This window comes from Streptomyces sp. NPDC041200 (genome assembly GCF_055591805.1).
Window position 1 is genome coordinate 1 of the sequence record NZ_JBVIZF010000043.1, and the last position, 44,493, is coordinate 44,493.

The window sequence follows — 44,493 nt, forward strand, 5'->3', positions numbered from 1 at the left end:
CGGTATTTGCCGATCGGGCCGTCGCCCTTGGCGAGCTTGGGCTGCTCGACGTGTTCCTGGTGGTGCCACATCAGCAGGTCCGCGCCGGTGTCGACGCTCGCCACCCGCTGGAGGACGGCGCTCAGCAGCCGGGCGACGGGCATCACCGCCGCGCGCCCTATCGTCTCGGGCACACCGGGGACGCCGGTCAGCTCCAGCTTCGTACCGAACCGGAGCTGGATCCGCCCCGGGCTGGTCGGGGTGGCGTGGAGCATGACGTAGAGGCTGCCCGCGCCCAGGGGCAGGACCGTGCGCGCCGCGATGGTGGCCAGTCCGATCACGGTGAGCGTGTAGGACTGGCGGAACCCGCGCATCATGGTGCCGCGGGCGGTCGCGGTGACGGTGCTGACCGGCTCCCCGGCCACCGGTGAGCCCTCGATGTCGAGGCCCTTGAGACCGTGCAGCGCCGGGAGATGACCCCAGTCGAAGGCGTTCTCGATGACGTCCTGCGGGTGACCGGCGATATCGAAGGTGTCGTGGCTGTACGGCTGCCGGTCGTCCATGGGGAAGACCGGGACCTCCCACTGCGGGGGCAGGCCGAGGGCGTGCCACCACACGTAGATCGAGCCGTTGGCCTCGCACACCGGATACTGCGTCAGCGACGCCTTCGGCGGTGGCTTGTCGTAGCCCGTGCGCACACAGACCCCTGCCGGGTCGAACGCGAACCGGTGGAAGGGGCAGACGATGTCCTCGCCCTCGACCGATCCGCCGACCCCGAGATGCGCGCCCAGGTGCGGGCACCGGGGCCGGACGGCCCGCAGCACGCCTTTGGCCGTCCGGTAGAGGACGACCTCCGAGCCCGCGAGCGGACGGGTGGTGAGGGTTCCGGGGCGCACCTCGTCGGTGAAGGCCAGGCAGAACCACCCGTTCGGATACGGGCGGGAGGGAGCGTGCAGGGTGTCGGCCGGGGCGGCACCAGGCAGGCTGACCCTCCGGGAGCTGAGGAGCTGCTTCACGAGCGGCTTCAGGTGAGGCTTCATGGCATCACTCCTGGTGCTTCACCGGGCAGGTGGCGGCGCCCGGCTGCGTGGATGGCTGGGCGGAGGCGGAGCGCGGCGCGGCCGCGTGAAGCCCGGCGCCGTCGGCGCCGCCCGTTCGCCGCTCGCTGAGCCGCAGGCGCAGCCCGCGCGAACTCAGGCTGGTCTCCACCTTGGGCTGGAACGGCTGGTCGCCGACGGGGGTCAGCTCCCAGCGGGCGACGATGGCGGTGAGGGCCAGGATGGCCTCGGTGAGGGCGAACTGGTCCCCGATGCACTTGCGGGCGCCCGCGCCGAACGGGATGTAGGCGGCCCGGTCGGGCTGAGCGCCGTCCCAGCGGTCCGGGTCGAACCGGTCGGGCTCCGCGTAGAGGTCGGACCGGCGGTGCAGCAGGTACGGGCTGAGGACGAGGGTGCTGCCGCCCTTGAGCCGTACCCCGCCGAGTTCGGCGTCCTGCCTGAGGGTACGGGTCATCATCCAGGCGGGCGGATACAGCCGCAGCGTCTCGGTCACCACGCGGGCGGCCAGGCCGAGCGAGGGCAGCTGCGCGGGATCGGGCTTCCCTCCGGCCAGGACGGCGTCGGTCTCGGCCTGGAGGCGGTGCTGGATATCCGGGTTGCTGGCGAGCAGGTGCAGCGCCCAGGCCAGGGTGATGGCCGTGGTCTCCATCCCGCCGAGGAAGAACGTGAGGGCCTCGTCCGCCAGTTCGGTGTCGCTCAGCTGCTTCTGGCCGTCCTGGCTCTCCTCGTCGACCGCCGCGACCAGTGTGGAGAGCAGGTCGGCATGGTCGGTCGGATCGGCCCGCCGCTCGGCGATGATCTGCTCGATGGTGGCCGCCAGCCGGTGACGGGCGCGGTCGTACCGCCGCTTCTGCGGAGTCGGCACCCGGCGCAGCAGGGCCGGGGTCATCATCCGGCGGAAGAACGCGCTCACGATGATGGCGGTGTCGTCCAGGGCCCGCCGCATGGTCTCCGCGGGCAGCGCGCCGCTGAACATCGTCTCCATGGTGGCCCGCGTCGTCAGCGTCATCATTTCCTGGGTGACGTCGAGGATGTCGCCGTCGCGCCAGGATCCCGCCTTCAGCTCGGCCGCCCGGGCGAACACCGCCCCGTACCCGTCGAGCCGGGTGGGGTGGAACGACGGCTGGCACAGCCGCCGTTGCCGCCGGTGCAGGTCGTACGAGCAGGTGGACAGGCCGTCGCCGATGACCTCGCGGATCCGGTCGTAGATCGGTCCGCCCTTGTCGAAGACGCGGTCGTTCAGGAACACCTGCCGGGTCAGGGCCGGGTCGCAGACCATCACGGCGGTGCTCGGGCCCAGCCGGAGCCGGACCATCGTGCGGTACCCGGACAGGGACATGATGAATGCCAGCGGGTCGCGGAGCAGGGGCAGCGCGTGGCCCAGCAGCGGCAGGGCCCGCGGAGCGAGCGGAACCGACGCGGCGGTCGCCGTGCTTGTGTCTGTCATGGACAACCTCATTCCGTTGGTGACCGACCGGATCAACCGGCCGACGGCGCTGCGGCGGGATCGCGGGTGACCTCGAGCAGCGCGGCGGTCCAGCGGAAGCCGAGCCCGAAACTCACGACGAGGACGCGTTCCCCGGCCCGCAGCGCGCCGGAGTGGGCCATCCGGTCGAGGGCGAGCAGGACGTCGCACGGTCCGGCGTGGCCGAGGTGGCGGCCGAACGTCCAGCTGGTGTCGTCGGAACGCAGGCTGAGCGGTGACCCGGAGAGCACCAGGTCGAGCACGACCGACCCGATCGCGATGGGCACCACGTGCGAGATGTCCGCCGGTTTCACACCGCTCTCGTCGAGGACGGTCTCGACGCAGCGGCGGGTGGACCGCTGCAGCGCGTCGATGTGGGGCATGAGCCCGGTCTCCTCGATGAGGCCGACCCCGGTGTGCCCCTTCCTGGCCCGGGTGAGCACCTCCAGCTGCGGTTCCATGGCCTGGGCGGTCGCCACCAGGCGGGCGAAGCCCGTCCCCCGGGTGAGGACGGCGGCGGCGCCCGCGTCACCGGCCACGTAACCGGTCTCCCGGACGTGGCCCCAGCGCTCGTCCGGGAACCGGGCACCAGCCGTGACCAGCGCGGCTTTCGCGTCCGGTGTGGCGGTGAGGTGTTCGGCCGCGGTGACGAGCGCGGCGGCCCCGCCGTCACTGGCGGCGCCCAGCTCGATCCCGGTGGTGTGCGCTCCCCCGAGCACCCGCACCAGGTAGGGCGCGGGCGTGTAGTGGTCCTCGTCCTGGAAGTTGGCGTGCACGAGCAGGCTCAGGTCGGCCCCCGCGACGTCCGCGTGGCGCAGCGCCTTGAGACCGGCGCGGGCCGCCATCTGCGCCGCCGTGGAGTCCGTCGAGACGGCGGCCGAGGTGAATCCGTTGAGCGCGGCCATGGAGGGCTGGCCGGTGACCGGCTGGTCCCACGGCTCGTGCTCGCGCTTGATGGGTGGTATCCACGCGCCGGTTCCGGCGATCGTGATGTCCTGCCACAACACCGCTGTCTCCTCGGCTGTCACGAAACGGGGGGCTGGGGAGCGTGGGGCCGGACCAGTTCTCCGCTGTGGTCCAGGGCGTGTGCGCTGACCCCGGTGATCCGGGCCAGCACCCGGCCGTCGCCGGACACCGCGGTCAGGGCTCCGGTGGCGAACTCGCAGTGCAGCCGGATGTCCGGGTTCTCCGCGCTGATCCGGCAGTCGTCGCCCGGCCCGCCGAGGTCGACCTCGTCGAGACCGGCCATCGGGCCGACCAGGGGCGGGTGGTCGCCGGGCGGCGGCAGCAACAGCAGGTGCACCATGGCGTCCAGCAGGATCGCCGGTACGGTCATCCCGGCCAGGGCCGGAGCCCAGGCTTCGTGGTCCAGACCGAACCTGGCGCTGTTCCCGTCCGGTCCACGGGCGTAATCGCTGGTCCCGGCGAACGGGCCGGTGAGCGAGATCGGCGGGTCGGGAGAGTAGACCGGCATCGCGAAGTCGGGTTCGGGTTCGTAGGACGAGCAGTCGGGGGGCCCGGCGAGCGCGGGGAATCGGTGCGCCAGCACGACCGTCGTCTCGCACAGCAGGTCGTTGAAGCGCAGCACCTTTCCGTTCTTGCCGATCCGGTGCGCGGTCATCCTGACGGCCACCTCGGCGCGGTCGCGCGTCCGGCTCGTGACCCGGGCTTCCACCGCGACGGTGCGCGGCGGCCCGGCGAGCCTGACCGTGATCGACGCCCGGCAGACGAGGCCGCGGAACCCGGTGACCACGAGGCCGGGGCAGAGGGTGGCGGCCGCCCCGGCCGCGGCCTCGAGGGTGAAGGTGCCGGGCAGCATGTACTCGCCGTTGACCCGGTGGTGGCGCATCCACCGGCCGTCCCGCTCGGCCAGGGTGCTCGGATCCCAGGTCTTGGTGAAGACGGCCCAGCTCTCGCCGCGGTGCAGGACACCGTCGAGCAGCGGCGTGGTCAGCGCCGGATCCGGCGGGGCGGGCGGCGGCGCGTCCGGGGCGGGGATCCGCAGTTCGCCGGAGGCGGAGCCGTACGTACTGATTCCGCGGCGGGCCAGCAGGACGCGTTCCTCCTCGCGGATGAAGAACGCCACTCCGCCGGCCGGTGGCCGGGTCAGGACGGAGAGGAACTGCGCGCATCCTTGCGCGGTACTGATGTACGCGTCCATCTGGTTGCGCTTGAGGGTTTCCCGCATGGTGACGCTGCTGGCGACGCCGACCTCCCGCCAGCCGCTCCACAGGATCGCGACCTCCTGGTGGCCGTCCGGGCCGTGCCGCTGGGCCCAGGCGCTCGCGTACGCGAGGTATTCGTTGACGGCGCAGTAGTCGATGTCACCGGGCGCGGGAGCGAGCGTCGCCAAGGTGCTGAAGTTGCACCAGATCCGGGGCGGGCGCCCGGCCAGGGCCCGTTTGAGGTTGCGGTATCCGGTGGCCTTGGTGGCCCGGACCGCCCGGAAATCGGTCAGGGTCTTGGCGTGCAGTGCCCGCGACCGCAGGTCGAGGACGGTGTTGATGAGCACGTCGATCTGTCCGTGCCGGTCGAGGACCTCGCCGAGGACGGCGGCGGTGCGCTCGGCGTCGAGGACGTCGCACACCCGGTGGTGGACCCGTTCCGGGCCGCACAGTTCCGCCAGCCGCCGCACCGTGGCGCGTACCTCCAGGCGCGCCTGGGCCTTCTCGTAGAGGGCGCGCAGCTCCCCCACCGACGCGTCGGGGCGCTCGCGGCGTTCGGCGGCGATGAACTCGGCCTGCGGCGGCAGCGCGTCGTCGGCTTCCGGCAGCGGGGTGCGGCCGATGACGTACACATGGGGCCGGTCACTGGTGCGGGCGATCGCGTGGAGGAGTTCGGGGGTGATCCCCCGGGCTCCGCCGAAGGCCACCACGACCGCGCCGGGCGGCAGCGAGGCCTCTCCCGCCGGGGGCGGTGCCGCGTGGTCGTCGGCGACGGCCAGGGCGAACCAACCGCCCCCGCGGCAGGCCAGCGTGTGCGTCGGCACCCGGGCGGTGCCCGCCCGGGCCAGCTGGTCCAGGGCGGTCGCGGCGTCCGGCGCGTCGCTGAGCAGGGTCACCCCGCCGCACTGCGGGACTTCGGCCCGGACCGAGCGGACGAGGCCGGTGAACAGCCCGCTCATCGGGGGTGGCAGGTCGTCCGGTACCGCGCCGAGCAGGAGCGCGCTGAGCGAGCCGCCGGTGCGCAGCGCGGGCAGCGCCGCCTGGAGCGTGGTGAACGTGAGGTCCTGGAGGTCTTCCATCCGGGTGGCCTCGGCGTCGTCGGTTCCGTCGTCGGTTCCGTCGTCGCTTCCGTCGTCGCTGACGGGCAAACGGGAGAGGACCCGGATGTGGCGTGGGATGAACGGCAGGCCGGTCAGGGCGCCGGGCGCCGCTTCGGGCGGCACGTGGGTGGCGGCTTCGAGGCCCGGCCGCGGCGACCAGATGGCGATGTCCGGTCCGGTGACCGCGGCGGCGAGATCCGGGGCGTCGGTGATGACGATGGTGCCCGCCGGGATCGGCGGCGTGGCCGGATCCCCCTGCGGCGGGGCCGTCGGGACGAGTTGGAAGGTCTGGCGGCGGCCGGTGAAGTCCTCGCCACCTTCCGGTGTGGCCGGGCCGGGCGCGGTGGAGGCCGGGTCGGTGCGTACGGTCTGCTCCGCCCCCTCCCCCACCGGGCCGGGGTGGCCCGGGCCGCCCGGCCGGGTGAACTGGATGAGCGGTGATCCGGCGGCGGCGGGCGCCACGACGGTGTCCGTTCCCGTGACGACGCCCTTGACGACCGTCAGCAGGGCGTCCAGCGACAGATAGGTGTGTCCGGCGCCGGCCAGCACGGGAAGGGAGTGCGCGGGCGTGGCCGGTTGCCGGAGACCGGTGCCGTCGACCGCGGTGGAGAGCGTGCCCAGGACCGGCAGGTTGTGCTCCAGCGCCGTGGAGCGCCGGGTGACCGCCAGGACGGCGGCACCTTCCGCGATGGTCCGGCCCTCCGGCACCAGACCGGCGAGGTGGCGGTCCCAGCCGCTGATCGGCCGCAGGCATACCGCGCCGATGAGGGCGAGGTCGCAGGCCCGGTGGCGGAGCTGGCGCAGCGCCAGGTCGACCGCGGAGTGGGCGGAGTCCCGGTGGGCGTAGACGCTGGTCCCAAGGCCCCGGAAGTCGTAGTAGTTGGCGGCCCGGCCCGACAGGATGCAGGAGACGGCCCCGGTGAAGTCGTCCTCGTTCAGATCACCGGGAATCACCCCCGCGGCCTCCGCCATCCCCTTCGCGAGGTATTCCTTCAGCGTCTGTGCCCGCACCGGGTCGGGCAGGATGTCGAACGCGGTGGCGCACTCGTTGGCGTGCACCCGCAGGGCGGCCCGCGTGTTGTGCGTGGTCGGGAGCGTCGAACCCACCACCACCGCCGTGGTGGGCCGCAGGCTGGTGCCCGGCTCGCCGAGCTGGTCCAGCAGCGGGCCGAGGGCCTGGAGCATCATCAGGTGGGCGGCGTCCATGTGCCGCATCGTCAGCGGCGGGATGCGCACCTCGCGCGGGGACGGCAGGGGGTACGGCGTACCGAACCCGGCCTCTGGGAGCGGGCCGTCGCCCCCCAGCCAGGCGGGCACCTGGGCGGGGTCCAGGCCGGGCAGGTGGGTGTTCCAGCCCACGACGACCAGGTCCTCCGTGTCGGCGAGCGTGCCACCGCCCCGCCGCCCGGCGGGGGCGGCCTGCGGCACGCGGTCGGACAGGACCACGTGCGCGTCCGCTCCTCCGAGGCCGAACGACGACACCCCGACCACGCGCGGTCGTGCGTCATCCACCGGCCAGGGCGCGTCCTTGACCGGAACGGTCAGCCGCGTGCCGTCGCCCAGCAGCGGATGCGGATCGGTGACCACGGGCTGACCGGGGACCGCCCCGCGGTCGAGGGCGACCAGCGCGTGGGCGACCGAGACCAGGCCCGCCAGCACCCCGGTGTGCCCGAAGACCTGCTTGTTCGACGTCAGCAGACACGCCCGCTCCCGCTGCCCCAGCCGGGAGAGCAGCGAGCGCAGTTCGATCTCATCGCCCACCGGCGTGCCGGTGCCGTGGGCCACGACCCAGTCCACGTCATCGGCCTCGACGCCCGCGTCGGCCCAGGCGCGGGCGATCGCCAGCTCCTGCCCGCGGGTGGCCGGAGCATGGATGCCCTTGCCCCGGCCGTCGGCGGCGAGACCGGTTCCGCGGATGACACCGAGCACCCGGTCGCCGTCGGCCACGGCCCGCTCGTATGACTTCAGGGCGATCATGACGGCGCCCTCACCGATGAGGGTCCCGTCGGCCGCCTGGTCGAAGGGGCGGATCTTTCCGCTCATCGAGATGCCCTGGGCCCGGCAGAAGAGCGTGAACCCGATCGGCTCGATCACCGAGGTACCACCGGCCAGCGCCACGTCGCAGGAGCCCTCACGCAGCGCCTTGACCGCCGCGTCCAGGGCGAACAGCCCGCTGGCGCACGCCGCGTCGAGGGTCAGGTGCTGCGCGTCGGCGGGGATCAGCCCGCGCAGCGCGTTGCGGGACACGGACGCGGGCAGGTAGGCCTGTGGGTCCCCGCCGTCGCCACCGTAGTGCGCGCTGATGGCGTGGTCGGCCAGCTCGGCCAGCCAGTCACCGTCCCGGTCGGCGGGGAGCGCCTCGCGCACCATGCGCCGGTACTCGTCGCCCAGTACGACGCCCTGGGGGCCGAGTCCCGTCTGGTCGTGGATGCCCGTGGTCGCGGCGAGCCACCGGTCGGTCGGGCGCTGGTGTACGCCCGCCAGGGCCTGGACGGTGCAGTGCCGTAACCAGTTGTTGGTCCGCGGCCACCCGGGGTGGCCGACGTTCCCGTCCGGTTCGGTGATCGAGGCGGGGTCGGGGACGAAGTTCTGGACGTACCCGGCCTCGCGGACGTAGAAGGCGTCGGTGTCCTCCCGGGTGGGCGCCCAGAAGTGCTTCAGGTCGAAGGCGGACGGCTCGCTGGATATCAGGACGCCTTCCCGCAGCCGGTCCCAGAACTCCGCCGTGTTGTTGGCGCCGGGCAGAGCCACACCAAGGCCGACGACGGCGATGGCTTCGGGGTCCGTCCCGGACGCCGGATCGGGCACGTGCTCTGGCGCCGGGGTCGCCACCGGTGCCGGTGCCGGGGCCGCCACCGCCACCGGTGCCGGGGTAGCCACCGGTGCTGGTGCCGCGGCCGGGGTAGCCACCGGCTGTTCCGGGACGGGCCGGGCCGCCTCGGGTGGCATCGTCTCCGCCGCCGGGGCCGGTTGGTGGCGGGCGGGCGTGCTCACCTGGTCTGCCAGCCTGCTGTGCAGCCGCAGGCCCTGCATCCCGCCGATGCTGATGCCGCCGTCGGCGACGATGGTCTGCCCGGTGATGAAGCCGGTGTCCTCGTGCAGGAGGTGGACGATCAGCTTGGCCGCCTCCGGCGTCGAGAGGGTACGGCGCATCAGCTCGCTGGTCTCGGCCGGGTCACCGAGCGCCGCCGCCGGGTCGTCGAGATTGACGACGATCTCGCTTGCGACAGAGCCCAGCAGCACGGTGTTGACCCGGATGCCCTGGCCGACCAGTTCGAGCGCCAGATAGCGGACCAGCGACTCCAGGGCCGCCTTGGTGACACCGCCGGGGCCGTAACCCGGGACCGGCTGGTGTGCCCCGACGCTGGACAGGCAGAGGATGCTCGCGCCCTCTCTGCCCGCCATCAGCTTCGCCGCCCGGCGCGAACAGTGGTAGGCCGCCATCACATTGGTGGACCACGCCCGCTGCCAGTAGGTGTCGTCGACGTCGAACAGGGGCAGGAACGCCCCGCCCGCGGCGTTGTTGATCAGAATGTCCAGGCCGCCGTGCCGCTCTTGGACCAGGTCGAACATCCGGTCGATCTCACTGGTCTTGGCCACCGAGGCGCGGATGAACTCGCAGCTGTGACCGGCCCCTTCCAGCTCCGCCCGCAGCAGCTTCGCCTGCTCGTCGGAGTGGAAGTAATTGACGATCACGTGGGCGCCGCGCTGCGCCAGGCGGCGGACGATGTCCGCGCCGAGGCTCTTCGCGGCCCCCGTCACGAGTGCGACCCGGCCCCGCAGGTCGTCCGTCGAGGTCATCAGCTGGCAGCCTCCGCCCGGGCCTGTACGACGGTCTCCGCGATCCGGCGCAGTGTGCCGACGGTCAGCAGGGAGGAATTCGCCCGCAGATTGGGCAGACCGAATCGGTCGGACACCCGTCCGAGCAGGGCGACTTGCTTGAGTGATTCCACACCCAGCTCGGATTCCAGGCCGTCGTCCTCACCGAGCAGGTCCGGCGGGTAGCCCAGGAAGTCGCCGTAGAGCGTGCGCAGTTCGTCCAGTACGGTCTCGTAGTCCAGCCCGTCGGACACCGGCGAGCTGACCGGTGGCGCGACGGCGACCGGCGCGACCGCGACCGGCGCGACCGCGACCGGCGCGACGGCAGCCGGGGCGACGGCGACCGGCGCGGGGGCGGCCGGGGCGACCGCGACCGGCGCGACGGCGGCCGGGACAGCCGGAGCCACGGGGGCGGCCGGGACGACCGGAGCCGCCGGGACAGCCGGGGCCGCCGGGGCAACCGGAGCCGGGGCGGCGACGGGCGCCACGTAGGACACGGGAGCCGTGGGCGCGCTCACCTGCGCCGCCGGACCATGACCGTTGCTCGACGGCGCGGGCAAGCGCGAGCGGAACGGGCCGGGGCCACCGTCGGCGGAATCGGCGACCAGCGCCCGGACGGCTTCGGCCGGGTCACTCTCGCTCAGAGGGACGACACACTGCACGCCCGGGAGCGACGCCTCGACGAACTTGGTGACGACGGGCCACTCGCCGCACTCCACGAAGGCGTCGGCGCCCGCCGCGTGCAGGTCACGGAGCGTGTGCAGCATCCGGACCCGGGCGGTGAGCGCACCGGCGACCAGGTCGACCGGGTCGTCGTCTCCGATGTCCCGTCCCAGCCAGGGGGAGCACACCCGCCAGCGCCCGGCACCGTACGGAATCCGCGGCGCGGTCGCCCGCAGGTCCCGCGCGGCCTGCGCCATCGCCGGAGTGTGGGTCGGATGCGGTACGTCCAGCCGGAGACTCGGCCAGCCGAGCGCGTCGGCCACCCGCTCCACGTGCTCGATCAACGGTTCGGGGCCGCTGATGACGCTCTGCCGAGGGGCGTTCTCGCAGGCCACCACCAGGTGGGGATGGTTGATCAGCCCGGCGAGCGACTCCGCCCGGCGGCCGTCGACGCCGACCGCGAGCATCTTTCCGTCCCAGCTCTGCCGGGTCAGCACCTGCGACCGGGCCACGGCCAGGCGCGCGGCGTCCTCCACGGACAGATGCCCCGCGGCGGCCAGGGCCCACAGCTCCCCGATGCTCTGCCCGACGATGGCGACGGGCCGGACACCTTCGGCGATCAGCATGTGGTGCGTCGCGATGCTGACGGCGAATATCTCCAGGTACTGCACCTCGGGGCCGCGCCGGTCGCTGATGTCGTTGCGCTCGATCAGCCGGGTGCTGATGTCGGGGAGTCCCATTTCCCGAGCTGCCTTGTCGATGCGGGACAGCGCTTCACGTACGGTCTCGTACCGGTTGTGGAAGTCGTACAGAACACCCCCGCGGGGGGCAGCCACCGTACCGGGCATGACAATGACAGAATCCACGTGCCTCACCCTCAATCTCCGTCCCGCCTCCTGGCGATGATGAACTCTCACCGAAGCGGCTAACAGCGGGCTAACGGAAAACTGCCGGTCAGGCGCGAACGTTTCAGGGAGTACGGCTGGGTATCACGCAGTTCCTCGGCTGTTCCCGGCCGATGGGCCAGCCCAGGCCGACGAATTTCAGCTTGCCGCGGCCTTCCCGGCCCGGATCCAGCTTGACCACCGCGACCGGCTTGTCGTACGGATTCCCGCTGCTGGTCAGGCAGATCAAGCCGCTCGTGCCCCGCACCCGGTGCCGGGACTGGAGCAGCGACCACTGTCCGCCGACGTCCTCACGGCTGGGCACCGACTCGGCTCTGCCCTCCTGCGCGTCGTGCAGGGCCATGCCGATGGTGATGAGTCCGTCGTACACGAGCATCGTCCGGGAGTCCTCCAGGTTCGGCGTGGAGCCGAGCCGTATCCCCTCGCCGCGCGTCGTCTCGATCCGCTTGTGCAGCGTGTCCAGGGCCGCCTTGGGCTCGGTGAGGTACTGGGGCAGCTCTTCCTGCCTGGGCTCGCGGTCGTGGTGGGCGTCCCAGTCCTTCCTCCAGCCCGCCAGCTCGGTGTTCCAGGCGTCCGGGTGCGCGGGGGCGGCGTACTGCACCGTCACCTTGGCCTTGCCGTCCTCGCCACGCAGCTGTTGCCAGTCTTTTTCCGACATGTCCTGCCGCAGCGAGGCCGCGTCGGAGCCGCTGATGATGGTGTAGTGCCGGTTTCCGCAGTCCACCTGGGCGAGCTTGAGCGCGAAGACCCGCAGGTGCAGCGTGCGGCCCGCGAAGTAGACGGTGTCGGCGCCGGAGTCGCAGATATTGTTGGCCGTCTGGGTGAACTGGTTGCCGGTCGAACCCGGTTCGTCGATGGCCGGGGACTCGAAGGGCATCGCGGCAGGGCCGGGCGGGCCCTTCTCCTCGATCCCGCTGAACGCCTTCGCCAGCGACTCGTTGTAGGCATCGCTGCGCTTGTCGTAGACCAGCACCGTCTTCTGGTTCCGGCGGCCGCGCTCGCCGTTGAAGTTGGCCAGGGCCTGGGCCGCGTCGTGGTTGGTGGTGATCAACCGGGCCAGGCCGGGGAACGGCAGCTTCGCCGTCCCGTCCGTCCGGTCCTCGTTCGCGATCTCGTCCCCGCTGATCCGCGAGGCGAGGACCGGGATCTTGTGCTTCGTCAGCCGCTTGACCGCTTCCCGCGTGTCATCGAGGCTGAGGTTGAAGCCCGTGACCGCGCGCAGCCGGTCCCGGGGCGAATCGGCCATCCGCAGCAGGGTGTCCACGACCTTCTGCTGCTGTCCGTAGGCCCGCCCCGGGTTGGCCAGCACCAGCCGGATCTTCGGCGGCTCTCCCTCGCCCTCGTTGGCCTGCCGCTGCCCCAGATACGCGCCCTGGAGGTCGCTGCGCATCTGGCGGCGCAGCGCCGCCCTGTCCGACTGGAGCGGCAGCATCATCGCCACCGTGACGTGCGGCTGGCCGTCGATCCTCTCGTTCTCGCGGGCGATGGCCCGGGACACATCGCGGATCTCCGGCGTGCCGAAATCGTAGCCCTCGCCGTTGACGCCGACGCACTCACCGCCGATCCGCTCGATCCCGTCGACGCAGGTGTCCGGCTTCTGGATGAAGGACAGAACGAGCCAGACGCACACCGTGACCGCCCCCACGGCCAGCAGTGCGCACAGGAGCTTCTTCCACCTGGGCATCCGCGTTACCTCCTTCGTCCCAGTTGTCCGGTGCAGCCGCAGCGCAGCAGCGGCTGCTCGTTCACCGCCAGGTCGCTCCAGACGGTGGCCGTCCTGCTGAGCTGTCCCGCCCCGTCGAACTCCATGATCGAGAGGAGTTCCAGCAGCTTGGCCAGGGTGCGGGCGGTCTCCTGCCCGGTCGGCCTGGTCCGTTCCTCGCACAGCCACACCGCGTGCAGCAGTTGGTCCACGGTGCGGCGCAGCGCCGGTCCCTCCGCCGCCACCAGGCCCTGGGCGCGCTCGCGCCGGGCGTCCGCACCGCCCGGGTACGGCGCCTGGGCGATCTCCAGCAGCTCCGCGCACCACTCCCGGGGGCGCCCGGGCAGCGTGGCGGTGAGATGGCCGGCCACGTCGTCCGCGCCGCCGGACACCAGGTGGTGGTTCATGCGGTGGGCGACGACCGAGCTGAACGCCCCTCCGCCCGGCGCTCCCTCGTCCGCCGCCCGCCGCGCGTAGTGGTCCCGCAGGAGGTGGTGGTCGGCGTACCAGGCGGCGCCACCGGGGCGCAGCCCGTACAGCCGGTGCACCAGCATCTGCCGCAGCCCGAAGTCCCCGATGAAGTGCCGTTCGCAGCTGGGCCACCCGGTGTCGGTGAGCAGCTTCGACACATGGTGCGCGGTCAGGGGGTTCACGTGGCCCGGCTGATGGTGGCGGAGCAGGACATCGGCGCACTCCTCGTCGTGCGCCACCGACAGATGGGTGAGCAGGTCCAGCCACCCGTCGCGGTGCTCGGCCGGCAGCCCCACCGGCAGCTGGTCCATGACCAGTTCCTGGAGCAGCACGTCCGCCACCGGCTGCTCGGGGGCACCGTCGCCGGTGAGCCGCAGCGGGGCCTCCAGGACGTCCCGGTCGTTGGCGTCCGCCGGCATCCGGAAGGCGGCGGCAGCGGCGGCCAGCCGGATCACCGTGTGCGGCCGTCCGCCGCTCAGCCTCGCCACGGCGGCGTCGACGCGACGGCGGTTCGCGCCGCCTTCCGGCTCCATGTGCGTCTGTCTGCGCTCGGTCTCCCGGCGCAGCTGGTCCCCGGTGAGGAAGGGCATCCGCAGCAGCAGCACCCCGTCGGCCAGCGGAGCCCGGTCCGACCCGCCGTCCGTACGCCGCGACCACGCGGGCGGACCGCCGTCGGCGGGACGGAACTCCGCCGGGGGCGCCACCTCCTCCGGCGGCAGACCCCCGTGCAGGAAGGCGCCGCCGTCCGCGCGGCGCGCCGTGCCCACGATCACCACGCGGTCGCGCTGCCCGCCCCGGCGGTCGGTGAGTACGGCGCGCAGCAGCCGTTCCCCCAGGGGCGATTCGGCGTGGTCCAGCAGCAGCCCCGGGCGGCCGACCCGGCGCAGCCAGCCGGACGCCGAGGCGTACGCCGCCTCGAGGTCCTCGCGCAGCGCCCGGAAGAGGAAGCCCTCTGCCAGCTCCCGTGCCTCACCGCGGGCCTGGAAGTCGGCGGCGAGATTGCTCAGCCCGTGCTTGGGCTGGCCCGCCGCGCCGGGATACCCACCGTAGATCCGCTCCAGTTCCACCTTGCCCCGGGGTGCCAGGGACTGGAAGAGGGCATCCAGCAGCGCGTTGCTGACCGCCGCGGAGTACGGGTCGAGCGCCTGCGCGGACAGGGCCGTCAGCAGGTTCCGGATGGATCCGGAGATCACGCCCCGCCAGAAGTCACCTGTCCGCAGGCCCGGGAGGCGCCGCTTCTGGGGCAGCTCCTCATACCGTTCGACTTCCGTCGCGACCGCCTCGGGGGTACCCCCCGTGGCGCCGGTCGCGATCACGGCGAGGCCCGCGAAGAGCCGGGGGAAGGCGAACGAGCCACCCGTCCCCTGCCAGGTGGACAGCCGCCGGGCTATCTCCGCCAGGGCCTCGGTCGCGGCCGACCGGGCGCCCGGCTCGGGCTCCGCCCGGTCCGCGTACACCGGCGAGGCGCAATCCAGATGGACCACCGGCACCTTGGTCGCGAAGCTGTCCCGCACCGCGCGCAACAACCGGCCCTTGCCCATGCCGGGGCCTCCGGTGAGCAGCACCACCGGGAGGTCGGGGCCGTACAGCGGTTCCCGGCCGGCGCCCGACGGCGACCGCCCGAGCGCGTGTGCGAAGAACCCCTCCTCGCTGAGCAGCTTCTCGAATCCCAAGTCTTCACGCACGGACTCCTCCCCCGTGGAGTGCTCTCCCGCCCCGGACCGGGCGGCTGGTGATGACGAGTCAGGAAAGGCTAGTAGAAAACGGGATCGATTCTTGTGGGCAATGATAAATACCCGGAAAGAAGTTGACAGCCCCGCTGCGGCATGTTCTGTCTTGCTTCACCAACAGGGCCGCTCTCTCTGTGAGTTTCTGTGCGCCGCAGCCCGCCGACTGCCGCGGTCCGCGGGTTTCCACCGGACGGGGCTCCCAGTTCACAGGGGACGCGCAGACTCGTTCAGATCTCTCCCAGAACGGCGGACCACTGTGACGCCATGACTGACGCAAGCGAGACCGAGGTCCTCATCATCGGAGCCGGTCCCACCGGCCGGACCCTGGCGTGCGACCTCGCCCGTCGCGGGGTCGCCCACCGCATCGTCGAGCGGGGCCCGGCGCCGAACCGCGCCACGAGGGCCAAGACCATCCAGCCCCGCTCCCTCGAAGTGCTCGACGACCTCGGCGCCGTCGACAGTGTCCTGCGCAACGGAATCGCCGGGCTCCCGGTGCGTTTTCACGAACCGTCCGGTGCGATCGTGGACAAGCCGTCGATCTCGGTTCGAGCGCCGGGCTCGTTTCACACGCCGTATCCCGACGCGCTGTGGATCGGCCAGTCCAGCGTCGAGCTGGCGCTGCGGCGACGTCACCGGACCGGACCTCGACCGTGGCCGCCTGCACATCTGGCCGTCCGAACGCGGCAGGCTCGGCCTGACTCCGCTCGGCCGCGACGTGTGGCAGTTCCAGAGCCCGGTCCTGCCCGGCGAGGATCCGCGAACCCCGTCACTGGAGTTCTACCAGCGGCTGTTCGACGAACGCGCGGGATGGGACACCGTGGCCCTGAGGAGTGCGACCTGGCTGTCGGTGTACCGCGTGAACGCGCGCATGGTGGAGGACTACCGCCGGGGCCGTGTCCTGCTCGCCGGGGACGCCGCCCATGTGCACTCCGCCGCCGGGGGCCAGGGCATGAACACCGGTCTCCAAGACACCTACAACTTCGGCTGGAAACTCGCCGCCGTCCTCGACGGCGCCGTTCCGGCGCTGCTGGACACCTACGCCGCCGAACGCGTCCCGGTCGCCCGGACCGTCCTGGAGATGAGCACGCGCAAAATGAGCGCGGTCATGGGACAGGCGGGCCATGGCAGCGGGGACGGACTGGGCTCGGCACTCGCCGAGATCGGCGACGGTGCGCTGAACAGCGGGCTGGGGATCCACTACCGCACCGGTCCGGTCAGCAACCGCCGTGGGCGACCCGCGTCCGGCGCCGCGGCCGGAGACCGGGCGCCGAACGCCGGGGGGCTGGAGGGAGCGGCGTTCAGCGGCGACCTCTTCGGCCTCCTGCGGGGACCGCACTGGTCCCCGGTCGCCTACGAGCACACCGGCCCGGTCGGCCTCGACCACGCCAGCCCCGCCCACCTGCGGGTGCACCGCATCGGCTCGGCTCCCGGCGGCCTCGTCGACACCACAGGAGAATTCCAGCGCGCCTACCAGCCCCTCCCGGGCGAACTCATCCTCATCAGACCTGACGGGTACATCGCCGCGCGTGCCTCCGCCGACCGGGAGGCGGACCTCATCAGCCACATGGCCCCGTAGCTGGAAGCGACAGATGGTCCTCCGGATGCGGCTGCGGCAGCCTGCGGTGCTCACCCTGACAGCGCACGCGTTTGCGGGTGCCGGTGTCCTCCCGGTGGGTGTGGAGGATGGGCCGCCCGGGGCACTGGTCGCACCGGACGATGGCGCGGTCGGTGTTGCGGTGCAGGATCACGCGGCGCTCCCGTCGTGGTGGGCGGAGGGGAGCTGGTCAGCGTAGCGGGTGGTGTTGGAGCGCCAAGCCGCGGTCGCGGCCGACACCCGGCGGGCACGCTGCTGGACGGATTCGGTCTCCTGGGCGGGCCGGTAGGCGTCGTGGGCGGCGGTGTTCCGCACCGACGCGGCCGGACCCGCACCAGGCCGGACGCCGTCCCGGCCGACAGAAGACCGCGACTCTGCCTGGCCGGACTCCACGTAGCGGGCATCTTCCTGTGGTCTGCCCGGTGATAATCAAACGACCCGCCTAATAGCTGTCGTAGGTGGGCTTACCGTTCGGCCGGTAGACGCCGACGATGGTGCCGCCCGTCGTCGTCGAGACGCTGACCGGCTCCAGCGCGGTGGGGATCGCTCCGTCGGCGAACAGCCGCTTGCCGGTGCCGATGATCACCGGATGGATGGTCAGCCGGTACTCGTCGACGAGGCCGTGCTGCATGAGGGTCTGGGCGAGGTCGCCACTGCCCACGACGTTGATGTTGCCGCCGTCGGACACTTTCAGCTTGTGTACGGCATTGACGATGTCGCCCTCCAGCAGCGTGGAGTTCTGCCACTCGACGGATGTCAGGGTCCGAGACGCCACGTACTTGTGCATGCTGTTCATCCGATGGGTGAACGGATTGTCGGGATCGGCGGTCGGCCAGTACGACGCGAAGATCTCGTACGTCTTGCGGCCGAGCAGCATCGCGTCGGAGGACTCGTACCAACCGGCGATGGCCGTGCCGACCTCGTCGTCGGACACCGGCTTCTGCCAGCCGCCGTGCTCGAAGCCGCTCTCAGCGTCCTCGTCCGGACCGCCCGGCGCCTGCATGACGCCGTCCAGCGTCAGGAACGTGCAAACAATGATCTTGCGCATGGTGCGCTCCCTTCGTCGACGGGTAGACCGCACAACCGCCGGAAACTCATCGGCGGAACTTCCGCGGCGCAGCACCAGGGACGTCGTGCCCCGGAGCCAATGGCCCACAGCACACCTCAGCGCCGCCTTGTGAATATCCCACAAATCTGGCGCATGTCCGGGCAGCAGAAAGGGTGACACACTCCGGCCGCTTTCTCCGGACACACATCCCGGCGTCGAGCACATCGTGTAACTATGACCGGGCGATGCCGGGACGGCCGAGAGGGAAGATCCCCAGACCTCTCGTCGCTGCCGCCTCGCGCAAGATTTCGATGCGTGTGACAGGAGTGGAACACCGTATGCCCAGCCCTTCCGCCACCCAGCCCACCGCCCAGATCGGCGTCACCGGGCTCGCCGTCATGGGCAGCAACCTCGCCCGCAACTTCGCCCGTCACGGGCACACGGTCGCCGTCCACAACCGCTCGTCCGCCAAGACCAAGGCGCTGATCGAGGAGCACGGCCACGAGGGGAGCTTCGTCCCGGCCGAGACCGCCGCGGAGTTCGTGGCCGCACTGCAGCGGCCGCGGCGGCTCGTCATCATGGTCAAGGCCGGGGCGCCCACCGACGCCGTCATCGAGGAGTTCGCACCCCTCCTCGAAGAGGGTGACGTCATCATCGACGGCGGCAACGCGCACTTCGAGGACACCCGGCGCCGGGAGGCCGCGCTGCGCGAGCGCGGGCTGCACTTCGTCGGCTCCGGCATCTCCGGTGGCGAGGAGGGCGCGCTCAACGGGCCCAGCATCATGCCCGGTGGTTCGGTGGAATCCTACAAGTCCCTCGGGCCGCTCCTGGAGAGCATCTCCGCCAAGGTGGACGGCACCCCGTGCTGCACCCACATCGGCCCGGACGGCGCCGGACACTTCGTGAAGATGGTCCACAACGGCATCGAGTACGCCGACATGCAGCTCATCGCGGAGTCGTACGACCTGCTGCGGCGCGCGCTGGGGCTCACGCCGGGCGAGATCGCGGAGGTGTTCCGCACCTGGAACGGCGGCCGCCTGGAGTCGTATCTGATCGAGATCACCGCCGAGGTGCTGGCGCACACCGACGCCGCGACCGGCAAGCCGTTCGTGGACGTGGTGCTGGACCAGGCCGAGCAGAAGGGCACCGGCCGCTGGACCGTGCAGACCGCGCTGGACCTGGGCGTTCCGGTGAGCGGTATCGCTGAGGCGGTGTTCGCCCGCTCGCTGTCGGGCCACGCCGATGTGCGGGACGCCGGGCAGGGGCTGCCCGGGCCCGTCGCCGAGCAGCTCACGGGCGAGGCGGCGGAGCGGTTCGCCGACGAGGTCGAGCAGGCGCTGTACGCGTCGAAGATCGTGGCCTACGCGCAGGGCATCCACCAGATCGAGGCGGGCAGCCAGGAGTACGGCTGGGACATCGACCCCGGGGCGGTGGCCCGGATCTGGCGTGGCGGCTGCATCATCCGGGCCCGCTTCCTGAACCGGATCACCGAGGCGTACGGCAAGGAGCAGAAGCCGGTCACACTGCTGACCGACGACTACTTCGCGCAGGCACTGGGCGAGGCGCAGAACGCCTGGCGGCGGGTGGTGGCGACCTCCGTCGAGCTGGGCGTGCCCGCGCCTGGTTTCTCGGCGGCGCTGGCGTACTACGACGCGCTGCGCTCCGAGCGGCTCCCCGCGGCACTGGTGCAGGGTCAGCGGGACTTCTTCGGCGCGCACACCTACCGGCGCACCGACCGCGACGGCTCGTTCCACACCTTCTGGGGCCAGGACCGCAGCGAGCGCGAAGCCTGAGGCCGGGGCCCGTGCGCGCGCCCGCATCCGGGTGCGCGCACGGGCGGCCGTCAGGCCGTGTAACGCCGGAAGTCGGGCACCGCGACGGCCAGCCCGAGCATCAGCACGGCGACCAGCACTCCGCCCGCGGCGACCGCCGTGCGGGGCCCGAGGAGCGAGCCCGCCGTGCCGTGCAGCAGATCGGCGACGCGCGGGCCGCCCGCCACCACCACCGTGAACACGCCCTGCATGCGGCCGCGCATGTCGTCGGTGGCCGCGGACTGGAGGATCGCGCCACGGAACACCATGGACACCATGTCGGCCACGCCCGCCGCGGCGAGGAACGCGGCGGCCCACCACAAGCTGGAGCTGAGGCCGACGCCGCAGATGGCCACGCCCCAGGCCACCACGGCGACGATGACCATGAGGCCGTGACGGCGGGCCCGGGAGAAGGTGCCCGACAGCAGCCCTCCGGCCACCGCGCCGAGCGGGATCGCGGCGAAGAGCAGGCCGAGCGCGAAGCCCTCGCCCCAGGGCGCGTAGGTGTGCGAGGCGAGCTGCGGGAACAGCGCCCGCGGCATGCCGAAGACCATGGCGATGATATCCGCGAGGAAAGACAGCAGCAGCACGCGGTGGGCGGTGATGTAGCGGAAGCCGTCGGTCACATCGCGCCATCCGGCCCGTGGCCGGCCACCCCCGCCCTCCTCCGACGACGGCAGGGGCGGCAGCGCGGGAAGCCGCCAGACGGCCCACAGGGTGACGCAGAGCGCGACCGCGTCGGCCAGATACAGGGCGGGCAGGCCGACGACGGGGATCAGCGCGCCCGCCAGCAGCGGGCCGACGATCATGCCGGTCTGGGCGACGGTGGACTGCAGGGCGCCTGCGGCGGGCAGCTCATGAGCGGGGACGAGCCGGGCGACGGAGGCGTTGCGGGCCGGGGAGTTCATGCCGAAGAACCCCTGCTGGGCGGCGAGCAGCACGATCAGCAGCGGCACCGAGTCGAGACCGGCGAAGGCTTGCGCCCAGAACAGCACCGAGGTGACGGCGATCCCCGCGTTGGTGACCAGCATCAGGGTGCGCCGGTCCATCCGGTCGGCCACCACGCCGCCCCACAGCGCGAACACCACGAGCGGCAGGAGTCCCGCGAAGCTCGTGTAACCGACCCAGGCCGAGGAGCCGGTGATGTCGTAGATCTGCTTGGGTACGGCGACGGCGGTCAGCTGGCTGCCCACTGCGGTGACCGTGGTGGACGTCCACAGCCGGCGGAACGGGCGGTGGCGCAGTGGCCGGGTGTCCATGACCCAGCGGCGCCAGCCGGTCTTCGGCGGTGCGGCCGTGCCACCGGCCACGTCGGCTGCCCTGCCGTCGGCCCGGGCGGCTGCCTTGTCGTCCTGACGTGGTTCACCGGCGTCGTCGTCGGTGTTGCGCGCGGTCTCCACGGCGGTTGTGGTCCCCTCCTGTGCCCGCTTCGGTCGGGGACCATGATGGCGCTCCGGGGCCGGGGCCGGGTTCGCGTCTCAGCCCTCGGCCGCCGGGCGCACCGCGTGGGGCCGGTGGATGCGGCCGGTGAGGGCGGTCAGCCGGGCGCCGCTGCCGTCCCAGCGGTCGGCGATGATTTCGGCGGCGATGCTGACCGCGGTCTCCTCGGGGGTGCGGGCGCCGAGGTCCAGGCCGATCGGGGAGGCGAGCCGGGCCAGCCGGTTCTCGTCGATCCCGGTGTCGCGCAGTCTGCGCAGCCGGTCCTCATGGGTGCGGCGGGAGCCCATGGCGCCGACGTACGCCAGGGGCAGCCCCAGCGCCTCCTCCAGCAGCGGCACGTCGAACTTGGGGTCGTGGGTGAGGACGCAGACCACGGTCCGCTCGTCCACCCGGCCCGCCTCGGCCTCGGTGCGCAGATAGCGGTGCGGCCAGTCGGCCACCACCTCGTGGGCCTCGGGGAAGCGGCGCTTGGTGGCGAAGACGGGCCGCGCGTCGCAGACGGTGACGTGGTAGCCGAGGTACGCGCCGATACGGGCCATGGCCGCCGCGAAGTCCACGGCACCGAAGACCAGCATCCGGGGCGGTGCGGCGTGCACCGACACGAACAGGGTCAGTTCCTCGTCGGTGCGGGTGCCGTCGTAGCCGTAGCGCAGGGTGCCGGTGCGCCCACCGGCCAGCAGTCCGCGCGCGTCCTCGGCGACCGCCGCGTCCAGCCGCTCCGAACCGAGGGAGCCGGTGGCCGTGTCCGGCCGGACCACCAGCCGCCGGCCGAGTCGTCCTGCCGGGTCGGGGCCGTCGACCGCCACGCAGATGACCTCGGCCACCGGTTCGCCCGCGCGCACCGCCGCGGCCACGTCGTCGTATTCGGGGAAGGCGGTGCGGTCGACGCGCTCCACGAACACGTCGATGACTCCACCGCAGGTCAGGCCGACCGCGAACGCGTCGTCGTCGCTGACCCCGTAGCGCTCCAGGACCGGGGTGCCGCTTGCGGTGACCTCCTGGGCCAGTTCGTAGACCGCGCCTTCCACACAGCCTCCGGAGACGCTGCCGACGGCCGAGCCGTCCGGTCCGACCAGCATGCTCGTGCCCGGTGGCAGCGGTGAGGAGTGCCAGGTGGCGACCACCGTGGCCCGGGCGAAGGGCTGCCCGTCGCGCCACCATCGGTGCATCTCCGCTTCGACGTCTCGCATGGAAACTCATTCCCCTCGCCACGAATGTAAGAGGTTGATACATTCAATGTATGAGCCTCTCACATCGCTCTCCGAGTAGCGACATCCGCTTGCGGATCAATGGCACGACCCACCCCCTGACCATCGACAACCGGACGACGCTGCTCGATGTGCTGCGCGAGCGGGTTGGCCTCACGGGCACCAAGAAGGGCTGTGACCACGGGCAATGCGGCGCCTGCACGGTGCTGTTGGACGGCGAGCGGGTGAACAGCTGCCTGATGTTCGCGGTGGCGGCCGAGGGGCGGGAGATCGTCTCGATCGAGGGCGTGGCGGAGCTGGCGGACACCGAGGGGCTGCACCCGGTGCAGCAGGCGTTCCTCGACCATGACGGCCTCCAGTGCGGCTACTGCACCCCGGGCCAGATCTGTTCGGCGATCGGGGCACTCGGCGAGGCGCGGCGCGGCTGGCCGAGCCATGTCACCGAGGACACCGGGGCCGGTGTACCGGGGGCATCGGGGCTGGACGAGTCGGAGGTGCGCGAGCGCATGAGCGGCAATCTGTGCCGCTGCGGGGCCTACGGCGGGATCGTGGACGCCGTCATGGAGGCGGCCGGTGCCGAGGGCGCCGGGGACACCCGGTCCGCGAGCGCCGCTGGAGGTGTGCGGTGAAGGAGTTCGCCTACGCCCGTGCGGGCGACGCGGCCGAGGCCTGCGCGCTGATGGCCGAGCGGCCCGACGCCACGTATCTGGGCGGCGGGACCAACCTCGTGGACCTGATGAAGCTCGGGGTGACGGACCCGGGGCTGCTCATCGACGTGTCCCGGCTGCCGTACGACCGCATCGAGCACCGTGACGACGGTTCGGTGCTGATCGGCGCCACCGTGCGCAACGGCGAACTGGCGGGCGACCCGGGCGTCCGGGAGCGCTTCCCGCTGCTGGCGCAGGCGCTGCTGGCGGGCGCGTCCGGGCAGCTGCGCACGGTGGCCACGGTGGGCGGCAACCTGCTGCAGCGCACCCGCTGTGTGTACTTCCAGGACGTGTCCAAGCCCTGCAACAAGCGGGAGCCGGGGTCGGGTTGTCCGGCCATCGGGGGCGCGCACCGCGATCTGGCCGTGCTGGGCACCTCCGACCACTGCGTGGCGTCCCACCCCTCCGATATGGCGGTGGCGCTCGTCGCGCTGGACGCGGTGGCGCATCTGCGGTCGGTGGACGGCGCGACGCGCACCGTCCCGGTGGCCGAGCTGTACCGGCTGCCCGGCGACACTCCGCACCAGGAGACCGTGCTCGGCCACGGTGACCTCATCACCGCCGTCGAACTACCTCCGCCGCCGGGTGGCGCGGCCATGCGGTACCGCAAGGTGCGTGACCGCTGGTCGTACGCGTTCGCGCTGGTGAGCGTGGCGGCCTCGGTGTCGGTCGCGGACGACGGCACGCTCGCGGACGTACGGATCGCGCTCGGCGGAGTGGCGCCGCGCCCGTGGCGCGCCGGGGCCGCCGAGGAGCGGCTGCGCGGCCATCGGCCGGACGAGGAGACGCTGCGCGAGGCCGCCCGCGCCGAACTGGCGCAGGCGCGTCCCCTGCCGGACAACGCGTTCAAGGTGGATCTGGCCACCGATCTCATCGTCGCGGTCCTCCGCGATCTCGTCGCGAGGAAGGACGGCGCATGACCACCGCGACCACCACCCGGCAGACCGTCGGCACGCCGATGACCCGCGTCGACGGCCTCGACAAGGTCACCGGCGCGGCGACCTACGCGTATGAGTTCCCGACGCCGGACATCGGCTACGTCTGGCCGGTGCAGGCCACCATCGCCCGCGGCCGGGTGACGGAGGTCGACGGCGCCCCGGCGCTGGCCCGGCCCGGTGTGCTGGCGGTACTGGACTGCGGCAACGCCCCGCGGCTGAACACGGAGGCGCAAGCGGGCCCCGATCTGTTCGTGCTGCAGTCCCCCGAGGTGGCGTACCACGGCCAGATCGTGGCCGCGGTGGTGGCCACCTCGCTGGAGGCGGCGCGCGAAGGCGCGGCGGCGGTGCGGGTGAGCTACGAGCAGGAGCCGCACGATGTGGTGCTGCGCTTCGACGACGAGCGGGCCAAGGTCGCCGACGCGGTGACCGACGGCAGCCCCGGGTTCGTCGAACACGGCGACACCGAGGGCGCGCTGGCGGCCGCGCCGGTGCGGACCGAGGCCATGTACACCACCCCGGCCGAGCACACCAGCCCGATGGAGCCGCACGCCACCATCGCCTCGTGGGACGAGGACCGGCTGACGCTGTACAACTCCGACCAGGGCCCGTTCATGTCCTCCCAGCTGCTGGCGGCGGTGTTCGGGCTCGAAGAGGGCGCGGTGGAGATCATCGCGGAGTACATCGGCGGCGGCTTCGGCTCCAAGGGCATTCCGCGCTCCCCCACCGTGCTGGCGGCGCTCGCCGCGAAGCACCTCGGGCGGCCGGTGAAGATCGCGCTGACCCGGCAGCAGATGTTCCAGCTGATCCCCTACCGGGCCCCCACCATCCAGCGGATCCGGCTCGGCGCCGGGCACGACGGCCGGCTGACCGCGATCGACCACGAGGTGGTGCAGCAGCGCTCCGCGATGGCGGAGTTCGCCGACCAGACGGGGTCCTCGACGCGGGTGATGTACGCGGCGCCCAACATCCGTACGACGGTGAAGACGGCGCCGCTCGATGTGCTCACCCCCGCGTGGTTCCGCGCGCCCGGACACACGCCGGGCATGTTCGCGCTGGAGTCGGCCATGGACGAGCTGGCCACCGAGCTGGAGATCGACCCCGTAGAGCTGCGGATCCGCAATGACACCGGTGTCGACCCCGACAGCGGCAAGTCCTTCAGCAGCCGCGGTCTGGTGGCGTGCCTTCGGGAGGGCGCCGCGCGCTTCGGCTGGGCGCTGCGCGACCCGAAGCCCGGCATCCGGCGCGAGGGGCGCTGGCTGGTGGGCACCGGGGTCGCCTCCGCGCACCACCCGGACTATGTGTTCCCCTCGTCGGCGACGGCGCGCGCCGAGACCGACGGGACGTACACGGTGCGGATCGGCGCCGTGGACATCGGGACCGGCGGGCGCACCGCGCTGACCCAGCTGGCGGCGGACGCCCTCGGCGTCCCCATCGAGCGGCTGCGGCTGGAGATCGGGCGCGCCTCGCTCGGCCCGGCGCCGTTCGCGGGCGGCTCGCTGGGGACGGCCTCCTGGGGCTGGGCGGTGGACAAGGCGTGCCGTGCGCTGTTGGCGGAGCTGGACACGTACGGCGGCGCCGTGCCGGACGGGGGCCTGGAGGTGCGGGCGGACACCACCGAGGACGTGGAGCTGCGGGCGTCGCTCTCCCGCCACTCCTTCGGCGCCCACTTCGCACAGGTGCGGGTGGACACCGACACCGGCGAGATCCGGGTCGACCGGATGCTGGGCGTGTTCGCCGCCGGGCGGATTGTCAATCCGAAGACGGCCCGTTCGCAGTTCCTGGGCGCCATGACGATGGGTCTGTCGATGGCGCTGCTGGAGATCGGCGAGGTCGACCCGGTCTTCGGCGACTTCGCCAACCACGACTTCGCGGGCTACCACGTCGCGGCCAACGCGGACGTCCCGAAGCTGGAGGCGATCTGGCTGGACGAGCAGGACGACAACCCCAACCCGGTGCGCGGCAAGGGCATCGGCGAGCTGGGCATCGTGGGCGCGGCGGCGGCGATCACCAACGCGTTCCACCATGCGACCGGACAGCGGGTACGCGATCTGCCGATCCGCGTCGAGCGCTCGCGCGAGGCCCTGCGGGCAGCGGGCGCCGGGGCCCGGAAGCGCAGTCCGGGCGCGGCCGAGCAGGGGAAAACGGTCGGGTAAGGTCGCCCGGATGGCACCCACCTGCAAGGGGCGCGCCACGTACCACCACGGCGATCTCGCCGCCGCGCTGGTGCGGGCGACGCTGGAGATCGTCGACGAGGTCGGGGTGCGCGGTTTCTCCGTCGCGGAGGCCGCGCGCCGCACCCACGTCAGCCCCGCCGCGCCCTACCGCCACTTCGCCGACCGCGACGCGCTGCTGGGAGCCGCCGCGCTGGAGGTCTCGCGGCGGCTGCGGGCCATCTACCTGGAGGCGGTGGCCACGGTCGAGTCACCGCAGGAACGGCTGGCCACCATGGCGGGCAGCGTCGTGCGCGCGGCCGCCCGCATCCGGGGCGGGTGCGAACTGCTCTACGCCTCCGGTGTGCGCACCGCCCACCCCGAGGTGCTGAAAGCCAAGCGGGAGTTCGTGGACCTGCTGCTGCCGAGCGCCTTCGAGGTGGTACCGGAGGAGCGGGCGGTGGCGGTGGCGCTGCTGGAGGCGCTGCAGGCGCTGGCCCGCGGGTACGCCACCCTGCTGCTCGACGGCGTGTTCGGTGACCCGGACGAGGTGGTGGAGGACGTTGCCGCGCGGGCGACGCGGTCGGCGCGGGCCATGGTGGCGGGGTATGCCGCCGCGCCCGCGGAGGACTGATTTCCCCGTAAATTCAAGGCTTTCCACTTTATCGCCGCCCATATCGCCAACGTGTCGGTGGTGAAACGGAGTCGGCCCATGGAATTTGCAAAATCTCTTCCGCGCGTTTCATCTACGCGCGTACCTTCGGTGCGGACTGCTCTCCCCACGGAGCACCAATTCCGGAGGAACAGATGTCCTTAAAGGCCGGAAAGGGGCGACACCGGGCCCCCTCGCGCTGGCGTTCGCCGTATGCCATCGGCGGTTTGGGGGCCGCGGTCGGCGCCGCCGCCCTCGCCACTCTCGTACCGGCGATGGCGTCGACGACCGATTCCGGCACCGACTCCGCCGCCGGCCCCGCCCCCTCCTCGTCCGTCCCACACCCCGAGCGCGACTGGATGGGCTCGACCCTCTCCACGCACGAGGCCGCCCCGAAGTCGGCCCCGGCGGCCACCCCGCGCGCCGGGACGGTGGAGGGCGTCGACGTCAGCAACCACCAGGGCTCGGTCAACTGGACATCCCTTTGGAGCAAGAACGTCCGGTTCGCCTACGTCAAGGCCACCGAGAGCACGACGTACAAGAACCCGGCCTTCTCCTCGCAATACAACGGCGCCTTCAAGCAAGGCATGATCCGCGGCGCCTATCACTTCGCCCTGCCGAACAAGTCCAGTGGCGCGGCGCAGGCGGACTTCTTCGTGCGCAACGGGGGCGATTGGTCGGACGACGGCAAGACGCTGCCGCCCGTGCTGGACATGGAGTACAACCCGTACGGCGCGCCCTGTTTCGGCAAGACGAAGGCGCAGATGGTCAGCTGGATCAAAGACTTCAGCGACCGGGTGAAATCCCGTACCGGCCGCGATCCGGTGATCTATACGACCACCAGCTGGTGGCGGTCCTGCACCGGTAACAGCGGCGCCTTCGCCTCGAAGAACCCGCTGTGGGTGGCGCGCTACGCGGCCACGCCGGGGGCGCTGCCGACGGGGTGGAAGACCCACACCCTCTGGCAGTACACCTCCACGGGGCCGGTGGTGGGTGACCACAACCGGTTCAACGGCAGTCTGGCCGCGCTGAAGGCGCTGGCCAAGGGATAGTCCGCCCCGTCCGCGCAGCCCACCCCGCCCCGATCCGGGGCGGGGTGGCGAGCGGTCAGCCGCCGAGCGCGCCGGTCAGGCCGCCGACCACACCGTCCAGGGTGTCGCCGAGGCCGTCCACCACACCGCCGACCACGCCGCCCTTCCCGTGGTCGCTGCCGTTCCCCGGCTGCGGCGACTCACTGGGCTGCCCGCTCGGGGCGTTGGGAGCGGTCGGGCCGTCGCTGGGGGTTCCGGCGGGCGACGAGGCGTCGGTGGGGGTCTGGTCGGCACGCTGGGCGGGCGAGGTGGCCGCATCGGTGTGCGCGGGCGCGGAGGGCGTGGAGGGGTCCGCGCTGGGCGTCTGCGACGGGGTGGCCGCCGCGGAGGGCTCCGTACCGCCCCCCGAACCGCTCGTGCTGTCGGTGTGGTCCGTCTGGTCCGCGAGCGGCCGGGGCTTCGCAGACTGGGAAGGCGAAATATGGCTGCCCGTGGGCGTGTCCTCGGCCGTGGGATCGATGTCCGGTCCCTGCTCCTGAGCCGCGTGGACATCGGAGCGGGCCTCGGTGGACTTGTCGCCCCCGACCGAGGAGTGAAGGCCGAAGGCTATGGTCCCGGCCACGCCGAGGGCGGCGGCCGCCTTGAGGGATGTGGCTCGGGCCTGCTGGGCAGGGGTGGGGCGGCTGTGTCGGCCCATATCGTTGATGTCTCCCCGTTATCACGTCAAGAACAAGCCAGATCATAGTCATGGGTCCCCGGTGTGCGAAGAGCCGCACACCGGGGACAACTCATGACACACCGGCGCTTACGGTGGCACGTTGCTAGCGCGCCACGTCCGGATAGAAGTCCCGCGGCCGCCCCTTGGCGTCCTTCAGCCGCCCGAGCAGGCTCGCCGGGTACTCGATGACCCAGTAGCTCACCACCGCCGCGGCCACCGCCACCACCAGCACGGTCAGCACGGCGAGCGGGAAGCCCTCCTGACCCGCGGGCGGCAGCACTCCGGCCTCGTAGAGGCCGAGCATGATGGGCTCGTGCCAGACGAAGAGGCTGTAGCTGGCGAGTCCGATCGCGGTGAGCCACCGGGCCGACAACCACGCCTCAAGCCGCCCCTGCTTCCGCACATGGAGGGTGGCGAAGAGCAGCACGGTCCACATCAGGCCCGAGAGCGGGTGGTAGAAGGTGGTGGCGAAGTCCTCGGGGTCCGCGCTGAGCAGCGACAGCACGTACAGGGCCACCAGCGGCGCCACCCGCAGTGGGATCGCCACCTTCGGGCCGAGCCGTCCGCGCTCGCCGAGGGCGACGGTCAGCACCGCGAGGGCCATGCCCGCCGCGAATCCGCCGAAGCGGGCCTGCGGCCCGAAGTACACCGGCCATTCGGTGTGCGGCACCTCGAACCCGTAGTGCGCGACGGCGATCCAGACCATCGGCCCGATGTACAGCAGCGCGCATCCGGCGGCGCACACCGCCACCCGCGCGCCCCGGCTGCTCAGCCGCCGGCAGACCCGGGCGGCCAGCGGGCCGATCCCGACCAGCGCCAGATAGAACATGATCTCCAGCGACAGCGACCAGGTCGGGCCGATGGTGTAGAAGATCTGTTCCTTGTCGAAGACCTGGGTGAAGGTGAGATGCCGGAGCAGGTCCCCCCAGTCCCCGGGCAGGGACGGATTGCGGGTCGACCAGATGAACAGGATGGCGAGGAAGTACAGCGGCACGATGCGGATGGCGCGCCGGAAGAGGAACACCCGGGCGGGCTTGGTCGAGCCGCCGTCGATCGCGGCGCGCGCGTACGACAGGGTCAGCAGATACGCGGACAGGACGAAGAAGAAGTCGATGACCTCGAGCGAGACGAGCGCGTTCGCGTAGGGGTTGGCCACCGGCGGATGGGAGCCGTCCGCGTCGTACGTGAAGTACTGCTGCCACACGTGGAAGACGACCGTGGCCATCGCGGCCAGCCCCCGGTAGCCCTGGATCTCACCGTTGCGGCGGCGGGCGGTCGTGGCCTGCGCGGGCTTCACGGCGGTGGCCGCGGCGGGGTGGCTGTGGTTGTTGTTGACCGTGGACAGGGTGCTCATGCGCGGGGCACCGCCTTGTCGCCGCCGGACCGCGGGGTGACCCGCCACTGGTGGTCCCGCAGCACCTCCTTGAGAAGCGCCTGGCGGGCCACGATGTTCTTGAAGTGGCTGTAGAAGAAGGTCGACACGAGGAGATACCGCCAGAACCACGCCTTGCGGCGGCGCAGTTCGGGTATCGCCAGCCGCCAGGCGAACAGCGCCTGCACCACTCCGGCGGAGAGGGTGAACAGCGTGGCCAGCAGGCAGAGCGGCACCGCCCAGTCGAGTTCACCCGGGCCGCCCGCGCGCCACGCCGCGTACAGCAGGACGGGCAGGATCTGCAGGGTCAGCCACGGCTGTACCTCACGCCAGCCGAGGAGCACGAACAGCCCGGCCTTCTGACGGAAGGTGAAGTCCGGTGAACGCATCGCGCCCCACAGGTACTTGAGCGAGACCTGCAGCCAGCCCTGCGCCCAGCGCGACCGCTGGTTCCACAGCGCCTTGACGGTGGTGGGGGCAAGCTCGCGGGAGACGAGGGTGCGGTCGGTGGCGATTTTGGCGCCCTCGTGGAGGGCGCGCATGGTGGCGTCGATGTCCTCCGTGAGCATCGAGCCGTGCATCCGGGTGCGGGCGAGCAGATCGGTGCGCCAGAAGCCGTTGGAGCCGCCGAAGACACCGAAGGTGTAGAGCCGGGTGCGGCCGGGGTGGCTGACGGCGTAGATGGCCTCGAACTCCACACCCACCAGCTTGGCGACCCAGGAGCTGTCACCGTTACGGATCACGCAGTGGCCCTGGACCACGTCGTAGCCGTGGGACAGCCAGTGCCAGGCGTGCCGGAAGGCGTCGGGAGCCGGGTGGTGGTCGGCGTCGAAGATGCCGACCACTTCGCCGCGCACCCGGGTGACCGCGGCGTTGATGTTCTGCGCCTTGGAGGTGGACCCCGCCACCGGCAGCAGCACCAGACGCGGATCGCGGCGGGCCATGTCCCGGAGGGTGTCCTCGACGGGCATCGGATGCGGGGTGTTGTAGGCGAGCACGATTTCGAGCTCGTTGGGGTAGTCCAGCCGCAGAAACGATTCGACGGTGTCGACGATGGTCGCGGCCTCATTGGGGAGATAGGCGGCGATGACGGCGCTGGCCGGTGGATACGGCTGTGCGGGCCGCTCGGGGCGGGACTTCGCGTCGAGCGAGAAGAGGCATTCCAGCACGATGAGCACCGCGGAGACGATGAGGCCCCCGACCACCACCCAGTAGGCGGCCGATCCGATGTCCCAGCCCAGTTCGTACATCTGCTGGTAGAACACGAAGGGGATGGCGACGCCGAGCACGAGGACGAATAAGGGAGATAGCGCGGAGAGCAGGGCCCGCACCGCCACGGCCAGGCGGCGCCGCCCGCGGGGCGTACCGCGCATCCAGGCCGCGTACTTGACCGGCCGCAGATCCCGGTGGCGGATCGACTCGGCCACCGCGTCCCGGGCCTGGTCCACGGCCTGGTGGCGGTCGGGGCAGTCGGCGAGCGGGGTCCAGCCGATGGCCGGGGTCAGCCGGACGTTCTCGTCGGCGACGACGAAGCGGGTCCCGGCCACGGTGTTCGCGAACTTCTGCAGGCCGCGGAGCGCGGTGTCCTCGTCGACGCCGGGCATCAGCATCAGCAGCCGCCCGTCCTCGTCCCAGCCGAGCCGGTCGCACACCCCGCCCAGCTTCTCCGCCACACCGGCCAGCCGCTCGGCGACCTCGCGGCGCACCCGGGGCCCCAGCCGGGCCTCCAGCGCGGCCATCTCGGCGACGCCGACCATGGCCACGACGCCGCCACTGCGGCTGTCGTCGGCGCGCTTCAGCTCCCGGTCGAGTTCGCCCAGGAAGTGCGGCTGGGAGTAGAGGCCGGTCCGCGGGTCCAGCAGCAGGTTCTCGACCGGCACCGGGACCCGGCGCAGCTTGGCCTCGATGCGGGCGGACAGTTCGACGGGGTCGGAGGTGTCCGGTACGCAGTCGTCGGCACCGCCGCGCAGCATGTCGGCGATGCCGGTGGGCGCGGGGTCCGTGGCGACCATGAGCAGGGGCAGTGCCCGCCCGGCGGGGGCGGCCCGGACCTCGCGGATCACGTCCAGTCCGTCGTGGCCGCCGTCGAGGGCGACGATCGCGTCGGGCGGGGTCTGCCGGAGCCGCTGGTCGACTTCTCCGGGCCGGGCGTGGCTCACCTCATGGCCCGCGGACACCAGGGTCCGGGTCAGCCGGTCGATCCCGGGGCCGGGCGCGCCGACCGCCAGCACATGTCCGCTCGGGCCGCCGGCGGTGACCCGGGGCGTCCCGGACTCGCCGGGCTCGGACGGTCCTTCGGGCGGTTCTGCGGATGATTCGAGTGACCGCGGATGGTGCGAAATGAGCACCTGAGGAGTTCCTTCCTTGCCAGGTTCGTGCGTCACCGAACGGCGCATGATGCCGGGCACGCGGACATCCCGTCCGCGCGGGGGCATGCCGAGCGTGGCCGTCTATCTGCCCGAGAGGGCTTGTGGAATGGCGAATCGCCGTTGGTGAGGCTTCGCGTGAGGTTTTTCGAGAGGGCTACGCGGAGGCCGTGGCCGGTCCGCTGCCACCGGGGCAGGGTCTCCGGCGCCGCCCGGGACAGGCGCTTACCGCTCTTGCCGGGCCGCGGGACACGCGAGCGTGTTCCAGCGAAATGTGCATGGGTCCCATCCTTGTTCGGATCGTGGGGGGAGGACCGAACGTCACCAGTGCGAACCAACCGGCTTTTTGTACGGGCCAGTCGGAAGCCCCAGTCTCATCGATGACAACAGAACCGCACAACACCATCAGGTAACACTCTCATTAATCGATCACTGCGCTCTGGTGGTTCGCACGGCGTTCGGCCTTGTCGGCGGCCTGTCGGTGCCGCGTAGGCGGTGCGTCGGTGAAGCGTCGGCGCGGTGTCGGTGGCATCGCTCACTCTTGCGAGAAGAAGCGATTCGGGGGATGGAAAAGGAGTTCGCGATGCGGAATATGAGAGTCCTGATTTCCGGGGCCAGTGTGGGCGGACCGGCTCTGGCGTACTGGCTGAACCGCTACGGATGCGAGGTCACCGTGGTGGAGCGGTACGCCGGGCTGCGGCCCGGAGGACAGGCCATCGATGTCCGGGGCACAGCGCTGGAGGTGTGCGAACGCATGGGGGTCCTGGACGAGATCCGGGCTCACAGCACCGGTCTGCGCGGTATGTCGACGGTCGACGGCGACGGAAAGGAACTGTCCAGCACCACCGAATGGACCGCGAGCGGCGGTCGGCTCGACCGGCCCGACGTCGAGATTCTCCGCGACGATCTGGCGACGATTCTCGTCGGCGCGGGCGGAAAGGACATCGAATACATCTTCGACGACTCGATCGCCGCACTCGCCCAGAGCACCGGCGAAGTGGCCGTCACCTTCCGCAGCGGTCTGTCGCGCACCTTCGATCTCGTGGTGGCCGCGGACGGGGTGCACTCCAGCACCCGTCGGCTGGTCTTCGGCCCGGAGGAGAACTTCCTCCGTCCGCTGGGGGGTTATCTGGCGGTGTGGACCGTGCCGAACTATCTCGGTCTCGACCGCTGGCAGGTGGCTTACCTGATGGAGGGCGACGGCCCGTGGGGCGGGATGGTGATGAGCGTCCGCGACAACACCGAGGCCCGGGTCTATGTCGGGTTCGACTCGGACGAGCCGCCCGCGCGGGTGCTCGGCGACCGGACCGCCTCGGAGCACAAGCGGCTGGTGGCCGAGCAGTACGCGGACGCGCGCTGGGAGATGCCACGGCTGCTGGAGTACATGTGGGGCGCCCCCGACTTCCACTTCGACGCGATCGCCCAGATCCGTATGGACTCCTGGTCCCGTGGCCGGGTGGCGCTGCTCGGCGACGCGGGCTACTGCGGCTCGCCCGCCTCCGGCCAGGGCACCTCCATGGCCCTGGTCGGGGCGTATGTCCTGGCGGGCGAGCTGAAGGCCGCGGCGGGTGACCACACCACGGCCTTCGCCGCCTACGAGCGCGAACTGCGCGACTTCGTGACCGCCAACCAGGACCTGGCCCTGACCAACCGGGAGCGGATGGAGGCCGAGGTCAGCGAGGGCGACCAGGACGCGTACACCGACGACTTCTACAAGGTGGTCAACTCGCTGACGCTCAAGGACTACTGACCGGCGTCCGGGACGGCGGCGGCCCTGGCTAGGACACCACGTCCTTCCGGCCGAAGCCGCGGAAGGCGAGAGCGAACAGGACCAGCGCGAACGTCACCGACACCGCCGTCCCCTTCAGCATTCCGCCCCACTCCAGATGGGGCTGGAGTGCGTCGGCCCAGGCGAACTGCCAGTGCGCGGGCAGGAACTCACGCCAGGAGCCCAGCGCCGTGACGGCGTCCAGCACATTGCCCACGATGGTCAGCCCGACCGCGCCGCCCACCGCGCCCAGCGGTGCGTCGGTGACGGTCGACAGCCAGAACGCGAGGGCGGCGGTGACCAGCTGGGACAGGAAGATGTACGTGACCACCAGGGCGAGCCGGACGAGCGCGTCCCCCGTCCCCAGCTCGCCCCCGGTGGGCAGGCGCAGCGGCCCCCAGCCGTACGCCACCGTCCCCACCAGCAGCGCGACGAGCGGCAGCAGCACCATCGCGGCCGCGCTGAACGCGAGCGCCACGGCCAGCTTTCCGGCCAGCAGCCGGGCCCGGGGCACGGGCGCGGCCAGCAGGTAGCGCAGCGAGGACCAGTTGGCCTCCGAGGCGACGGTGTCGCCGCAGAACAGCGCCACGGGCACGACCAGCAGGAAGGCCGCCGAGACGAAGAGCGCGGTGGCCGCGAGGTTGGCGGCCGAGGAGGTGGCGGTCTCCATCAGGGTGACCCGGTCGTCCCGCCCCTCCGGCGTGCCCCCGATCGCGAACGCGGCGACGAGGACGAACGGCAGCCCGGCCAGCACCACGCCCATCACCAGAGTGCGGCGCCGGCGCAGCTGCCGTACCGCCTCGACCCGCAGGGGCAGGGTGTGGCGCGCCCGGTAGCCGGGCGCCGCCTCCGTCACGGGCGCCACAGGGGTGCTCATGCGGATCCTCCTTCGATCAGCGTCAGAAACGCGTCCTCCAGGCGCCGGTTGGGCCCGAAGCTGGTCACCGGGATCTCCAGCCGCACCAGCTCGGCGAGCAGCCGCGCCGGGGTGGCGCCGTCGACCAGGACGAGCAGCCCGGCGTCGGTGCGGGCGGCGGAGGTGATGCCGGGCAGGGCACTCACCTTGTCGACCAGGGCGTCGCTCAGCTCGCCCTCGTGGCCGACCAGCAGGCTCTCCCCGGTGCCGGTGATCTCCCCCACTGGACCCGCCTGCACCAGCCGGCCTCGGTCCATAACGACCAGATGGGTGCAGGACTGTTCGACCTCGGCCAGGAGATGGCTGGAGACGATCACCGTGCGCCCTGCGGCCGCGTACCGGATCATCACTTCGCGCATCTCGCGGATCTGGGGCGGGTCGAGGCCGTTGGTCGGCTCGTCCAGGATGAGCAGATCCGGCAGGCCCAGCATGGCCTGGGCGATGGCCAGCCGCTGCCGCATGCCCTGGGAGTACGTACGCACCGCGCGCTCCAGCGCGTCGCCGAGCCCGGCGATCTCCAGCGCCTCCGCCAGGTGAGCGTCCTCGGCGGGCCGTCCGGTGGCGCGCCAGTACAGCTCCAGGTTGGCGCGTCCGGTCAGATGCGGCAGGAAGCCCGCTCCCTCGACGAAGGCGCCGACCCGGGACAGGACGGGCGCGCCGGGCCTGATGGCCTGGCCGAAGACGCGGATCTCGCCACCGTCCGGGCTGATCAGCCCCATCAGCATGCGCAGTGTGGTGGTCTTTCCGGCGCCGTTCGGCCCGAGCAGCCCGAGCACCTGCCCCTTCTCGACGCGGAAGGAGAGGTCGCGTACGGCGTACCGGTCGGCGGACTTGGCGTAGCGCTTGCTCAGATCGGTGATCTGCAGTGGCACGTCGGCGAGTTCGGGGTCGGGCGGCGGCGCGGACGTCGGCCGCCTCCCGGTCAGCAGCAGGGCGAGCGCCACCACGGCGCCGCCCAGCGGCAGCCCCCACACCCACCACGGCAGCGAGGCGGCTTCGGTGTGCACCCCGGGGGCGGTCGGCACGGTCAGGCCGTCGCCCGCGAGCGCGACGCGGTACGTGGCGGGCTGATCCGGGGAGGCGTAGCCGAGGTCGGTGGAGGCGAGCACGAGCCGCACCGAGTGGCCCGCGATCACCTCGTGGTCGACGGCGGGCAGCCGGAGCGTGACGGTCTTCCCCTGCTTCGCGCCGGTCACGCGGACGGGGGTGACGAGCTGGGAGGGCAGCGTCTGCTGTCCGTCCGGCCCGACGTCGTACACCTTGGCGAACAGCACGGCGTCGTCGGTGTCCGCCCGCACCCGGACCTTCACCTCGGGCGTCCCGGTGATCCGCATCGACTGCTTCAGCGGTGCGGAGTCGAAGCGGGCGAACTGGCCGGGGATGTCGAGGGAGACGCCGATGCCGAACGAGGACGCCTGGGACAGCGCGGCGATGCCCGGCACCGTGGAGACCGAGGGCGGTCCGCCGCCGGGCGGGTTCGCGAACGACTGCTCGCGGCCGCGCAGCGCCACGGTCTTCTGGCCGTCCTCCAGGCCCGGGTAGCGGTCGCCGGTGGCGCCGCGCATCTGGACGGTGCCGTCGGTGGAGTCGACGCCGCCGGTGCGGGTGACGCGGAAGGCGGGCCCGGTGTCGGTGCCCCGGTCGCCCTTGAGGTAGCGGTCGAACCAGTCGCGGGTGCGGGACTGGACACGCCCGGTCTCGCGGTCGCCGCCGTCGTGGCCCCCGTCGGTCCAGTCGACGTCGACCGGGGCACCGTTGGCCTTGACCGCCTTGGCCATCTCATCGGCCTGGCCGAGCGGGAAGAGCGAGTCGGACTGGCCCTGGAAGATCAGTGTCGGGACCTTGATCCGGTCGGCCACGGCGGACGGGCTGCGGTCCTCCAGCATGCGCCGGGCGTCGTCGTCCCGCTTTCCGGCGACCGCGACGCGCTCGTACATCGCGCACAGCTGCTTCTCGAATCGCCCGCAGCCCTGGTCCCGGCCGCCCGCTGCGGGCGGGGCGCCCGGAGCGGTCTGGCCGCTCTGGCCTTCCTGACCGCCCCCGCCGCCCTGCGGTCCGGCCCCGCCCCCGGAGCCCTGGCCCTGCTGGTCTCCCTGCTGGCCTCCCTGCTGCCCTCCGGCGAGATCGGCCGAGCCGGTGGTGAAGAAGAGCCCGGCCCACAGCTTCTTGAAGACGCCGTTCGGGAAGAGCGCGTCGGCCAGGTTCCAGTAGGTGATCTCAGGCGCGATGGCGTCGACCCGCCGGTCGTACCCCGCGGCCAGCAGCGACAGCGCGCCGCCGTACGAGGCGCCGGCGATGCCCACGCGCGGATCGCCCCGGGCGTCGAGCCGCACCTCGGTCCGCTTCGCCAGCCAGTCGATCAGCCGCCGGGCGTCGGCCACCTCGTGCTCCGGGTCGTTGAGCCCGATCTTGCCGGTCGTTCTGCCGAAGCCGCGCGCCGACCAGGTCAGCACGGCGTAACCGTCCCGGGCCAGCTGCTCGGCCTGCTCCCGGACGTCCTCCTTGCTGCCCCCGAAGCCGTGGGCGAGCAGCACCGCGGGGCGGCGGCCCTGGCCCGCGGTGAAGTACGAGGTGTCGAGGCGCGTCCCCGGCATGTCCAGCACCCGGTCCGCGCGGTGCACGGTGGGCCCATCGTCGGCGGTTGCGGCGGCGGCCCAGGTGCCCGCGCCCGCGAGGACGGCGACGGCGGCCACCGTCGCGAGCAGCCGACGCCCGCGCAGCCGGGTCTTTCGGAGATCCATGACAGAACCCTAGGCATGAGATACCGACGCCGGAGCTGACATCAGACGGATTCCGTTCCCCTTCTCAGGGTGTATCCGGCGACGCGGCGTACACCCGGTGCGGTACGCGGCGGATCACCCCGTTCCGCCCTCGCACGGCGGCGGAGCACGTCACAATGGCGACCATGGGGGACTATCTGGACGAAAATGTACGCCGGATGATCCGCGAGGCGATGGCCGATCCCGACGTCAGGCTTCCGTTCTCCGGCGACAGCCGGGAGTCGGTGCTGTCTCCGGAGACCCTGCGCAACATGGCCGGGATCGTCGACCGCGCCCGGGGCCGCCCGGAGCGCGATGGCTGTCAGCGCTCCCCTGTCACCCCACTACGGCCAGCTGCTCACCAACCTGGCCGCCGTGCTGTACGTACGCTTCGAGACCCACGGAGACTTCGCGGAACTGGCCGAGGCCATCCGCCACTTGGAACACGCGGTGGCCGCCACCCCGCCCCATCAGCACGACCACCCAGTGATGCGGATCAAGCTGGCGGTCGCCCGCGGAGCGCGCGGCAAACACACCGGGCAGATCGCCGAGATCGACCGTGCCGCCGAGCTGCTGCGGTCGGTCCTCGACACAGTCGCGGCCACCAGTCCGCACTGGCAGGTGGCGAGCCTGGAGCTGGGGGCGCTTCTGACGGCACGTTCGGACGCGACCCGCGCCCCGGGGGACCTCCTCGCCGCCAGGGCACAGTTCCGCGCCACCGCACTCGCCCCGGGCGAGGACATCCGCTCCCGGCTGAGAGCGGCCTTCCTGTGGGGGCTGAACGGCGCCTACTGCGGCCATCTGCCCGAGGCCACGGAGGCGTTCGGGGTCGCGCTGGACGATCTCCTGCCCAAGCTCACCGGCCGGGCGCTGGACCGGCGGTCGCGGGAGGTGCGGTTGCGCGAGCTGCCGTCGCTGGCCTGCGTCGCCGCCGCCGTCGAGATCACCGCGGGCCGTCCCGAGGAGGCGCTGGTACGGCTCGAACAGGGCCGTGGCGTGCTGCTCGCCCAAGCGCTGCGGCTACGGGGCCGCCAGGGTGAGCTGGCCGAGGCGGCTCCCGAGCTGTCCGGACGGTTCGAGCGGGTCTGCGACGCGCTGATCGAGGAGCGCGGCACCGCCGAGCAACGCGCCGCCCTCACCGCGGAGTTCGACGCCCTGCTGGCCGAGATCCGGGGGCTCGGCGGCTTCGAGCGGTTCCACCGGCCGCCCGGCTGGGAGCGGCTGCGTACGGTGGCCGCGCACGGACCGGTCGTGGTGCTCAACATCTCCGAGCTGCGCTGCGACGCCCTGCTGCTGCGCGCCGACGTCGAGAGCGGGAGTGGCGCCGAGGGCGGGAGCGGCGCCGAGGGCGGTAGTGGCGTCGAGGTGCTTCCGCTCGCCGGGGTCACCCGGGCCGAGGTCAGCCGCCGCGCCGAGGGCTTTCACGCCGCGGTCACGGCGCTGTCCTCGGCAGCGGCCCTGACGGACGGGGACACCCACCTGCGGACCATGGAGGAAACGCTGGAGTGGCTGTGGGAGCACATCGCGGGCCCCGTGCTCACCCGGCTCGGGCTGGACCGGCCGGTGGGGCCGGAGGCCGGGGAGCAGGAGTGGCCACGGCTGTGGTGGTGTCCCACCGGGCCCCTGGCCCTGCTGCCGCTGCACGCGGCGCGGTGCCCTTCGGACGGCAGCCATGTGCAGGACCGGGTGGTGTCCTCGTACACCCCCACGCTGGGTGCCCTGCTGCACGCCCGGGAGCGGGCGGCGCCGCCCGGCCGGCCGGCCACGCTGGCCGCCGTGGGAGTGTCCGCGCCACCGCCCGGTGCGGACGGCACCGCCCTTCCGCCGCTGCCCGCGGTCGACGCCGAGCTGGCCGCGGTGGCCGGGCTGCCGGTCGGGCAGTCCCGGCTGCTGGACGCGGACGCCACCCCCGGGGCCGTACTCGCCGCGCTGCGCACCCATCCGTACGCGCATCTGGCGTGCCACGGCTCGTACGACCCCGAGGATCCGTCGGCCGGTGGGCTGGTGCTGCACGGCGGTGAGCTGACCGTGCACGACCTGGCCACCGAGCGGATGGGCGAGGCGGAGTTCGCCTGTCTGTCCGCCTGCCACACCGCCGCGCCCGGCACCGTGCTGGTCGACGAGGTGATCACGCTCGCCTCGGCGTTCCAGCTGTGCGGCTACCGCCATGTGGTCGGCAGCCTGTGGACACTGAAGGACGCGGTCACACCCGCGCTCGCCCGGGACCTCTACGGGGCGCTGGACGCGGCGCGGTCGACGGCGGACTCGGCCCGCGCGCTGCACCGGGCGGTCCAGCGGCTGCGTGCTGAACGGCGCTACGCGAGACCGCTGTTCTGGGCGTCAATGATTCACATCGGCCCGTAGCGGGGTGCGCCCGGGCAACGGCGAAAGCGCACAGGCACGGTCAGGAACAAGGACGGTCAGGAATAGTCCTTGCCCATCACATCCGTAAAGTCTTCCGGGTCGACCGTGAATCCACGGATAGCGCTGTGGATTCCCCATTCCCCCGATTCGTCCCGGGTGAACTCCGCTACCGTGGCTGCTGTGGCTCCGGAGACGCCGGTGAAATCGCCTTCCATCAGCTCGGTATATCCCTCGACAATCCGGACGCTGGTGTTCCGGACATCGCCGAAGGTCTTCCGCCCGTTGTTCTGCTGGATGGCCACCCCCACCACGACGCGGGAGTACTCCTCCGACAGCCGCTCGAACTCCAGGGTCATCGCCTCATCGGTGCCCAGCCCCTGGCCGGTGCGGCTGTCCCGGTTGAGGTAGATGACGCCATCGGGCGAACGGCTGTCGAAATGCACCAGATACGCGGGCGCCCCGTACGGATCGGTCGCCCGGTAGGTCCCGGCGACGATGTCGAGATCATTGGCCGCCTCACCACTGGGGCTGGGGTCCCACTTGAGCGCCACCTCGATTTTCCCGAGTCCCTTGCTCAGACCACTCATCCAGACTTCCCTTTCGCCTTACCCGGGTTGAATACGCGTCCGGCCAATCCTATCGTGCGCAAGGCCAGTTGAGGCTTTGGCCAGGGGCGGAGCCCCCCGGCGCACCGCATGGTCGGCGGCCTCTCGGCACTCTCTCGGCGATCTTCTCGGACCGCCCGGCATTCCCCCCCGGTGCCCCTCCCCGGATGACGGCTCTCTACTATGGGCCTCCGTACTAACGGAGGTAAGCGTCTGACGGCGGAAGGAAGCGTCCATGCGGCGGCTGGGGGATCTCGAGGCGGAGATCATGGACCGTCTGTGGACGTGGCAGCGTCCGGCGACGGTGCGGGAGATCGTCGACGACATCAACACACAGCGTCCGGTCGCTTACACCACGGTGATGACCGTGGCCACCATCCTCTACAACAAGGGCTGGCTGCAGCGCGGCAAAGAGGGCCGGGCCTGGCTGTACTCGCCGGTCCGCAGCCGTGAGGAGTACTCCGCCGCGCTGATGGAGGACGCGCTGGGCACCAGCCAGGACCGGCCCGCGGCCCTCGCCCATTTCGTCGAGCAGATGGGCCCCGACGAGGTCAGCGCCCTGCGCAAGGCACTGCGGGCGGCCGGGCGGCGGACCCAGGAGTGATCCCGGCGCTCGCTCTGTCCTGCTACGCGGCCGCCGTCGGCACCCTGGCGCCGCGGGCCCTGCTGCGCAGCGCCTGGCCGCACCGCTCCCCCGCGCTCGCCGTGGCCGCCTGGCAGGGACTGGCCGTGTCGTTCACGGTCGCGCTGGCGCTGGCCGCGTACCACCTCGCCATTCCGACCGGACACCTCGACGCGGGAATGTCCGGCTTAATCCACTTCTGCGGGCTGACCTGGAACGCCCGCGTCCCGGTGCCCGGCGCCTCCGGTGTCCCGGCCGCCGTGCTGCCGCTCCTCGTGGCGCTGCTCGCGCTCGCCCGCGTCGGCCACGAAGTGCTGCGGGCTCGGCGGGCCCGCTCCCGCCACCTGGGCGTCCTGGACCTGGTCGGCCGGCGCTCGGCGCGGCTGCGCGCCACCGTCCTCGACCATGAGCTGCCCGCCGTGTACTGCCTGCCGGGGCGCTGCCCGCGGGTGGTCGTCAGCACGGGTGCGCTGCGTACGCTGTCCGGCGCCCAGCTCGACGCCGCGCTGGATCACGAGCGCGCGCACATCGCGGGCCGCCACCATCTGGTGCTGGCCGCCGCCGAGGCGTTCGCCAGGGCCTTCCCCTGGCTGCCACTGGCGCGCGCCGCCCGGGAGCAGACGGCGATGCTGCTGGAGATGGCGGCGGACGACCGCGCGCTGCGCCGCCACTCCCGCGAGACGCTCGCCACGGCGCTGTACGAGATGGCGGCGGGCCGCACCCCCCGCGGGGCCTTCGCGGCCGGTGGCCCCGGTGCCCTGGTCCGGCTGCACCGCATGCTGGGCCCGCACCGGCGCCCGCATCCCGCCCTCCGGCTCGCGGTGGCCACGGCCGCCGCGGCCCTCCCGGTGCTTCCCGTGGTGGTCGGCTGCGCCCCGGGGATGCTGTAGGCACCCCCGGGGCGCCGCGGCTCAGAGCCGGTCGAGGATCTTTCGCAGGGTGATCACCTCGGCGGACTGGTTCTTGATGACGTCCCCGGCGAGCTTCTTGGCCTTGGCGTCACGGCCGTTCTTCCGCTCGTCCCCGGCCATGGTGATCGCGCCCTTGTGGTGGTCGATCATCATCTGCGCGAAGGCGCGGTCGAAGTCGGCGCCCTTGGCGCTCTCCAGCCGGGCCATGTCCTTCTTGGACATCATGCCGTCCATGCCGTCCATGCCGCCCGATCCGTGATCCATGCCGGGCATGCTGTCGGAGGAGGGCGAGACCGGCTTGCCCCAGGCCTTCAGCCACGACTTCATGGTCGTGATCTCGGGATCCTGGGCCTTTTCGATCTTCCCGGCCAGGGAGGCGATCTGCCGGTCCCCGGCCCGGCCGTCCGCCAGCTTCGCCATCTCCAGCGCCTGCTGATGGTGCGGGATCATCATCTGTGCGAAGGAGACGTCCGCGTCGTTGAAGCCACCCGATGCGGCGGAAGCGGAGGGCGAGTCCTTGCTTCCGTGGTCCATGCCCTTCATGTCGTCGTTCCCACCGCAGGCGGTGAGCAGCAGTGCGCCCGTGGCGACGATGCCGGCCACCGCCAGGCGGCGACGGCGCGGTGCGTTCTCGTGGTTGGTCATGCCGATGTACCTCATGCCGATGTACCTCATGCCGTGTGTGATGTCGGTATTCCGTGTTCCGCGTTCTGCGGGGTGGCAGGGGTACGGCCTATATCCGCAGGACCGACAAGGTCGTGAGGTCAGGAATCAGCGAGGGAGGGACGGGCCGCGGTACGGCGGCCACCGGGGCGCTCCGGGGCGGGGGCGGGCCACGGCGCCGTACGAGGGCGGCCCGCAGCACGGCCGTGAGCACCCACGCACCGAGCACCGCCACACACAGCGAGGCCATGTCCATCCCGGCCATGGGCGCGGACGGAGTGTGCTGCGCGGCGACGGCGGACACGGTCCGGGAGCCGTCGGCGCTGGATTCGGTGTGCATCCCATCGGAGGCGTGTGCCGAGACGCCCATGCCCGTTCCCGGGTGCGAGCCGCCATCGGGGTGGCCCATGGAGTGCATCATCAGCACACCGAGCGCGAGCACGACAACGAACAGGAGGCGGCGCAGGGCACCGTCCGCCCGTACGCGTCCGTTCGCGTTCACGCCGTCCCCTCCGACAAAGGCAATCATGGGTGGCCCACCGCGACCACCTTACTCCTAAGGAACTTAGTACGCTCGGGCGGGTCACCCTTCCCGCCAGTCCAGTTTGATCAGCATGTTCTTCGCCTCCTCCGCGACCTCGGAGTCGGCGACCACGTCATAGCGGGCGGCCACGATCTGGCTCCGGGAGGAGAAGTCGCGGTGTCCGCCACTCAGGGCGTGTCCGACGAAGCCCGCGATGGCGCCGAAGGCGGCACCGTAGAGGATGCCGCTCAGGATCAGCACGAACACGTTGTGCGACCCCAGGGCGAACACCGACAGCAGCAGGCCGATCAGCAGCCCGAACCAGGCGCCGGTACCCAGCCCGGCGAGCGCGGCCCGGCCACGGGTGAGCCGCCCGAGCACCGTCTCGACCATGCGCAGGTCGGAGCCGATGAACGCGGTGTGCTCGACGGGGAACTTGTTGTCGGACAGGAAGTCGACCGCGCGCTGGGCGGCGGCGTAGGTCGCGTACGAGCCGACGACCGGACGGTCGACCACCGCCGACGGCAGTTGCTGGGTCATCGCAGATCTCCCTCCGCGGCGAATGGATATCGCCATGAATGGTGAAACGCTTGAAAATGCGGACATATTCTTATAGAGGGACCGGCCCGGAGCGCCGGGCTGGTCCGTCCGGGCCTCGCATGGAGCGCAGGTGATCGCGTGGGTGTAAACGAACGGCACCCGGCACAGGACGACACCTCGGCACCGCAGCACGTCCCGGTCCGGGAGGCGGAGCGGGCCCGGCTGAGTCTGCTCGAAACCACGAGTGGCGGCCTGGGCGACGCGGAGCTGCTGCGGCTGGCACTCGACCATCTGGTGGCCGGGCTCCAAGGCCTGGGCGGGATGGCACATCTGCGCAGGCCGGACGGGCTGGGACTGCGGCTGGTGGCCACCAGCGGCCTCAGCGGTCCGCTGCTCAGGACGTGGCAGACCCTCGAGTGGGGCGAGCCGGTCGCCCCGATGGGCGCCTTCCTCGGGGGCGCCGCCCTGTGGGCCGCCGACCCGGCCGACGGTGGCTCCCAGGCCCGGAGCATCCCGCCCGGCGTCTGCATGGCGGCCATCCCGGTGCCGATGAACGCCGGTCCGCCGCTCGCGGTGCTGTCGGTGCTGACGTCCACGCCACGGGCGGGGGACCCGGCCCAGCGCGATCTGGCCCGGACGGTCACCGGCTGGCTGGCCCAGCGGCTGCGGCTGCTGGCGACGGCCACGCCGGACTCCGGCCGGGCCCAGCTGCCGGAGGAGCCCCGGTCCG

At 72.0% G+C, this 44,493-nt stretch carries 31 protein-coding genes and 2 pseudogenes; 13 read left to right on the forward strand and 20 right to left on the reverse strand.

The window, feature by feature from the left end; all coding sequences use genetic code 11:
• The 7 genes from ACZ6CL_RS38580 to ACZ6CL_RS38610 form a co-directional block, all read right to left on the reverse strand.
• Positions 1-1,019: Rieske 2Fe-2S domain-containing protein (locus ACZ6CL_RS38580; RefSeq protein WP_468945152.1), on the reverse strand; the 1,019-nt coding region annotated here is incomplete at its 3' end.
• Positions 1,020-1,023: 4 nt separating this feature from the next.
• Complete coding sequence (locus ACZ6CL_RS38585; RefSeq protein WP_468945155.1) at positions 1,024-2,484, reverse strand: cytochrome P450; 1,461 nt, start codon at positions 2,482-2,484, stop codon at positions 1,024-1,026.
• Between the two features lie 32 nt (positions 2,485-2,516).
• Entirely contained in the window at positions 2,517-3,509 is a 993-nt protein-coding gene (locus ACZ6CL_RS38590; protein WP_468945157.1) for a 3-oxoacyl-[acyl-carrier-protein] synthase III C-terminal domain-containing protein, read from the reverse strand.
• A gap of 17 nt (positions 3,510-3,526) precedes the next feature.
• A complete protein-coding gene (locus ACZ6CL_RS38595; RefSeq protein ID WP_468945159.1) occupies positions 3,527-9,568 on the reverse strand; it encodes an SDR family oxidoreductase in 6,042 nt (2,013 codons plus the stop codon).
• Positions 9,568-11,115 carry an acyltransferase domain-containing protein gene (locus ACZ6CL_RS38600; RefSeq protein ID WP_468945161.1) on the reverse strand — a complete coding sequence of 516 codons (1,548 nt, stop codon included), beginning with the start codon at positions 11,113-11,115 and terminating at the stop codon, positions 9,568-9,570. The genes ACZ6CL_RS38595 and ACZ6CL_RS38600 overlap by 1 nt, the downstream gene beginning before the upstream one ends.
• 103 nt (positions 11,116-11,218) lie before the next feature.
• Positions 11,219-12,838, reverse strand: coding sequence for an ABC transporter substrate-binding protein (locus ACZ6CL_RS38605; protein WP_468945164.1), 1,620 nt, complete (start codon positions 12,836-12,838; stop codon positions 11,219-11,221).
• Between the two features lie 5 nt (positions 12,839-12,843).
• Complete coding sequence (locus ACZ6CL_RS38610; RefSeq protein WP_468945166.1) at positions 12,844-15,012, reverse strand: hypothetical protein; 2,169 nt, start codon at positions 15,010-15,012, stop codon at positions 12,844-12,846.
• Between the two features lie 309 nt (positions 15,013-15,321).
• On the opposite strand from ACZ6CL_RS38610, the pseudogene ACZ6CL_RS38615 reads away from it, so the two are divergent.
• A pseudogene (locus ACZ6CL_RS38615) lies at positions 15,322-15,627 on the forward strand (FAD-dependent monooxygenase); the annotation flags it as partial.
• A gap of 145 nt (positions 15,628-15,772) precedes the next feature.
• Complete coding sequence (locus tag ACZ6CL_RS38620) at positions 15,773-16,633, forward strand: FAD-dependent monooxygenase (RefSeq protein WP_468945169.1); 861 nt, start codon at positions 15,773-15,775, stop codon at positions 16,631-16,633.
• Positions 16,634-16,801: 168 nt separating this feature from the next.
• Here ACZ6CL_RS38620 and ACZ6CL_RS38625 read toward each other — a convergent pair whose 3' ends face one another.
• Together ACZ6CL_RS38625 and ACZ6CL_RS38630 are read right to left on the reverse strand one after the other, a co-directional pair.
• Positions 16,802-16,966 carry a hypothetical protein gene (locus ACZ6CL_RS38625; RefSeq protein ID WP_468945172.1) on the reverse strand — a complete coding sequence of 55 codons (165 nt, stop codon included), beginning with the start codon at positions 16,964-16,966 and terminating at the stop codon, positions 16,802-16,804.
• Between the two features lie 127 nt (positions 16,967-17,093).
• Positions 17,094-17,699 (reverse strand): dihydrofolate reductase family protein, encoded by a 606-nt coding sequence (locus ACZ6CL_RS38630; RefSeq protein ID WP_468945175.1) that lies wholly within the window; start codon positions 17,697-17,699, stop codon positions 17,094-17,096.
• Positions 17,700-18,037: 338 nt separating this feature from the next.
• Here ACZ6CL_RS38630 and gndA point away from each other — a divergent pair, with 338 nt between their 5' ends.
• Positions 18,038-19,492: an NADP-dependent phosphogluconate dehydrogenase gene (gene gndA, locus ACZ6CL_RS38635; protein ID WP_468945177.1), complete on the forward strand. Its 1,455-nt coding sequence runs from the start codon at positions 18,038-18,040 to the stop codon at positions 19,490-19,492.
• 50 nt (positions 19,493-19,542) lie between these two features.
• Here gndA and ACZ6CL_RS38640 read toward each other — a convergent pair whose 3' ends face one another.
• On the reverse strand, positions 19,543-20,910 hold the full coding sequence (locus ACZ6CL_RS38640) for an MFS transporter (RefSeq protein WP_468945179.1): 1,368 nt from the start codon (positions 20,908-20,910) through the stop codon (positions 19,543-19,545).
• A gap of 78 nt (positions 20,911-20,988) precedes the next feature.
• Entirely contained in the window at positions 20,989-22,140 is a 1,152-nt protein-coding gene (locus tag ACZ6CL_RS38645; protein ID WP_468945182.1) for an XdhC family protein, read from the reverse strand.
• A gap of 50 nt (positions 22,141-22,190) precedes the next feature.
• Here ACZ6CL_RS38645 and ACZ6CL_RS38650 point away from each other — a divergent pair, with 50 nt between their 5' ends.
• From ACZ6CL_RS38650 to ACZ6CL_RS38670, 5 genes are all read left to right on the forward strand, one after another.
• A complete protein-coding gene (locus ACZ6CL_RS38650) occupies positions 22,191-22,787 on the forward strand; it encodes a (2Fe-2S)-binding protein (RefSeq protein ID WP_468945185.1) in 597 nt (198 codons plus the stop codon).
• Positions 22,784-23,785, forward strand: a complete 1,002-nt coding sequence (locus tag ACZ6CL_RS38655) for an FAD binding domain-containing protein (RefSeq protein ID WP_468945187.1) — start codon at positions 22,784-22,786, stop codon at positions 23,783-23,785. Before ACZ6CL_RS38650 ends, ACZ6CL_RS38655 begins: the two co-directional genes overlap by 4 nt.
• Positions 23,782-25,956 (forward strand): xanthine dehydrogenase family protein molybdopterin-binding subunit, encoded by a 2,175-nt coding sequence (locus ACZ6CL_RS38660; protein ID WP_468945190.1) that lies wholly within the window; start codon positions 23,782-23,784, stop codon positions 25,954-25,956. Before ACZ6CL_RS38655 ends, ACZ6CL_RS38660 begins: the two co-directional genes overlap by 4 nt.
• Before the next feature lie 10 nt (positions 25,957-25,966).
• Entirely contained in the window at positions 25,967-26,587 is a 621-nt protein-coding gene (locus tag ACZ6CL_RS38665) for a TetR/AcrR family transcriptional regulator (RefSeq protein WP_468945192.1), read from the forward strand.
• Positions 26,588-26,832: 245 nt separating this feature from the next.
• Entirely contained in the window at positions 26,833-27,657 is an 825-nt protein-coding gene (locus tag ACZ6CL_RS38670) for a lysozyme (protein ID WP_468945194.1), read from the forward strand.
• 55 nt (positions 27,658-27,712) lie between these two features.
• Here ACZ6CL_RS38670 and ACZ6CL_RS38675 read toward each other — a convergent pair whose 3' ends face one another.
• From ACZ6CL_RS38675 to ACZ6CL_RS38685, 3 genes are all read right to left on the reverse strand, one after another.
• The gene (locus ACZ6CL_RS38675; RefSeq protein WP_468945197.1) at positions 27,713-28,333 is read right to left on the reverse strand and encodes an extensin; all 621 of its coding nucleotides are present in this window, start codon (positions 28,331-28,333) and stop codon (positions 27,713-27,715) included.
• 124 nt (positions 28,334-28,457) lie between these two features.
• The gene (locus tag ACZ6CL_RS38680; RefSeq protein ID WP_468945199.1) at positions 28,458-29,708 is read right to left on the reverse strand and encodes an acyltransferase family protein; all 1,251 of its coding nucleotides are present in this window, start codon (positions 29,706-29,708) and stop codon (positions 28,458-28,460) included.
• Complete coding sequence (locus ACZ6CL_RS38685; protein ID WP_468945202.1) at positions 29,705-32,074, reverse strand: glycosyltransferase; 2,370 nt, start codon at positions 32,072-32,074, stop codon at positions 29,705-29,707. The genes ACZ6CL_RS38680 and ACZ6CL_RS38685 overlap by 4 nt, the downstream gene beginning before the upstream one ends.
• 601 nt (positions 32,075-32,675) lie before the next feature.
• Between ACZ6CL_RS38685 and ACZ6CL_RS38690 the strand changes: the two genes are divergently transcribed.
• On the forward strand, positions 32,676-33,842 hold the full coding sequence (locus tag ACZ6CL_RS38690) for an FAD-dependent monooxygenase (protein ID WP_468945205.1): 1,167 nt from the start codon (positions 32,676-32,678) through the stop codon (positions 33,840-33,842).
• A 28-nt stretch (positions 33,843-33,870) separates the two neighbouring features.
• Here ACZ6CL_RS38690 and ACZ6CL_RS38695 read toward each other — a convergent pair whose 3' ends face one another.
• The gene (locus tag ACZ6CL_RS38695; RefSeq protein WP_468945207.1) at positions 33,871-34,737 is read right to left on the reverse strand and encodes an ABC transporter permease; all 867 of its coding nucleotides are present in this window, start codon (positions 34,735-34,737) and stop codon (positions 33,871-33,873) included.
• The gene (locus ACZ6CL_RS38700) at positions 34,734-37,517 is read right to left on the reverse strand and encodes an alpha/beta fold hydrolase (RefSeq protein WP_468945210.1); all 2,784 of its coding nucleotides are present in this window, start codon (positions 37,515-37,517) and stop codon (positions 34,734-34,736) included. The genes ACZ6CL_RS38695 and ACZ6CL_RS38700 overlap by 4 nt, the downstream gene beginning before the upstream one ends.
• Before the next feature lie 333 nt (positions 37,518-37,850).
• Between ACZ6CL_RS38700 and ACZ6CL_RS38705 the strand changes: the two genes are divergently transcribed.
• Complete coding sequence (locus ACZ6CL_RS38705; RefSeq protein WP_468945212.1) at positions 37,851-39,899, forward strand: CHAT domain-containing protein; 2,049 nt, start codon at positions 37,851-37,853, stop codon at positions 39,897-39,899.
• A 56-nt stretch (positions 39,900-39,955) separates the two neighbouring features.
• Here the strand turns inward: ACZ6CL_RS38705 and ACZ6CL_RS38710 are convergent, their stop codons facing one another.
• Positions 39,956-40,486 (reverse strand): TerD family protein, encoded by a 531-nt coding sequence (locus ACZ6CL_RS38710; RefSeq protein ID WP_468945215.1) that lies wholly within the window; start codon positions 40,484-40,486, stop codon positions 39,956-39,958.
• 253 nt (positions 40,487-40,739) lie between these two features.
• Here ACZ6CL_RS38710 and ACZ6CL_RS38715 point away from each other — a divergent pair, with 253 nt between their 5' ends.
• Together ACZ6CL_RS38715 and ACZ6CL_RS38720 are read left to right on the forward strand one after the other, a co-directional pair.
• Positions 40,740-41,108, forward strand: a complete 369-nt coding sequence (locus ACZ6CL_RS38715; RefSeq protein WP_468945217.1) for a BlaI/MecI/CopY family transcriptional regulator — start codon at positions 40,740-40,742, stop codon at positions 41,106-41,108.
• Entirely contained in the window at positions 41,105-42,016 is a 912-nt protein-coding gene (locus ACZ6CL_RS38720; RefSeq protein ID WP_468945219.1) for a M56 family metallopeptidase, read from the forward strand. The genes ACZ6CL_RS38715 and ACZ6CL_RS38720 overlap by 4 nt, the downstream gene beginning before the upstream one ends.
• Before the next feature lie 21 nt (positions 42,017-42,037).
• Here ACZ6CL_RS38720 and ACZ6CL_RS38725 read toward each other — a convergent pair whose 3' ends face one another.
• From ACZ6CL_RS38725 to ACZ6CL_RS38735, 3 genes are all read right to left on the reverse strand, one after another.
• On the reverse strand, positions 42,038-42,682 hold the full coding sequence (locus ACZ6CL_RS38725) for a DUF305 domain-containing protein (protein ID WP_468945221.1): 645 nt from the start codon (positions 42,680-42,682) through the stop codon (positions 42,038-42,040).
• A gap of 88 nt (positions 42,683-42,770) precedes the next feature.
• Positions 42,771-43,202, reverse strand: a complete 432-nt coding sequence (locus ACZ6CL_RS38730; protein WP_468945224.1) for a DUF6153 family protein — start codon at positions 43,200-43,202, stop codon at positions 42,771-42,773.
• An 81-nt stretch (positions 43,203-43,283) separates the two neighbouring features.
• A complete protein-coding gene (locus ACZ6CL_RS38735) occupies positions 43,284-43,763 on the reverse strand; it encodes a YflT domain-containing protein (protein ID WP_468945226.1) in 480 nt (159 codons plus the stop codon).
• Between the two features lie 138 nt (positions 43,764-43,901).
• Here ACZ6CL_RS38735 and ACZ6CL_RS38740 point away from each other — a divergent pair.
• Positions 43,902-44,493 (forward strand): annotated as a pseudogene (locus ACZ6CL_RS38740) (hypothetical protein); the annotation flags it as partial.

What these genes read in the sequence shown, in the direction of transcription:
- ACZ6CL_RS38585 (WP_468945155.1), bottom strand. Translation starts at nt 2,484, where the DNA reads ATGACAGACACAAGCACGGCGACCGCCGCGTCGGTTCCGCTCGCTCCG.
- ACZ6CL_RS38595 (WP_468945159.1), bottom strand. Translation starts at nt 9,568, where the DNA reads ATGACCTCGACGGACGACCTGCGGGGCCGGGTCGCACTCGTGACGGGG.
- ACZ6CL_RS38605 (WP_468945164.1), bottom strand. Translation starts at nt 12,838, where the DNA reads ATGCCCAGGTGGAAGAAGCTCCTGTGCGCACTGCTGGCCGTGGGGGCG.
- ACZ6CL_RS38630 (WP_468945175.1), bottom strand. Translation starts at nt 17,699, where the DNA reads ATGCGCAAGATCATTGTTTGCACGTTCCTGACGCTGGACGGCGTCATG.
- gndA (WP_468945177.1), top strand. Translation starts at nt 18,038, where the DNA reads ATGCCCAGCCCTTCCGCCACCCAGCCCACCGCCCAGATCGGCGTCACC.
- ACZ6CL_RS38645 (WP_468945182.1), bottom strand. Translation starts at nt 22,140, where the DNA reads ATGCGAGACGTCGAAGCGGAGATGCACCGATGGTGGCGCGACGGGCAG.
- ACZ6CL_RS38650 (WP_468945185.1), top strand. Translation starts at nt 22,191, where the DNA reads ATGAGCCTCTCACATCGCTCTCCGAGTAGCGACATCCGCTTGCGGATC.
- ACZ6CL_RS38660 (WP_468945190.1), top strand. Translation starts at nt 23,782, where the DNA reads ATGACCACCGCGACCACCACCCGGCAGACCGTCGGCACGCCGATGACC.
- ACZ6CL_RS38665 (WP_468945192.1), top strand. Translation starts at nt 25,967, where the DNA reads ATGGCACCCACCTGCAAGGGGCGCGCCACGTACCACCACGGCGATCTC.
- ACZ6CL_RS38675 (WP_468945197.1), bottom strand. Translation starts at nt 28,333, where the DNA reads ATGGGCCGACACAGCCGCCCCACCCCTGCCCAGCAGGCCCGAGCCACA.
- ACZ6CL_RS38680 (WP_468945199.1), bottom strand. Translation starts at nt 29,708, where the DNA reads ATGAGCACCCTGTCCACGGTCAACAACAACCACAGCCACCCCGCCGCG.
- ACZ6CL_RS38690 (WP_468945205.1), top strand. Translation starts at nt 32,676, where the DNA reads ATGCGGAATATGAGAGTCCTGATTTCCGGGGCCAGTGTGGGCGGACCG.
- ACZ6CL_RS38695 (WP_468945207.1), bottom strand. Translation starts at nt 34,737, where the DNA reads ATGAGCACCCCTGTGGCGCCCGTGACGGAGGCGGCGCCCGGCTACCGG.
- ACZ6CL_RS38700 (WP_468945210.1), bottom strand. Translation starts at nt 37,517, where the DNA reads ATGGATCTCCGAAAGACCCGGCTGCGCGGGCGTCGGCTGCTCGCGACG.
- ACZ6CL_RS38705 (WP_468945212.1), top strand. Translation starts at nt 37,851, where the DNA reads ATGGCTGTCAGCGCTCCCCTGTCACCCCACTACGGCCAGCTGCTCACC.
- ACZ6CL_RS38710 (WP_468945215.1), bottom strand. Translation starts at nt 40,486, where the DNA reads ATGAGTGGTCTGAGCAAGGGACTCGGGAAAATCGAGGTGGCGCTCAAG.
- ACZ6CL_RS38715 (WP_468945217.1), top strand. Translation starts at nt 40,740, where the DNA reads ATGCGGCGGCTGGGGGATCTCGAGGCGGAGATCATGGACCGTCTGTGG.
- ACZ6CL_RS38725 (WP_468945221.1), bottom strand. Translation starts at nt 42,682, where the DNA reads ATGACCAACCACGAGAACGCACCGCGCCGTCGCCGCCTGGCGGTGGCC.
- ACZ6CL_RS38735 (WP_468945226.1), bottom strand. Translation starts at nt 43,763, where the DNA reads ATGACCCAGCAACTGCCGTCGGCGGTGGTCGACCGTCCGGTCGTCGGC.